Annotated in this window: 44 protein-coding genes; 25 read left to right on the top strand and 19 right to left on the bottom strand. The window is 65.5% G+C overall.

Features of this window, described 5'->3' with window-relative positions:
* The 3 genes from ACIG5A_RS23175 to ACIG5A_RS23165 form a co-directional block, all read right to left on the bottom strand.
* Nucleotides 1–105: single-stranded DNA-binding protein (locus ACIG5A_RS23175; RefSeq protein WP_397243966.1), on the bottom strand; the 105-nt coding region annotated here is incomplete at its 3' end.
* 49 nt (nt 106–154) lie between these two features.
* Nucleotides 155–1,756 carry a hypothetical protein gene (locus ACIG5A_RS23170; RefSeq protein ID WP_397243241.1) on the bottom strand — a complete coding sequence of 534 codons (1,602 nt, stop codon included), beginning with the start codon at nt 1,754–1,756 and terminating at the stop codon, nt 155–157.
* Between the two features lie 658 nt (nt 1,757–2,414).
* A complete protein-coding gene (locus tag ACIG5A_RS23165; protein WP_397243239.1) occupies nt 2,415–3,017 on the bottom strand; it encodes a hypothetical protein in 603 nt (200 codons plus the stop codon).
* Between the two features lie 297 nt (nt 3,018–3,314).
* Here ACIG5A_RS23165 and ACIG5A_RS23160 point away from each other — a divergent pair, with 297 nt between their 5' ends.
* The 5 genes from ACIG5A_RS23160 to ACIG5A_RS23140 all read left to right on the top strand — a co-directional run bounded on the left by ACIG5A_RS23160 (nt 3,315) and on the right by ACIG5A_RS23140 (nt 8,250).
* A complete protein-coding gene (locus ACIG5A_RS23160) occupies nt 3,315–4,067 on the top strand; it encodes a hypothetical protein (RefSeq protein ID WP_397243237.1) in 753 nt (250 codons plus the stop codon).
* Nucleotides 4,068–4,267: 200 nt separating this feature from the next.
* Nucleotides 4,268–6,025 carry a hypothetical protein gene (locus ACIG5A_RS23155; RefSeq protein WP_397243235.1) on the top strand — a complete coding sequence of 586 codons (1,758 nt, stop codon included), beginning with the start codon at nt 4,268–4,270 and terminating at the stop codon, nt 6,023–6,025.
* 23 nt (nt 6,026–6,048) lie between these two features.
* Complete coding sequence (locus ACIG5A_RS23150; RefSeq protein WP_397243233.1) at nt 6,049–6,408, top strand: hypothetical protein; 360 nt, start codon at nt 6,049–6,051, stop codon at nt 6,406–6,408.
* Between the two features lie 155 nt (nt 6,409–6,563).
* Entirely contained in the window at nt 6,564–7,457 is an 894-nt protein-coding gene (locus ACIG5A_RS23145; protein ID WP_397243231.1) for a HoxN/HupN/NixA family nickel/cobalt transporter, read from the top strand.
* A gap of 334 nt (nt 7,458–7,791) precedes the next feature.
* On the top strand, nt 7,792–8,250 hold the full coding sequence (locus tag ACIG5A_RS23140) for a hypothetical protein (RefSeq protein WP_397243229.1): 459 nt from the start codon (nt 7,792–7,794) through the stop codon (nt 8,248–8,250).
* 723 nt (nt 8,251–8,973) lie between these two features.
* Here ACIG5A_RS23140 and ACIG5A_RS23135 read toward each other — a convergent pair.
* Nucleotides 8,974–9,366 (bottom strand): hypothetical protein, encoded by a 393-nt coding sequence (locus ACIG5A_RS23135; RefSeq protein ID WP_397243227.1) that lies wholly within the window; start codon nt 9,364–9,366, stop codon nt 8,974–8,976.
* 204 nt (nt 9,367–9,570) lie between these two features.
* Between ACIG5A_RS23135 and ACIG5A_RS23130 the strand changes: the two genes are divergently transcribed.
* The 4 genes from ACIG5A_RS23130 (at nt 9,571) to ACIG5A_RS23115 (ending at nt 12,577) form a co-directional block, all read left to right on the top strand.
* Complete coding sequence (locus ACIG5A_RS23130) at nt 9,571–9,840, top strand: hypothetical protein (RefSeq protein ID WP_397243225.1); 270 nt, start codon at nt 9,571–9,573, stop codon at nt 9,838–9,840.
* A gap of 35 nt (nt 9,841–9,875) precedes the next feature.
* Complete coding sequence (locus ACIG5A_RS23125; RefSeq protein WP_397243223.1) at nt 9,876–10,406, top strand: hypothetical protein; 531 nt, start codon at nt 9,876–9,878, stop codon at nt 10,404–10,406.
* A gap of 621 nt (nt 10,407–11,027) precedes the next feature.
* Nucleotides 11,028–11,705, top strand: coding sequence for a hypothetical protein (locus ACIG5A_RS23120; RefSeq protein WP_397243221.1), 678 nt, complete (start codon nt 11,028–11,030; stop codon nt 11,703–11,705).
* An 86-nt stretch (nt 11,706–11,791) separates the two neighbouring features.
* Nucleotides 11,792–12,577 carry a hypothetical protein gene (locus tag ACIG5A_RS23115; protein ID WP_397243219.1) on the top strand — a complete coding sequence of 262 codons (786 nt, stop codon included), beginning with the start codon at nt 11,792–11,794 and terminating at the stop codon, nt 12,575–12,577.
* A gap of 381 nt (nt 12,578–12,958) precedes the next feature.
* Here ACIG5A_RS23115 and ACIG5A_RS23110 read toward each other — a convergent pair whose 3' ends face one another.
* Nucleotides 12,959–13,333 (bottom strand): hypothetical protein, encoded by a 375-nt coding sequence (locus tag ACIG5A_RS23110; protein ID WP_397243217.1) that lies wholly within the window; start codon nt 13,331–13,333, stop codon nt 12,959–12,961.
* 418 nt (nt 13,334–13,751) lie between these two features.
* Between ACIG5A_RS23110 and ACIG5A_RS23105 the strand changes: the two genes are divergently transcribed.
* Nucleotides 13,752–15,545 (top strand): cutinase family protein, encoded by a 1,794-nt coding sequence (locus ACIG5A_RS23105; RefSeq protein WP_397243215.1) that lies wholly within the window; start codon nt 13,752–13,754, stop codon nt 15,543–15,545.
* A gap of 292 nt (nt 15,546–15,837) precedes the next feature.
* On the top strand, nt 15,838–16,200 hold the full coding sequence (locus ACIG5A_RS23100; RefSeq protein ID WP_397243213.1) for a hypothetical protein: 363 nt from the start codon (nt 15,838–15,840) through the stop codon (nt 16,198–16,200).
* Nucleotides 16,201–16,250: 50 nt separating this feature from the next.
* Here ACIG5A_RS23100 and ACIG5A_RS23095 read toward each other — a convergent pair whose 3' ends face one another.
* On the bottom strand, nt 16,251–17,336 hold the full coding sequence (locus ACIG5A_RS23095; RefSeq protein ID WP_397243211.1) for a nuclease-related domain-containing protein: 1,086 nt from the start codon (nt 17,334–17,336) through the stop codon (nt 16,251–16,253).
* A gap of 451 nt (nt 17,337–17,787) precedes the next feature.
* Here ACIG5A_RS23095 and ACIG5A_RS23090 point away from each other — a divergent pair, with 451 nt between their 5' ends.
* The 3 genes from ACIG5A_RS23090 (at nt 17,788) to ACIG5A_RS23080 (ending at nt 21,998) form a co-directional block, all read left to right on the top strand.
* Complete coding sequence (locus tag ACIG5A_RS23090; RefSeq protein WP_397243209.1) at nt 17,788–18,375, top strand: hypothetical protein; 588 nt, start codon at nt 17,788–17,790, stop codon at nt 18,373–18,375.
* A gap of 1,160 nt (nt 18,376–19,535) precedes the next feature.
* Nucleotides 19,536–21,398, top strand: a complete 1,863-nt coding sequence (locus ACIG5A_RS23085) for a hypothetical protein (RefSeq protein ID WP_397243207.1) — start codon at nt 19,536–19,538, stop codon at nt 21,396–21,398.
* Between the two features lie 150 nt (nt 21,399–21,548).
* Nucleotides 21,549–21,998: a hypothetical protein gene (locus ACIG5A_RS23080; protein WP_397243205.1), complete on the top strand. Its 450-nt coding sequence runs from the start codon at nt 21,549–21,551 to the stop codon at nt 21,996–21,998.
* A gap of 40 nt (nt 21,999–22,038) precedes the next feature.
* Here ACIG5A_RS23080 and ACIG5A_RS23075 read toward each other — a convergent pair whose 3' ends face one another.
* From ACIG5A_RS23075 to ACIG5A_RS23025, 11 genes are all read right to left on the bottom strand, one after another.
* Nucleotides 22,039–23,799: a hypothetical protein gene (locus tag ACIG5A_RS23075; protein WP_397243203.1), complete on the bottom strand. Its 1,761-nt coding sequence runs from the start codon at nt 23,797–23,799 to the stop codon at nt 22,039–22,041.
* A 67-nt stretch (nt 23,800–23,866) separates the two neighbouring features.
* Nucleotides 23,867–24,418, bottom strand: a complete 552-nt coding sequence (locus tag ACIG5A_RS23070; protein ID WP_397243201.1) for a hypothetical protein — start codon at nt 24,416–24,418, stop codon at nt 23,867–23,869.
* Nucleotides 24,419–24,420: 2 nt separating this feature from the next.
* Nucleotides 24,421–26,148, bottom strand: a complete 1,728-nt coding sequence (locus tag ACIG5A_RS23065; protein ID WP_397243199.1) for a peptidoglycan DD-metalloendopeptidase family protein — start codon at nt 26,146–26,148, stop codon at nt 24,421–24,423.
* A 22-nt stretch (nt 26,149–26,170) separates the two neighbouring features.
* Nucleotides 26,171–26,752: a hypothetical protein gene (locus tag ACIG5A_RS23060; protein WP_397243197.1), complete on the bottom strand. Its 582-nt coding sequence runs from the start codon at nt 26,750–26,752 to the stop codon at nt 26,171–26,173.
* Between the two features lie 95 nt (nt 26,753–26,847).
* Nucleotides 26,848–27,165: a WhiB family transcriptional regulator gene (locus ACIG5A_RS23055; RefSeq protein WP_397243195.1), complete on the bottom strand. Its 318-nt coding sequence runs from the start codon at nt 27,163–27,165 to the stop codon at nt 26,848–26,850.
* A gap of 406 nt (nt 27,166–27,571) precedes the next feature.
* The gene (locus ACIG5A_RS23050; RefSeq protein ID WP_397243193.1) at nt 27,572–29,062 is read right to left on the bottom strand and encodes a flavin-containing monooxygenase; all 1,491 of its coding nucleotides are present in this window, start codon (nt 29,060–29,062) and stop codon (nt 27,572–27,574) included.
* On the bottom strand, nt 29,059–30,942 hold the full coding sequence (locus tag ACIG5A_RS23045; RefSeq protein ID WP_397243191.1) for an acyl-CoA dehydrogenase family protein: 1,884 nt from the start codon (nt 30,940–30,942) through the stop codon (nt 29,059–29,061). The genes ACIG5A_RS23050 and ACIG5A_RS23045 overlap by 4 nt, the downstream gene beginning before the upstream one ends.
* 37 nt (nt 30,943–30,979) lie before the next feature.
* Nucleotides 30,980–31,744, bottom strand: a complete 765-nt coding sequence (locus ACIG5A_RS23040) for a phosphohydrolase (protein WP_397243189.1) — start codon at nt 31,742–31,744, stop codon at nt 30,980–30,982.
* Nucleotides 31,745–32,175: 431 nt separating this feature from the next.
* The gene (locus ACIG5A_RS23035; protein ID WP_397243187.1) at nt 32,176–32,763 is read right to left on the bottom strand and encodes a phosphohydrolase; all 588 of its coding nucleotides are present in this window, start codon (nt 32,761–32,763) and stop codon (nt 32,176–32,178) included.
* Nucleotides 32,764–33,291: 528 nt separating this feature from the next.
* Complete coding sequence (locus ACIG5A_RS23030) at nt 33,292–34,098, bottom strand: hypothetical protein (RefSeq protein ID WP_397243185.1); 807 nt, start codon at nt 34,096–34,098, stop codon at nt 33,292–33,294.
* Nucleotides 34,099–34,657: 559 nt separating this feature from the next.
* Nucleotides 34,658–35,509, bottom strand: a complete 852-nt coding sequence (locus ACIG5A_RS23025) for an MspA family porin (RefSeq protein ID WP_397243183.1) — start codon at nt 35,507–35,509, stop codon at nt 34,658–34,660.
* Between the two features lie 835 nt (nt 35,510–36,344).
* Here ACIG5A_RS23025 and ACIG5A_RS23020 point away from each other — a divergent pair.
* The 11 genes from ACIG5A_RS23020 to ACIG5A_RS22970 all read left to right on the top strand — a co-directional run bounded on the left by ACIG5A_RS23020 (nt 36,345) and on the right by ACIG5A_RS22970 (nt 49,604).
* Entirely contained in the window at nt 36,345–37,532 is a 1,188-nt protein-coding gene (locus tag ACIG5A_RS23020) for a lipase family protein (protein WP_397243181.1), read from the top strand.
* Nucleotides 37,529–37,753, top strand: coding sequence for a hypothetical protein (locus tag ACIG5A_RS23015; RefSeq protein WP_397243179.1), 225 nt, complete (start codon nt 37,529–37,531; stop codon nt 37,751–37,753). The genes ACIG5A_RS23020 and ACIG5A_RS23015 overlap by 4 nt, the downstream gene beginning before the upstream one ends.
* Nucleotides 37,754–38,213: 460 nt before the next feature.
* On the top strand, nt 38,214–38,486 hold the full coding sequence (locus ACIG5A_RS23010; RefSeq protein WP_397243177.1) for a hypothetical protein: 273 nt from the start codon (nt 38,214–38,216) through the stop codon (nt 38,484–38,486).
* Between the two features lie 216 nt (nt 38,487–38,702).
* Complete coding sequence (locus tag ACIG5A_RS23005; RefSeq protein WP_397243175.1) at nt 38,703–39,536, top strand: oxygenase MpaB family protein; 834 nt, start codon at nt 38,703–38,705, stop codon at nt 39,534–39,536.
* 258 nt (nt 39,537–39,794) lie between these two features.
* Nucleotides 39,795–40,244: a hypothetical protein gene (locus tag ACIG5A_RS23000; protein ID WP_397243173.1), complete on the top strand. Its 450-nt coding sequence runs from the start codon at nt 39,795–39,797 to the stop codon at nt 40,242–40,244.
* Nucleotides 40,245–40,259: 15 nt separating this feature from the next.
* Nucleotides 40,260–41,744 (top strand): class I adenylate-forming enzyme family protein, encoded by a 1,485-nt coding sequence (locus tag ACIG5A_RS22995; protein WP_397243171.1) that lies wholly within the window; start codon nt 40,260–40,262, stop codon nt 41,742–41,744.
* Nucleotides 41,741–45,091 (top strand): amino acid adenylation domain-containing protein, encoded by a 3,351-nt coding sequence (locus tag ACIG5A_RS22990; protein ID WP_397243169.1) that lies wholly within the window; start codon nt 41,741–41,743, stop codon nt 45,089–45,091. Before ACIG5A_RS22995 ends, ACIG5A_RS22990 begins: the two co-directional genes overlap by 4 nt.
* Before the next feature lie 13 nt (nt 45,092–45,104).
* Complete coding sequence (locus ACIG5A_RS22985; protein ID WP_397243167.1) at nt 45,105–46,013, top strand: oxaloacetate decarboxylase; 909 nt, start codon at nt 45,105–45,107, stop codon at nt 46,011–46,013.
* Nucleotides 46,010–47,290: an MFS transporter gene (locus ACIG5A_RS22980; RefSeq protein WP_397243165.1), complete on the top strand. Its 1,281-nt coding sequence runs from the start codon at nt 46,010–46,012 to the stop codon at nt 47,288–47,290. Before ACIG5A_RS22985 ends, ACIG5A_RS22980 begins: the two co-directional genes overlap by 4 nt.
* 35 nt (nt 47,291–47,325) lie before the next feature.
* The gene (locus tag ACIG5A_RS22975) at nt 47,326–48,765 is read left to right on the top strand and encodes a hypothetical protein (protein WP_397243163.1); all 1,440 of its coding nucleotides are present in this window, start codon (nt 47,326–47,328) and stop codon (nt 48,763–48,765) included.
* 248 nt (nt 48,766–49,013) lie between these two features.
* Nucleotides 49,014–49,604 (top strand): hypothetical protein, encoded by a 591-nt coding sequence (locus ACIG5A_RS22970; RefSeq protein WP_397243161.1) that lies wholly within the window; start codon nt 49,014–49,016, stop codon nt 49,602–49,604.
* A gap of 20 nt (nt 49,605–49,624) precedes the next feature.
* On the opposite strand, the gene ACIG5A_RS22965 is transcribed toward ACIG5A_RS22970, so the two are convergent.
* Nucleotides 49,625–50,143 carry a hypothetical protein gene (locus ACIG5A_RS22965; RefSeq protein WP_397243159.1) on the bottom strand — a complete coding sequence of 173 codons (519 nt, stop codon included), beginning with the start codon at nt 50,141–50,143 and terminating at the stop codon, nt 49,625–49,627.
* Nucleotides 50,144–50,333: 190 nt separating this feature from the next.
* A complete protein-coding gene (locus ACIG5A_RS22960) occupies nt 50,334–51,017 on the bottom strand; it encodes a hypothetical protein (RefSeq protein WP_397243157.1) in 684 nt (227 codons plus the stop codon).
* Nucleotides 51,018–51,050 lie beyond the last annotated feature (33 nt).

Here is a 51,050-nt window from a genome sequence, read left to right as displayed (position 1 = left end):
GGACGCGACGGTGAAATTCGCCACCGCTTGCCCCGCGGGCGTGAATCGAAGCTCGGGGTCGGCCGTCAAGTTTCCGATGACGGTGATGACCGTGTCTCCTGCCATAGCAATGCCTTTCGTGATCGTAGTTCATCGGTCTCAGGGACGAGCGGGTTCAGCTGGCCTTTGCCATGTTGAACGCCTTTTCGGCGATTGCGAAGAATGCGCCCGGGTCCTTCCTCCAGGTCGCGACTTGACGCTTGAACGCCACCGCGTCGATCTCACCGAGCTCGCCGGTGCGACCGCCGAAGGTGTCGATGAGAACCGGCCGCAGATCATCCATGTGGCCCGCCATTCCGATCGCGTCCGCCAGATCATTCCACATGCGGATCGCTGTTTCGTCGTTACCAGCGGTGATCGCCTGTCGGGGCGCTGAAGGCTGATTGCGCAGTGCCGCAACGGCTTTCTGGTCAACACCGGGGGGCTGGTGGTGACGTGCCGCCGCACCGCTTCGCTCTGGCTGCTGGCTGGGTTGCCGCGCCGGGGCGGCGTCGGGCCGGGATTTGGTGTCGATGCCGAGGTATTCGTTGATCCGCTGCAGAGCGGCGCTGTAATTCTCGACGCCGCGTGCCCACACCGCGCGTGCCCAGACCAGTCGAGCCTCCTGCGAGGTGATGTGCTCGCTCGTGTAATGGTGCCGGGTCCGCGCTGTCTGAATCGCCCACTGCAGCGCTTCCCGGTGCGACCCTGCAGCGCGATCGGGCTGCTCGAGCCCGAGGACACGGGTTTGGATGTTGTCAGCGATCAGCAACAGCAGATCCGTCAGCTCCCAAATGTGTTGAGCCTGAACGTCGGCAAGGGTTGCCCCATCGTCACCGGCAGCGATGATCACGGCGTCGAACAGGGAAATGGCTTCTTGGTGCGCTTCCCGATACTTGGCCGCAAGCCACCCTCCAGGGTTGACGCGGCCGTCACTGTTCTGCGGCTCCCACGGACGAGCCTCGCTCGCCCGTGCCCGCCGGACGGTGACCGATCCGCCACCGGACGCGGCGGCGGGAATAACACCAGCGGATTCGAGCAGGCTGCCGACGGCTTGGACAATTTCAGCGGTGTCGGTGCTGTGCGCTGGCACGTGATTGGTGATGCCGCCGACCGGGTGACCATCGCGCATCAGACACCGCCATCCCTCGGGGGCGAGGTCGCCACGTCGATTCCCGCGCAGCTGCACCCATTCGGTCGGTTCCGAGCGCAGATCCTTTGCAGCGTAGACGGTATCGGCCGGGTCGTCGGCGGAGCCGACGGCAGCGACGACCTTGATGCAATTGGCTTTGGTGGCTTGCGGATCTGCCTTGGCATCAACGTCGGTCGCGCCACGCAGTGTGTGGATCGGTGTGAGGACGTTGATGCTGGTTTTGGTGCCTTCTTGGGTCTTGCGTCGGCAGGTTTCCACCGCGACATACACAGGGGTTCTTGTTTCGAAGGCGGTCTTGAGTCGTGCCGCGACCTCGGTACCGGGCTCAGTTGATGCGCCGAAGTCGTACTCCATCTTGCCGTTCCCCGCTGAGGCGGCGTCGAAGGTGACATAGATGGTGTCGAAGCCGTTGGACGACTTTTCGGTGTATTTGCAGACCTTGATCGAGACGTATTCCTCGACGAAGGTTTCGGCGCGCACCTGAATGGCGGTGCCGTCCTCGGGGTTGCCGATCCGCTCGATGCGGCGGTCATAGGCAACGAATCGAGCCACGGTACCGCTCGGGCGCAATGCGATCGATCCCATAGCGTCTCTCCTGCTCAAAGCCAGTGCGTCTGTTCGGTTATGACAGTAGCGACAGGGTCTGACAATGTTGCAGACGTAGCAACCGATCTCTTGCGACGAACACCGAGATGATCTCGCCCGACTTCTCCAGACAACCGCTGCGCCCGAGCGAGGGCGGCACGAATCAGACGAACGGCACGCATGGAGTTCGAGCGATTCGCAAGGCACAGCATGGGGTTGGACTGGGCGATCGACGTCGACGCCGCCGCGTGGTAGCAGCGGCTCGTTCGCCACCAGTTGCAGCGGGGCGGTATGCGTTGTTCGCGAAAGGTCCCGCCCGAGCGCGGGCTCGGGCGGTCTCACTCCCTCGCGGGTGGTGACACCACGGTCGGGTGGTTGGCCCGCCGTGGCCGACTGACAACCTTGGCGCATCCGAGCAGGGGACCACCCACCGGATGGAGGACCGGCACACTGATATGAAAGCTAGTCCCACCATTCGCCAACTGCTTCAATCGAAACCCGATGCATCGCAGCGAAGCTCGGCACCATCCGCTCGAGGTGTATCCGCGGAAGCCCAAGTTGCGCGTACGTACGTACGCCAGACTCCGACCTCAATTAGTTGAGATCGGGGAGCGTCGTGAACAGATAGGTGTCGGTGATCGGTCGCCCCCGCGGGTTATCAGTGGCTGGAGGACGCCTTCGTCGCGACGATATGCCACCAGTTGCCGACGATGTTGATCGCTGGCCCGTCGATCGTGCCCGCCGTGGTGAACTGTGCGGTCACTCGTGTGCTGGCGACTGTCCCGATCGCGGTGAGGGTCGAGAATGTCGCCTCGGCGCCACGGCCTTTCGCTGTGGTGGTGAACAATCGAACGTCATCGAGTCCCCAACGCAACAGCTCCGAATCGGTGGCTGTGATCGTGACCTCGACGACATTGCTACCGAGGCTGGCGCTGTAGTGCGCGCATTGCTGAACGAAGCGGTCGACCGATTCCAGACTTACGACAGCTGCCGTGCTGACGTCAACGGAAAACGCTTCGCTCGACACCGACTTGATGCCTATCGCGCCAGCCCAGGCACCGTCGCCGTGCGCGGTCTGCCACAGCCGGCCGCCGAACTCCCCAGTGCCGGCACAAATGTCCGGTGTGGTACTAACGCTGACCTCGCGTGAGGCCGGGTCGGTGCCGGCGGCACGGTCGATAGCTGGTGTCAGCGGTGGCGTGCGGCGGGTGATATCTGGGCGTTGGATGGCGTCGGTGATCTCCCAGGTTTCGTCGAACACCAGCACAGGGAAGTCCAACCGGCTCACCACCCGGGCACGCAGCTGCTCCTGCGGAGGGGACCGGTCGGGCGCCTCGTTCCTGCAGGCGGGCACTGCAGCGAGAAGCAGTAGCGCCGCGGACAAGGTGAAAGCGGCCAGGGCGCAACGATTCACAAGTTGTCCTCAAATCGTGAACAAGTGGAGACGGCATAACGCTGCCTGACCAGTTCTCCAGTTCAGGACGAGACGAATGCTCCGCGAGGATGGGGACCTCTCCCGGTAACACCATTGCGGCAGGCCCCACATCGGGTCGGGCGGTTGCAACTGACCGAGCCGAGGCGGCGCACCATCGGCGAGGTCGTGCGGGAACCTGCATTCCGCAACTTCAGTCAGGACGAGGACGCTATGTCATTCACTCATGCTTTGGCCGCAGTGCTGGGCCTATGTCTGTTCACTTTCTTGCTCGCGATGGTGGTGAGCATGCACGTTCGGGGCCGACCGGCGGCGTATCAGTGGGCGGTGTGGCGTCGTGTGAACCAGGTGGTCGGCGCAATCATGCTGGGTGCTGTCGTCTGGATTTGGGCACCGCTGTCGACGACAGTGGCGCTCGCGGGACTGGCCGCCGCTGTTGTGGGATGGATCGTCGTCGGCTGGCGTGAGCCCCGCACAGTCGCCAACGCAGATCTCATCGACAAACTGCGTGAAGTCGCGGGCACGATCCCCCGACACGAAACGCGGGAATGGCGAGATCACCTGCACGGAAAGACGGTCCAAATGACGACCGACGCCGCTGGCACTCGGGTGTGGTTGCTCGATGATCAGGACGCGGTAGCTATGGCATGCGGCCATATTCATCACCAGGTCGAAGTGATCTTGACTCTCAGCAGCGTCAATCCTGTACCCACTCGCAAGATTTGGGTCGCCGACCTTGCGCCGGACTCGATGCGCAAGCGAACCAAAGGGCCTCGTTGGGGGCACAGAATTCACCGCGAACTGTGCAAGCCCTCCCGTGATGATCTGCGAGAAGTCCTCGATGTCATCGACATCAGCGATGCCCGCGCCAGCAACTGACGGCACCACCAGATAGGAGGCGTTGCCGGGGTGCGGGGGCGTGACAGCGTGGTGGAGAACCTCGTCGAAACGATCGGGGCATGACCCGCACCGCCCTCGTACTCGACATCGGCACGTGCACGGTAGCGGCGGCCGTGCGTGACAGCCACGGCCACATCACGACCCTCACCCCCGAGATACAGGCAGGGTTCGACGCACGTTTGGTGGTCGACGAGGACTTGGAGCCGCGGCCTCCGCGCGCGGGAGACTCGGACACGGTGTCCCAGTTGGGTCCGCTACTGGACAGGCTCGGAGGTACGCCAGCGATCATCGACGACACCGCCTGGACGTTCCCGAGCCTGATGAAGCGGACGCTCGAACCGATCCTCGACGCCGCACGCGGCGTGCTAGGCGACGACGCCGACGAGGTACTGGTTGTGGCGCCGTCGCGGTGGCCGAGGCGACAAACGACAGCGTTGCGGCTCGCTCTACATACTGCGCTGGGCCGCGAGGTCCGGATCGTGTCCGCAGACAGAGCACTCGCCCACACGATCAGCACACCGGCGCCTGGTGCGACGGCGATCGTGATCGACGCAGGCGCGGCGGCCTTGTCCGCAGTCGCAGTCGCCGCGGGTCCGCGCTATCCCCGCGTGATCGGGCGCCACAGTGTCGATGGCGGAGGAGACAGCTTCGACCGGATCCTGATGGCCAACGCCATTACCGCAGCGGGACACCCTGAGGTGGCGCTGGCCACTCGAATGGCTTGGATCGGCGTGCCCCGTATACGCGCGGCGCGCCACGAGCTCGCCGACCGCGATCAGATCGAGGTCAAACTCCCACGACCGGTGGACCGCATCGAACTGTCCGCCGAAGACGTGGACCACGCCGGCGCCCTGTACTTCGAAATGAAGCTCGCCGACCTATTCACCCCGCTGATCGCCGCCCTCGAAGGGCAGCAACTGTGCGCGGTGGTCGTCTGCGGCGGCCTGTCATCGGACCCCGCGCTGTACGGCGCGATCAAGGAGATCACTGGAGCGCCAGTGAAAGCGATGCCCGATCCGGTTCACGCGGTATGCCGGGGCGCGTTGCGCGCGGCGGCTACCCGCACCGACCCCGTCGCCGAATCATCCCATCGCCTGCGGGCAGCAGCGGCGACGTCTCGACCTCACCGCTGGCTCATCTACACCTGCGCCGCGACAGCAGTCACCACGATCGTCGTGGCGTCGGCAATGGTGTGGCCGGCGCGGCCGGTGCCGCAGGCCGCCGAGTGGCGCAGCGAGCAGGCCGCACGAGCCGCGATCGCCGTTTTGCCAGGCTCCGGCACCGTCGACGAGTTGTACCTCAAGCAGTGGACCGACGATGCGGCAGACAGCGACCACACGTTACTGCGCGGCCAAGGCGAGGCGCTGACGTTGGCGTGCGGCGGCGACCACACCGCCGAGGATCCCGAGAAGGCTGCGGTGCGCTGGCAAGCTGCTCGGGTATTCGTGTCCTCACCGACAGCAGCCGCACCGTCGCCTCGCGGACAGTTCGATTGGGCACGGGCCGGCACGAGTGTGATCGTCGATGCGACGGTGCTGACCCGCTCCTCGGCAGAGACGCTGTGGCGTCAGGTCGAACAAGCCAACCGAACCTGTCCGTCCACTCGGCAGAATGTGGTCCGCAATGTGGTACCCATTCCCGCCGACGGCACCGACCCAGGGCCGCCGAGGTTCGCCCAGTCCACGACAGAGGCTGCCTCGGGCGGCGATGCAGCCCTGAATAGCCGGATCGCGGTTGGACCGAAGCGGCTGGCATGGAGAGGGCTGATGTCGGCCACACAGACCGGTTCTGGCAGCGGATGGAACGTCACCTGCATTGCCGCCATCGATGATGTCGTCATCCGCCGCGCCTGCGCCGCGGCGAAGGCCTCACCACAAGCCGACCAGCTCGCCTTGGCGGCGATGGTGGCGTTCAACCCGATCCCCGCCGATCTGTGATGGGACGTCCGGACCCTCGCCACATGCGTGCAGCACACCAACTGCGGATCGAAATCGCCACTGTCGCACCTGAAGTGCTCCTGCGGCGTGCGATCGCCCACTACAACGATCGCCGCAAGCCAAGCGACCCGGAAGCGACACTGAACTCGTCCCCGCCGTTTCTGCAGAGGATCTGCGTGAACTGGCTGCGGCACACCGGATCCCACTACGACCGCCTCCGCGACGAGATCCGCCACGCGGGCGGACAAGCACTCTCCGCCGAGGCAGGAGCAATCGTCAAACATCGAGTCCTCACCGAAATCGCCACCCGATACCCCTGGCTCGCCGACGAAGCCAACCGGCAATCCCACGCGATGACCACATCACGAAGGAGCAGAAGATGACCACCCGACTCGACGACGCCGACACCTCGACCTGGACCCGATACTGGTGGCGCCGACACCGGGAAGCCGCACCCGAGAAACTGCGACTGATGGCGACGTTCGCGGTGATCGGGGCTCTGCACGTGGTCGGATTCGGGCTTACCGGGGCGGCCGCGTTGACCGGGCCCGGCCCGCTGACACTTGCTGGCGCGGCAACGACGGCATATATGGCTGGGCTGCGGCACGCATTCGACGCCGACCACCTCTGCGGAATCGACAACGCCGCACGGAAATTCGTGGGCGAAGGACGCCGCCCGGTCAGTGTGGGGCTCGCCTTCAGCCTCGGCCACTCCTCGGTGGTATTCCTGGTGTCCATCGCGGTAGCGGCCGGCATCAGCGTCGTCAGCGACATACTGACACAGGACAATGTGACCTCGGCCGCGTTGGGAACGATCGGCGGGCTCGTCGCGGGTGGATTCCTGTTGCTGATCGGACTGTTCAATCTGGTGAGCCTCACCCGATCAAACAGTCGGCACCACACAGATGGCGACGGCGAGCGGGCAACGACGGTGGTGAGCCGATTGATGAGCGCACCGTTGCAGAAGGTGTCCTATCCGTCGCATCTGTTCGTGGTCGGGTTCGCGTTCGGGCTGGGCTTCGATACAGCCACCTTGATCGGGTTGCTGGTGCTGACAGCCACTGCTGCGGCATCGGGTATCGCTGTGGTGTCGGTGTTGGCGTTGCCGGTGTGTTTCGCAGCGGCAATGACACTGGGAGACACGTTCAACGGTTTGTTCATGCTGCGCCTGTATGCCCGCGCAAACGACCCGCGCCAGGCGTCGCGACGGTTGAACGTCGCGATCACCTCGCTGTCGGTCCTGACCGCGTTGACCGTCGCCGCGATCGTGCTCGTGGCGACCTTGCGAGAGGCAGCGGGCTGGGCCGATCCGGTCACGAAATGGATTGCGGCACTGGACCTCGAGATTGTCGGATACGCGGTCTTGGCTGTATTCGCGGTGGCCGCTATCGGGTCGCTCTCGGCTGCACGCCACCGTCGAGAATCGGTCTAGTCACAACACCCGATTCGGCACCAGATGATCACGCTGTTTGGCGCGGGACCCGGCCCGCCGACCGTCCGGAAGGCTGCCGGGCCCACTTCAGCAGCGCTAGAGCACCGTGCGAGGCCGATCGTGGTACGCCCTCGACCGACAGGCAAATGAATTTCGCCGCAGCCTCCTGGTTGGGGACGTCACCAACCACGAGGCTGAACCGGTTGTGGAGACAGCGGTTTAGCGCCAGGGCTGCGGGCTGCTGGTGGCGGCGACGCATTGCACGGTTGCAACGTGCGATTGGATCGCGCTCTACCTTGCGTACCAACACCTTCTGCGGATTGGAGCGATCGTTATGACGATCACCATTGGCCCCGAGACCGGCACTATCATCGGCTGGGCGGTCACCGACTATTGCGGTGGCCGTGAGGAATTCGCTGTCGACGAGCGGGCACTGGCCGTGCAGCGCCTGGTACAGGTCCGCGACCACGGCGAACTGCTCGACGGCTCGACCGGCGACGAGTTCTGGGCGCACCAGGTCCACGTGGTTTCCGTCGCCGAGGGCGGCGAGGGCCCGGTGGTGAATATCACCGCGGGCAACGCGGCACGGGTCCTGAAGCCGTTGGGCATCGAGCTGTTCGACGCAGACGGCTATCCGCAGCCGGATCAGCTGGGCGCGACCGAGTTCCGTACACGCTTGGTCGCAGCAGTGCACCGCGAGGGGACCGCAGGCTACGTCGGTGGATTGCTCACCGAGCTGATCGCGATTGCCGACTGGGCAATCGAACACGACCGAGCGATCGTGTGGAGTTAGCAATGCTCTGCGCATCCCTCCCGCTATCGCTCATTGCGATGATGGGAGGGCTCGGCGTGATCACGCTGCTAGCCGTGGCAATCCGTTGTACATACAACTCGACCGCGGATGCACCGTTGGCGCCGCGAGCGTGCCGCGGTCCGGCGAACGGCGGGCGGTAGGCCCCCTTGCGTACCCGATGTCCAAACTGACATGAACGCGCTGCTTCTGGAGATCGCGTGTGCCAGCGCTCACTTCAGCGAGTTAGTGTTACAACACGAGCACCTCATCACCCACATTGCCGGGGGACCTTCACGACCAATCGCAGCGACCTCGATCGCAGGGTGTCGGCCTTTATGAAACGGCACCATCCATCTGCGAGCCAACATTCCGTCCACGACTCAGACACGCTCTGGGACGAGAAGGATCCGAACACCACAACCACCGAGGTCACCGGAACTCTCGCTGATTACCTCCGCGCACTCGGGGTTACGGAGTTGACCCACGAGAGACCAGCACGGTACTAGCTCAGAACTGTGTTGATCCGCAGCGCTGCTCACCGCCCATCGGCGGAGGTGGCGTCGACCACCTCCGCGATCAGGCACTGCCGACCGCAGTGATCTCCTCGGCAGGGCACATACATGCACGCGTGCGCCGTGCGTTGCCACGTGGTCCTCAGCCACGCCTACAGCTTCACATCGACCGTTGAGGCAGACGGGCGCCTCTACCGGGCTGGGCCGCCCTTCAATGATCGAGTGTCCTGGGCACCGGCCGCTGTGGCACCGCGAACCATTGGTGCTCGTAGCCCAGTCGTCGCCGTCGTCGGGCGTGTGTTGTCGACAGGCTCACTCGCTGTGGTGGCATTGCGAAGGTGAGCTCGTCGAGCATTGTCTGGTAGTAGGCCATGGTGGCCTTTCCGTGACGGTCAACGATTGCGTGCAGGTCTGCCTCGAGCTGACGGCGGAAATCGGCAATCGCCTGCGCGGGGATTTCTGTGGCGTTGAGCCATTCGCGCAGTGTTTGGGCCGCCACGCTCAGGCTGTGTCCCGCACTGTCCGCGATGATCCTTCGGGCAATCGCTTCGTACCTGCCCAACAAGTAGGCCGGATCGTGCTCATCGTGCTCGAACTCGCTCATGATGCTGCTTACCCACAATCCATCCCTGCCATGAAATATGTTGAGAGACAGCCTTTCACATCCCCATCGGCTGATCGATGCGATCAGCGGATGAATTGTGCCTCCCGCCCTGCCCCCGCCGCGCTCGTGGGCTGAAACACCCCACCCATGAGTCAACCAAACTCAATCAGTCTCAACCCAACGCAGTGATTTTGGAGAATCTCAATGATCGCGTCATCTAGCGACACCCGCGCCCGGCTCGTTGCCGAGACCGACGGCCGATCCACCGCAGCTCTCGCAACTGCCCTCGAGGTGCTCACCTTCCTCGGAAAGCTCGACGAGGCCGAACGTATGGTCCGCGGAATCATCATCGAGACGCTCTATGACCGCCACGCCGAGGTTGCCGCCGCGTACAACACCTGGATCGACGACCTCGAGTCCGACGAGACGGACGAGGCCGTAATCATCAAGGCCGCTCGCCGGATCAGTCCGTAGCGGGACAAGCCACCGCGAACCCAATCATCTGGTCCATGTCGACGTCGAGCCCGAATGCAGGTATCGCTCAGGGGCCGAACGCATTTCGCGGTTTGACACCGCCGTCGACGACCAGTAGCAATAGCGGGTGGCGGGCCAGGTTCGAGGCGAAGCTCTCCGGGCACATGAGAGGATTCGACACGATGACAGAACCTGTCTGGCGAGTGCGGGCACGGGATGCGTTGGGCTCAGCGATCGAGGGAGACCCCGGTGCGGCGGCCAGCAAAGTGGCCGAAATGTTGCGCGACGACGGGCCCGAAACGATCGTTCGGGCATCGTTGCTGTGGATCGACACCCTCTTCGCGGTAACCCCGCCGCCTACGGTCCTCAAGAATCTAGTTGCCACGCCCGCGATGGCACCGGAGCAAATGTGGGCCCTGCAGCTGATCGCCGCGCGGGCCAATGGAAACAAGGATGCGGGGCAGGCGCTGTTCGTCTCAGCCCTATCCCTAGGCAGCGACCACGTGCTGAACTGCCTGGCCTCGCTGTTGACGGTGATCGCGATGAAGCTGGGCGGCCGCGCATAACACATTCCGCCGCATCGCGGTGCCGGCCGGAACGTGGCCTTGCGCGCCGCGATGGCGCGTCGGCTTGCATTGGCACCGTGCAGGTCTCGGGCTGTGGAGAACTGCATTCCTATCGTGTGGGCGGCATCGGATCCACCTCGATTCAGTCGTGGTGGGGCCCGGTTGATCCCGAGGCAACAGCTACCTCGGTGAGGAACCCATGAGAGGAACAGGATGTCCAGAAAAAGCGCGAGGACACGCAAGCCGTGGCTGGCGCCGGTTGCGATGGCGGCGGGAATCAGCAGCGGAGTGTTCCTGACCGGCGTCAATGCCTACGCCGAGCCCTCACAGTGGACCAACCCAGATCCCAAGACAGGCGGCTCCGGGCCGTCGAGCTGGGCCAATCCTGATCCGACACCGCGCACACCGCCACCACCGCCAGCGGCCTCGCCCGCTGATTGGGTGCCAGATCCACCACCGCCGCCACCGCGGCCACAGCCGCGCCAGCAGCGACCGATCATCGCATCGCCTCACACCCCACCACCGCCTGAATCCGCACCTCGCGAAGCCGAACCCGAGGCCCCGGCGATCCAGCCTGCCCCAAGCCTGGCCGAGCAACACAAACTCCGTGTCGGCAACTCCGTGGTCGATGTCCCGGACTGGGTGGACACGGCCGCGCTCAACAAGGCACAGAAGTACTCGGACTGGACCGAATGGCAGGTCGCAGCGTTCTACGACCAGGCAGGCTACTCCCGGGAAGAGTCGGATCGGCGTGCCGCCAGCACAATGGTGGCCGGTGCGGTCGGCGCCTACGCCGGAGCGGCGGTCGCCGCACCAGTTTTCGGGTTCCCCAGCTGCGTGGGCGGCATGATTGTCGGCGGTGCCGCTGGAGCGGCGATCGGCGGCATTCCCACCGGCGGCGTCGGTGCACCGTTGGGTGCCGTGGTCGGCGGCATCGGCGGCTGCATCATCGGTGCGACGATCACCGGTTTGCCAGCCACCGTGGTCGGTGCGGCGCTCGGTGGTCTGGCCGGCGCCGCGGTCGGCGATGCGCTCGGCGGTGGGACCGGGATCGAGCAGCCTGCGCCACCACCGCCGTTGCTGGAGGTGCCCGCAGTGGCGCCTGAGGTTGTCCCGGCGCCGATGCCGGTTCCGACCATGACCGCCGCGCCGCCTGTCATCGAGACAGTCGCGGCACAGGTGACAGAGGCCGTGGCGCAGGCGCAGGAAGTGATGGCACCGATCGTTGCGCAGGCGCAGCAAGCCGGCGCCCAGATCCAGGCGGTCCTCGCGCCGCTGTTTCCTCCAGCTGCGGTGTAGCCGGAACCTGGTGTGTGGACGCCGAATTCCCGACCGCACACCAGGCTTATCTTCGTTCCCGATTTCAAGACCAGGAGCCGACGACTATGGCACGCGGCCGTGTCGCACCTGACGATGACCTCTTCGCCGAAGATCCCGGCCGCGGCGATGCCGAGAAGGAGAGTTGGGGCGATGAGGAATGGGACGAAGTTGTCGACGACAGCGTTGTCGACCGGGCCGATGTGGAGGAGTTCGGCGACGAGTTCGCCGAGGAATTCAGCCGCCCTGCCGAGTTCACCCAGGATCTGTCGATCCTCACCGCCGCCCCTGATGCGGCAGCTAGTGCACCGCAACGCGATACGGTGTCCTCGCGCAAGATTCTGGTTGCCGTGGGTGCTGCGGCGGTAGCGATCGGCGTCGGCGTGACCGTCGTTGTGGGACGCGACGATCCGCCGAGCCAATTGCCGCGACGGACCGATTCGGCGGCCATGGCGACGACCCCATCACCCAGCAGCACAGCACCGCCGATGCTGACAGGCAGCGGGCGGGGGGACCTCACCAGCGGCCCAGGGGTGATCTTCGGATTCGAACACGCCTACTATGTCTCACGCGACGGCAAAACCGCCGCGGAATTCCTTGTCCCCGAACAGAACACACCGGCCGTAGCCGCATCGATCCAGCAGGCCATCGATGACCTCGACAAGTCGTTGACACATTCGGTGACAGTGACGACTACCTCGAATCCGAACGTGTTCAACGTGGTGCTGACCTTGAACGCGAGCGACGGCAAACCGTATGCGCTACGGCAGCAGTTCACCGTGGTGAGTCGAGACGGCCGCTACTACCTCGTCAGCAAACAGGAATGCGGTGCCCAAGTGTGCCCGACCTCCTAGATTCCCCGCACCACGGAAACGCCGACAAGTTGGACATGGAGGGCCCGACGGCGAGGAGCGCCGACTGGTGAACACTGTTGTGCGACGACGAAATCCGCTGCACAGGCAGCGGATTTCGTCGGTCCCGCGCGGGCCCGATCGCGACTGCGGGCCACGCGCCTGGGTCGGGAGATCGGTGTCGTGGGCGCACCACAGCCTCGAGCTCTCGTACCCGTGCCAGCTCAGCGGCCGCCTGACTGGCACTGTTAATGGGACGCCGCGTCGCGGTCAGTGCGCGAGCATGGACCGTCAGCGGCGCGCCGATCGAGATAATGAGGAAGGGGCGTGGTACGGGGTCAGCGCCTAGACCCCACTCCGACGGCCGCGCGACCACGCCACGGTTCAGTCATCGGTGGCATCGTTGTGCGGCCAACGCTGCGGACGTTCCGCCGTGGGCAGGTTCAAACCTATCTTCTGGCTCAAATAGGTTGCCAACTCCAGCAATTCGCCGGTGTTGGCGTCGTTGGTGGTGGCCTTGGCGAACACCGCAGACAGCAGGCGCACAGCGTCGGGGTCGGCGAAACCGACAACCAGTCGCAAATCCGCGGAGCGTTCGATCCCGTAGCAGAGGTGTTGTTCACTGCCATCTGCGGCGTCAGCGCACCTCACTGTTGTCGGTACGTTATGCGACCGCGCCCACGGCCCGGCGGTGGCGTCGTTGGCGACTTTGGTCAGCCTCTCGGCGGCCAGGGTGAGCACATCAACCACTGAAGTCATGCCAGGCAAGCTAACCGCGGACTTCTCCACCACCGGCCTTACGCTGAGTTCACGGCTGGCTGTCCCGAGAGCCTAGAAGTGCACTATCCTGAATGCGCTCGCCGTTCTCCAGCAATGACTGGCGGTCGAGCCAGTCCCTGGTAGGGGCTGCACCTTTCACAGGGCCCGATGTGCCTGCGGAGAGGTGAATCCGATAGAGGGTAGAGCGCCGCGCAGCATGCCGGCGCTCACCTATCACTGGCACCTCACCCCACCATCGATCCATCTTCCTCGACCGCGCCTGCCAGACACCGAGCTCTGGCGGCGCAGCGGTCGACTCGAATTGGTGAACCCGTTTGCGATCGTGTGCGCACCGCGCGAACCGCCCCCATCCAGCAGGGCCGGTTCGCCGACAGCCACAACGCGATGGAGACACCACATGCCCACCCACGCTGTCCGCGGGCCCACCCGCCCCTGCGGCCGCCCGCGGCGCACCCTCATCTCCTCGATGTGCGTGATCGTTGCCGCAGGGGCTGTGGCGATCACACCCGCAGCAGCGGCACCCTCACCCGGCGACCCCGCCTGCCCGCCATTCAAGATCATCGCGGTTCCCGGCACAGGAGAAACCAACCCCAACGCCAACCCAGAGGTACCGGTCGGGCTGCTCAAAGACATCCCCGCCATCACCCAACGACTCGTCGGCAACGCTGCCAGCACCGACTTCGTGCCCTACACCGCGGCGATCACGCCCACCTACGCCGCCTCCGAAGCCAACGGCGTACAGAAAACCAAGGACGCCTTGGCCGGGACCGCGATTCGCTGCTCGTTCACCAAATTCTTCCTCCTCGGCTACAGCCAAGGCGCGGAAGTCGCTGGCGACGTCGCCGCCGACATCGGACAAGGCAAAGGCCCGATTCCAGCGGACAAACTGCTGGGCACCGCGCTGATCGCCGACCCCCGCCGCGGCACCGCCGGAGAATCAAAGATCGGCCCGAACCCACCCGGCGACGGTATCAAGGGCCCGCGCCCCGGCGGGTTCAACGGACTACCGGTAGCCACCATCTGCGACCTATCCGACCTGTACTGCGCTACTCCCTCAGACAAGAAACTGTTGTCGGGAATCGGCAAGGTCATCGGTACCACCACCCTCACCAAGCCCGGTGAGAAACCGACCTCGACCACACTGCCCGCCGACGCGACCGATCAGGCTTTGGCCAGTGGTTTGGGCGCGCTCGACATCGACGGGCTCACCGCCGGAGTGAAGACGTTGAGCCAGGCGGCGGCCGCAGGCGATGCTGCCGGTGTCCGGGCGGCGGCGACCGGCTTGCAAACCAAAACCGCAGACCTGTCCTCCGTGGCCGGTTTGATCGGCAGGAGCAACGCGGCCGCGACGTTGCAGCAGTTCCCCGCCGCGACGCCGCAGCAGCACGCGAGCAGTGTGCTCGGCAGGGTCCGCAACGTCGATATCGCCAACTTCAGCAGGCTGCTGGCCGGTCTGGCTGGGCTGGGGCAGTCGGTGGGATTGGACCAACTGACCGGCGCGGCTGCCGATCTCACCAAAACAGCGGCGCCGTTGGCGGGTGTCGGCAGCAGCGATGTCGCCGCCGCGACCGGGATCGTGCAGAGCATTCAGCCGGTGGCGTTGCTGCGGCAAGCGGCCCTCACCACCGACAAAGTGTCCCGCATCGACTTCGGCGGAATCTTCAACGACCTCAAGACGCTGTTCGACCTCGCGGTGTCCGGCCAGTTCGGTGCGATGCCCGACACCATCAACGGGCTCAACCAGAAGCTCATCGGCATCGTCGAAGCGATCGAGTCGATCGACCTCACCCCGCTGGTGACGATCCTGTCGCTGATCCCCACACCGGAGGCACAGATCGCGGCAGTCGTGATCAGAGTGATCAACAACCTCGACCTGGTGAAATTGGCTCAGACCGTCGCTGCGATCGTCAAGAACGTCATGGCCGGGCAACTGCTAGCGATACCGCCGCTGGTGCTGAATCTGTTCACCACAGGCCTGCAGTCCAGCGGCCTGCTCGGCGGCGTGGACCCCGCTGCGGTGCGCGGGGTCACCGACAACCTCAACCCTGCCTCGGTGATGGATGCGGCGGCGACCGCGACCGCCTTCTACGCCGGAGGCTCGCACCAGGGCTACGCCAAACTCGTTGTCTCCGCCGAAGGTGACACTGCACTGGAATGGACGGGCAAATGGTTCGCCTCGCTGATGAAGTGAGCAACGATTGCAACACCTCCATACGATGGCACTATCGTTACTGGAGCGAGGTCGGCGCCTCAGAAGCTGAAATAACGCCCGCAGGCGCCGACCCCACAACTCGCATCAACGCTCATATCTCCCGTGCGGGTAGTGGACCCGGAATGAATGCCCGCACCAACGACTGGCGGACACCGCACCCAACAGTTTCCCAGCGGGTCCGCACCAAGCCGAGGTGCACACACTCTTTCCCTGGCACTCCTCTCGGTCCTCGATAGGGTGGTAAATCATTGTGCTGCACACAGTTTCGGCGTTGACCGCCGTCTATCTGACTTACCTGTTGCTGCGAGTTGCGTGGCGCCACCCCAACGTAGTTGTCCTCGCTATCGTGGCGGCCTCGTCGCTGGTACCGGTCGTACTGCTCGAGACAGCAGGCGCACCACAACTTCTCGCCGCGACACCCACGCTGGCGGTATTGACGTTCGTCGGGTGGTGCCTTGCAGTGGCGATCCACGACCAGCTCACACAACTGCGGCAGCCGACACCGGCACCCACCAAAGATCACCCCGGCAAGGACGGATGGTGGACGGCCCCGCTGCTCGACAGCGCACCGCTGTCCCAAGCCGACCATGCCGAGTTCGAGGCCATGATTCGGCACATCCTCAGCGACAACTAGCCGCTGCACCATCCCATCCGCACGCGATCGAGCATCACCACATCGAACACCTACCGAACCGGGATGAACAGATGATCAGCAACAGCGGCCAGGTCGACGATGAACCGATCCTGCGCGACCTGCAGCACATCGGCATCGGACAACCCCCGCGCCCGCCCGCATCGACGTTCCGCGCGAGACGGTTCGGTGAAACGACGCGCTGGCAGCTGACGCAGATAGTCGACCAGATGCTCCACCGCCACCAGCGTCACCAATCGAGTAGCCACGACCACCTCCTCGCCGCTGCGAGGATCGGTCTCGCTGACCTCGAACTCCGCCGTGCCCCACGCAACATTCATCCGCGCGCCATGGATGGCCAGCACAGTCGGCACCGGCTGCCCCGACGCAAGGTCAGCGCGGAACGCCCACGCAATCCGGTCGGCCTCGAACAACGCCGATCGCACCAAGTCCGCGCGCAACGGCTGACCATTGAACGTCCACGACGCAGCGGCGCCCTCCCCATCGCTCCACGAGCATTCGAAGATCCCCGACCGGAACTTGCTGTCCACCAACACAACTCCGGGTGGGCCGATCACGATGTGGTCCGCGTCGGCGGAGGTGGCGTGCAGCGCCCGCGAATGCAGGACATGCCAGCGTGGACCCAACCCCACCAGCAACTTTGCCGTCGCCACCTCCGCCTCGGTACCCACCCGCAAGTTCTCGACGGCCATCTCCACATCGGCACGCGACGGCCTCGGATATCCAGCGACATAGCGGATTCCCGACCGCAAGCTTGCCCGCCACGCCACCACAGTGACTGCGAACTCCGCGCGCCACGCCCAACAGGTCGTCACGACGGCACCGGCCGGAATCAACCACAACCCGCCGGAAAGACCCGCCACCGCCGCCGCGGCCGGAATCGACGCCTGCGCCAGCAAGGTCGGTGCGACCGCGTTGCGGCCAGTGCGGCGGGTCCCGTGGATCGCGACTGCGGCGGCGACAACCCCGACAACACTGATGACCTGTATCAGCGGTGGCTCACCGATCCGGCGGCAAATCGTCACCGCCACACCAGCTGTCGCCACCGAGATGACCGCGGTGAACACACGAGCCGGATACATCAGCGACGCCGCCAGCAAGGCAGCCGCGCCTGCCACAGCCGATCCTGCCGCAGTGGCGGTTGCGACCGGCAACACAACCAACATCAGCGTCGTCGCAGCGACGGCGAGGAAACCCGCTGTGTAGCCAGCCAATCGCATCCACGCCTGTCGACGCCTTCGATGGCGCGACGCAACAAGCGAACGCAAGGAACGGCCCGCGACATCGGGCGAATCACCATTCGCCAGCGGACCAGTACCAGGTTTCGACACGGCGAGCACGCTAGGCAAGCGATTCTCCGCGGTCCTCGGCCGTGTCCGGACCGGCGTGAGTGGGCCGGATCCCGCGGCATGCCCCCGATGCCAAGGCATCGCCCGGTCCTTTCAGCAAGGAACCCCGGCGTGTCTCCCGTCGAGATCACCCATCAGCGAGTACTTTCCTTTCTGCAAGGAGCCGATCCGGGTAGAGTCCCGGCATCGGGGAAGTAGACCTCACCAAAGGGTGGCAACCATGACGCATGCATCCACCACTCAGGTCCGCAGCATCACAGCTACGAACCGGAGGAGCGGAAGCCCGAAGAAGGGGCGGCCGTCAAAAGGCCAGCGACGTGTGGTCTACACACGGCTGTTCAAGCAAGACGCAACGAAGGTCAACACCCTCGCTGAGAAGTACGCCCCCATCGCAGAAGCAAACAAGCTCGACCCCAGCGATGCAACCGCCGCGCTTGCGTTGATCGGATGCCGAAAGGAGTTCCGCGCCGAATTCCGCACGTGCTTCAAACAGTTGATGCGCAATGCCGAGCCCAGTGGGCAGAGCACCTTGCCACTGTCGATCGAGGTCGACGACAACCAAACGGCACCAACCGAGATCGTTTGGACGCGCATGCCCCGCCCAGTTGTCGCGGAGATCGGAGCCCTGGAAGTAGCGCTGAAGAAGCAACGGATCAGGGCATATATCTCCGGCGCGTTCGTCATGGTCGGTCTCAAACACCGAGACCAGCTCGAATCAGCGTTCCGAGAGCTCCGCAGGCTCGCCGACGGCCACGAACTCGCCGACGGCCACAACCTCGACCTCGACGAGGTCCTCCTAGCAATGTGACACCCCCGTCAGCTGGTGGTCTCCAGAAGGGGAGAACACCGTAACTACGTTCAAAGCCACAAGTCCACAGTGATCCACGGCAGCAACGCAAACCTGGCAGCCGAAACAAGCCTTAGACATGACCAAGCCCCGCACGGGGCGGGGCTTGTATCTTGCCGGAGCGGGCGAGTTGGTACCTCGCCCGCTTCCTGTAGCCAGGTGGCAAATCGAGTTGGTACCTCGAGATGCCGTGGAAGCCCGTCACCAGAAAGAGAGCTTCAACCTCTATGGGCCAACCCGATGATAGCGCATGGCGCCATCCAGCAACGTCTGCAACGCTACAACTTCATTGCACTACCGCCGCCGAACGGCGCCTTCCAGCCCACCCACGGGGCTGGAGCACGGCACCAAATGAACGTTCCACGCCGGTATGCAAGACGACTGCAGGCCGCTCATACCCCGATCACAGGCCCTCCGGGCTGTCGACGAATCGACGTCCGGCCCCCAGATCCTCCGCTGAGCGCGACATACCGACGCTCGCGACCAACCTCGTCAGCCACATCATGATGGCTGCCGCCTCCCACAACCGGGCAACGCCAACGCGATGCCGAAGGGAGGCCGCTCAGACCGAGCCTTAGAAACGACTTGGTGGGCCGACCGTGTCACCGGCCTGACCCACCGCTGTCGACTCCGACAACCGAGGACCCCTTCACGTTTGCCGACCTGTCCGGGTCCGTCGGCCATCTGTTTGCACCCTTCTGACGCCACAGGCGCAGACGGGCGATCTATTGCACCCAAAAACGGTGTAGCCCAAACGAATTGGCCCACCGTCCTTGTAGCGCCACCGCAGCAACGAACCGGAGAGGAACAGCTGATGCAGCCAGCACTATCAGGGAAGCCCAGGTAGCGCCATGTCTAGAGTAAACCGCGCCGCGGAGAACCGGAACACTATCCACCCTCTGCAACCGATCGTGGCGCCCCGCACGACACACAACGACGCTAGAAGCGACCACAATCAACGCACAAGCACGGAAGCTCCCGAGCTTGTCTTCTCATACTTGGCGCCACGGCTCGCTGCCCGACGGACCGTCCGTGAGATCGACCCAGCGACCAACAAGGCTGGTCGTTCCCGCACGCTCAGCAAAAAGCCCAAACCACCACTGTGGCCGGCCGCAGTCCCGATGTTCGACAAGACCCAACGCACCAACCAATTGGTCTTCGACTTCGACACCAAACTCGGCGGATCGGTCGCCGTCGCGCGTGACGCTGCCCGCCTCAAAGTGTGGCTGCGTGAATGCGGCGGCCGCTGGATCAGCGACCACAACCCCGGCAACGGTGGCCGCCACGTGGTAGTCCCACTTGCGGCGGGGGAGACATTCCGCCGCGTCAACGTAGAACCGGTGATGCGGCTGCTCGCGGCACGGCTGCCCACGCTCGACATCGGACCGATGGTCAACGAACGCACCGGCGCACTCACACCCCCCGGGTCAGCGACCAAAGAAGGATGCCATCGGATCCTGGACGGCTCCATCACCGAAGCTCTCGACGTCCTGGACAAACGATCCGAGCCCGGCCTCATCGCCCGACTGCGCGCACTGCTCGGCGACACCATCCAATCCACCACCGCGGCCAGCTCCAGCGCCGACCGTCACAGCACGCAATCGGCCAATACCCCGGGACTGGACCAGCACGACGAACTGCCCCGCGACCTGTGGGAAGGCCACGGCTCAGACGCGCGGCTGCGTGACCACTGGCGACTCACCAGCCCCATCCCCGAAGCCCCCGCCCACTTCGCCGCCACCGGCACCATGCCTACCGACGGACGCTGGCCGTCCCCGTCGGAGGCCCGCCAGAGCGTCCTCTACCACAGTGCACTCCGGGGACTGCGCCTCACCGACATCCAGACCCGCATAGCCGACACCAGCAACACCGGCTGGGCCGGCCTCACAGCCGCCTACGCCCGCTACGACCTCCACCGCACCCGCGCACTCAACGCCGACTGGACCAAGGCATGTCAGTACGCATCACAGAACATCCGCATTTTGCAGTCTCACGGACACAGTGAACCTGAACTACACACGCCCCCCGTAGTGGGAAATGAATCGAAACGTCCCGCAACACCTGAAACCGCTCACACTCGTTGGCTCGCGGGTGCCACAGCCTGGGTCCACCTGAGCTGGCCTGGACTGCCCTACCGGTGGACAGTTCTCGCGGTACTACAGGCACTCGCCTACGCCGCCTACGTCGCAGGCGAGACCGGAGCAGATGGCACACCACTGGTCGAAGTCGGAGTCCGATCACTGGGTATGTTCGCAGGCCTCATGCCTTTCACCACCCTCGCCGACGTCCTCGCACACATCAGGGAATTGCCGGGAGCTCCTGTGCACCGCATCCGTCGAGCCGCAGGCACCCTGGCCGACCGCTACAGCCTGGTCACCGCCCATCACCACGACAACCTCGACCGCGCCGTGGAACCCGTTGCTCGCGACCGCGTCCAAGTAGCAGCCGTCCACGACGCCTGGCGGGTCATCGGCCTCAACAAACGCGCCGTCTACGAACTCATCACCCACACCGGGCTCACCCGCCCCGCCGACATCTTCGCCGCCGCTCGCATCAGCGCCCGCACCGGCCACGACATCCTCGCCGAGCTGGCACGCGACGGCCTGATCAACCGCGGCCACGGCACCGTCGCCCCCGGAGAAACCACACTCGACGACATCGCGCGACGGCACGGCCTCTACGCCGAACGCGCCGAACGTCTCGCCGAGATCAAAAAGCAGCGCCGCGACTGGCGAACCTGGCTGGAAATCCGCCACGGCATGGTGCCCGACCCTGAAGCCGACAACGACAGCCCAACACCAGCCGCGCCATGGGACGACGACCAAGCGTTCAACGAAGCCATATGGGCCTTCCAGATGGCCTCAGGACCGCCCCCCGACCCACACCCCTTCCCAGACAACCCAGACATCAGCCCAGATAGCGACGACGATGACGTCGCCATCGCGCTACTCCAGGACATGCTCGGAGCTCAGCTCATCCAATGACCGCCGACTGGTCTGGTAACAGCTCGTTTCGTGAACTGGGTGCGGTCGGGGCTGGAGAGGGAGGCGGTCAGGATTGGTGCGAATCTGCTTCGGAGGGCTGGTTTGCTGACGAGTCCATGGGGGTTCGGGTGGTCGTGATGACGGTGGTTGATGAGCCGATTGGTTGGCCCGGTGGGCGGCTTTGGCGATTGCGATCCGGTCGAGGGTGGAGGAGGTGTGATGTCGGCGGGTGAGGAGTTCGCGGCTGAGTACTTGTGGCTCAAGTCGTTTCAGATGCCGGATGTGCGGATCGCCTACTTGTTGAGGATCAGTGAGGCGGCGTTGGTGAAGCGGCGTGAGCGGGCAGGGATGGGTGGTGGGGATCCGCTCGCGCTAGAGAGGCTGACGGTGCTGGTCGAATCGGGATGTGAGTTCGATTCGTTCGACTTTCCGTTTGTGTTGGATCCACGCGATGTTCGGGCCGCGTTGGCGCTCGCGGTCCGGCAGGGCCGGATTGTGCGGGTCCGGACGCGGTTGGATCCGATTCGCAGCAATCGGATCGGTGTGTATCGGGCGGTCCCCACCGAGGGGCAGGGATCGAACGGTCGGAACGCGAACTAGGTGGAGCGTGCGGCGGCCCGCCGCACGGGCGGGTTCGATGCTATTGGTTTGTGGGCGTTGATGTTTGGACTGATTCGTCGCGGGCTGATGTGGTGGATGGGGCGAGCCGAACGGTGGCGTGCGGATCGGATCCGGGGATAAGCCTGCGGATGTCACCATGTTGGGCTGTGCTGATCGTGTTCGGATCGCAGAAGCGTGCGGTGGGGATGTGGGTGAGTATCCGCTGCGGGAACGGAATTCGTTGTCCGTCGTACTCGATGGTCAGTGGCGTGATCAGCATGACCGAGAACTCGTCGTGGGGGTCTGTTACGGCAGCGGGGTCGGTGAGATGCAGGTCGATGCCTGTCCAGGTGCCTTCGACGATCTCGCCGCGGATAACTTGTGCGGCAGTGAGGATTTGGTCGTACTGCGGTGCGCTGAGCCGCTGGGGCATGCTCAGGGAGAGGTAGGTGTGCTGTTGGAGTTCGACCAACGCCTGCGCCAGGTTCGCCCACTGGTGTGCTTTGGTCACCATCGGTTCGTTGTGTTCGATTGGCCACGGTGAGGCCAGCGTTGGCCCGCTGGCGATAGCCAGGGTGACCGTGGTGCCGCTGAAGAGCTGTTCGACGAACCGCAGGGTAGGTAAGGCGATGCGTGCCGGTTGGCCGCCGACGTCATGGGGGGAGAGGGTGAGTTGGTCGGGTCGGCCTTCGGCGCCGAGCAGGAATTCGATGCCGATCGCGCCGGCGCGGTCGGTGCCTACGATCCGGAACCCTTGGTTGTTGACACCGCGAGTTTGCTCCACAGCGACGAGGTCTATCGCTGGTCCGGCGGGCATGATTCGTAGCTCGAGGTCTCGTTGAGATTTGTTTGCCGCTGCCCCCATCAGCACAAGGGCTTCCCGCAGCGGCGGTGCCGCTCCAGCGGGTCCTTCGGCGTGGGTGATTCGCGCGGGTACGGGTGTGTCGAAAGGTGCGCCGTAGGTGAGGAATCGGTCCAGGGTGGTGTGGGCGGCAGACCCTGGTCGCGGTGTCAGCACCATCGTGGTCGAGATGGGGCGCAGTCGGTAGGACTCGGCGCATCGGGGATACAGGCGCATCACCCCGACGTGGTTGTGGTCGATATTGGCGTACACGACCAGGGATTCTGTGTGTTGGCCTGCGCTGGTGGCTCTTTCGAGATCTGCTACTGCTTCGGCGGGGTCGCCGAGGTGTCCCGGTCGGATCTGGAAGGTGTAGTGGTAGAAGGGGTCGACGGTGTCGAGCAGGGTGGTGAGTGCTCGTTGGCGGTGGGTGATGGCGTCGAGCAGTTGCTCACCGTGCAGGGCGGGTAGCTCGCGGCCTGCGAGCAGCGCCTGCGACATGAGATCTTCAGTGCGGGTACGGCCGTCGCCGAAGTAGTAGTCGATCAGCTGGGGGTGGTCGGCTGCGAGGGTGTCGAGGTTGGTGCGGCCGAGCCAGTTGACGGTGTCGAGTCCGGACCCTTTGGTGAGGTTGTCGAGCCATTCGAGGCGTTCGTTGGAGGGGTTCCAGGGGGTGACCAGGGTCCAGGATCGGACGGGCAGGATCGGCGCGGTGGCGTCGAGGAATCGTCGCCACGATCCTTCGATGCTTGTGGCTTGTTTGCTGGTGAGGGGTCTGGTGAAGCGTTTGACTTGATAGATGTCGAATCGTCCGTCGTCGGTGGGAAGGCGGATGTCGACGCCGCGGTCACCGCGCGACGGTGTGATGATGGTGCCGCGGGGGTTGGCCAGCAGCAGTAGCGCTGCGACGAATTCCTCGACGGTCTCCCCGGGCAGCCGCTCCCAGTTGACGGTGGTCATGGCTGGTAGATAACCACGCTGGTGCGACATGGCAGGGCCGTTCGAATGGGCTCGGCGCCACCCGGTCTCATAATTGGGTCAGGTGCGTCACGCGCCACCCGGCCGGGGTCCGAGCGAGGGTGATCAGCACAATGATCGCTGGTTTGGTGGTGATCTGCCGGTTGAGGTGCACGGTCTGGGTGATCGTGAGGTAGCGCAACGCGGTGTGGCCGTCTGGGGGACGGGTTTGGGTACTCAGCGCTGCGGTGGCGGTGATGTAGGCGTGCTGTCTGGTCCAGGTGCTCCACTCAGCTCCGGCGCTGCTGGCAGGTCGGTAGGCGTTGAGGGCGTTGGTGAGCCTCTGGTCGAGTAGCGCCGAGGCGCGTTTCATCCCGTCGTTGGGATCGCTGTCGAGGCCGGGCTGCAGGGTGTAGGCCGTGGTGGCGACGGCGAGCGCGACGGCGTCAGCGCTGCTGGTATCGACGGTCGCAAGGTCCAGGGGGAGCAGTCTGGCTGGTGCGGTGGTCGGTTGGTCGGTGCGTGTGGTCGACGGCGCAGCTGGTTGCGGGGTGCTGCTGCAGCCGGTTGTGATCAGCGCGGCGGTGACTCCGGCCAGGATCGTGAGGAGGTGGCGTGGCATGGCTATCCGTACCTTCGGATGTCTTCGGCGCGTCGGAGGTCGAATGGCCGGATCGCGACGGGGGTGCCGCGGTCGTAGGCGTCGAGGATCTGGCCGCTGCCGAGCCAGATCCCGACATGGCCGGTTGCGTTGGTGAACACCACATCACCAGGGGCGATGGCATCGCCGGTGACAGGTCTTCCGTATTTGACCTGCTCATTGGTCAGGTGGGGGAGAGTGATCGTTCCGTGGGAGGCCTGGGCGACGGCGTAGAGGATCAATCCGGAGCAGTCGAACCCGATCTCACCGGTTTCTCCGGCACCGGCGGTGGGGCCGCTGCTGTTGCCGCCGCCCCACACATACGGCAGCCCGATCTGTGTGCTGGCGGCCGCGATGAGTGCTTGCGCGAAGGGTGAACCGGGCACGGTGAACGCGGGCGCGGGCCCGGTGGGTGCGGTCGAGGCGGTGAGGTCGGTGTAGCGGGCCATGCGGTCGCGGATGTCGGGGACGTATTTCTGGGTTTGGGGGAACGGGGGGATTCGACCGTAGGTGAGGACGGCGTTTTCACCGGCGTTGTAGCCGGCCAGGATCAGGTCGATGAGGTCGCCTTTGACCTGTCCGGCAGCGATGGCGGGGCGCAGGACCTCGGCGATGTGGCAGTCGTAGCGGGCTTGGGAAGCGATGGCGTCGTAGGGGTTGAAGGGATCGGGAGTGTCGGGGCCGGTTGGTTGACCGTTGTGGTCGAGCCCGGAGTCGGTGCCGTATTTCTGCCAGGTTCCGTCGAGGAACTGGGCCATCCCTTTCGCCCCGCCTTGGTTGACGCCGTCGCCTTCGCTGACGACGTCGGTTCGCCAGTCGGATTCCTGCTCGATTTGAGCGGCGATCAGTGGGGCGATGACCTCGCCGCAGACCCGTCCTGCGGCGAGGACCGCGTCGAGATATTGCGAGGGGACGGTGCCAGGTTTGAGCTGACCCTGCGACGACGTGCAAGCCAAAAGATTCGTCGCGGGCGTCAGCGCGGGTGTGGCGGCCGGGGGCGCTGTGGGGTTGTTGCTCGAGTTGGGTGCGGGGCTGGTGGTGGCTTGTTGTTGGAGCCACGGCGCGGGGTCCACGCCGCGGCCTGGTTGCCATTGTCCAATGTAGACACCGAGATGCAGGTGTGGTCCGGTGGAGTTGCCTTCGTGGCCGACCTGGGCGATCTGTTGTCCGGCATGCACCCGGTCTCCGACTCGGACACGCAGATCGTCGGGCCCGGATTTCATGTGCCCGTAGAGAGTTTCGATGGTGGTTTGCCCGTCGATGACGTGGCGCAGGCGGATCCAGTTGCCGTACCCGTCGGCGGGGCCAGCGGCGACGACATCGCCGTCGGCGGCCGCGTAGATCGGGGTGCCCAGCGCTGCGGCGAAATCCTGGCCGTCGTGCACTTCACCCCACCGCATCCCGAACGGCGAGCTCACGGTGTAGGTGCCTGCCGCCAACGGAACGACCAGCGACCCCGGTTTGACGCCGGTCAGCGCCGGCGCTGGGGTAGAAGCGGTGAGCGGCGGTCGGCTGATGCCGCAGGCGGTGGCTGCTGCCGCGATCGAGCTACCGCCGACCGCGCCGAGCATCGCGATGATCAAGGTCATGATCAGCAGCGCGACCCCGCCGCCACCGGTTGCGACCGCCAGCGCCGCGACGGTGATCAGGGTGCGTTTACGACGTCCGGTCACCGCGCTGGCGGCATCGAGCGCGACTTTTCCGGCGATCATCCACATCGTTCGGAGGTCCGGGTCAGTTGGTGGTCATGGTGGCCAGGTAGACCGCCAGCCCCGAGCCGGAAGGTGATGCGGCACTGCGTGGTCCGACGGTCACTGTAAAGGTGACCGGTTGCCAGGTGCCTTCGTCGGCATGGGCACTCAGCCGCAGGACATACCGTTTGGCTGGAATTCGGACGATGACGGTGCCGAAGCTGGTGGGCGCGGTGGTGACGGGGCCGGTCACGGTGACGTCGTGGCACTGGGTTTGCTGGTCCCACGTCCAACCCCACAGCTGATCGAAGGTTGCGGCGGCCTGTTCTGCGACGAGGTCGACCGCCAGCGGCTGCCACGATTCGATCCACGCCCGCCCGGGGACAGCGGTGGGGTTGACCGGGGAGAACGTTCCATAGGCGGCGCTGAATCGTTGAGCCAGATCCACCGCGGCGGCGAGATCGACCGGTTGTGGCACTGTGGGGGAGCCGATCGCGGCTGAGGGAATCGGGTCGCGGGGTGAGCCGAAGGACGGGGCACGGCCGGTGCAGCCGGTGATGGTGAGCGCCAAGCCGGTCACGGTAGCGACGCCGAAGAGCACGGTGCGGTGGTAGGTGGCTGTCATCGGATCCGATGTCCTCCCAGCAGTGATACGTCGCGTGAGGCAGCATCACTGGCAGGTTCTCCACCACGCTGCTGTGTGCATGACATCGGCCAGCGTTACGACGCTGTCTGGTTGGCGGGTGCGGTGACTGCGGTATCGGCTCGGTCTGGTGGGTTGGTGGTGCCCCGGCCGTGTTTCCGTGTCCACTTCCGTTTGAGGCGGGTTCTCTCGTTGTCGGACATGCCGCCCCAAATCCCGTAGCTCTCACCGTTGTTGAGGGCATCGGCAAGGCATTTAGCGCGGACCTCGCAGCGCGCGCAGACTTTCTTCGCCGACACCGCCGACCCGCCCAATTCGGGGAAGAACACTTCGGGATCGGTTTGCGCGCACAGCGCCAGCCGTCGCCACTGCTCATCGCTGCTGCTTGTGTTCATCGGTGCCAGCCGACGATCGCGGCGTCGCTGATCGCAGCGCGCGATGGCCGTTGAGTGGGCAACCCATCGGCCACTGGCCAGCGGGATCTTCTGGTCATCGGGGTCGCCTCTTTCTCAGGCGAGTGCTCAGGGTCTCCATGGCCTGGTACCGAGCTCTCGGGAACGTTCGCTGTCGGTGTCACCGTCGCAACGAGGTTCTCCACCAGCAGGTTTCGCCAATACAGGTGCAGCAAGTGGCGTAAGTGCCGCCCCTGATCGAGAGGTCGCGGCGCGAAATGGGGGACGTCACACTCACCTGGTGACGGGTTGGCCTGGACGTGCCGGTTACGGTGAGTCGACTGTCTTCAGCGACCCACCAGGTGATCGCAGTGCCGATACCGGCTGGGCGCCTGGCATGCGAGTCGCGCTACAGCACACGGGATTTCGCGGTCGCTTCGACCGGGATGAACGCGGGCGCGGGATCGGTTCGGGTTGCGCGGTCGAAAGCCTTGCTCGACAACGGCCACGGGTTGGTGACAACTCCGGTGGAGTTCTTGAACCAGCTGTGCGTGCCCGTCGGCCACACGGTGCGCGCGATCGCTGCGCGCAGCCATCTCTGGTACCGGGCCATCGCCTCCGGGCTTACCTCGATCGGGGCGCCGAGGCGTTCGCTCAGATGGATTCCCGCAATGATGTAGCGGGTTTGGAAAGCCTTGAGCGACGGATTCGAACCGGCCGGGGTGAACGAATTCGGCCCCGCCACCAGCCACATCGACGGAAAACCCGGAACGGCCAAACCCATGTATGCAGTGGCGGCGTCGGCCCACTGCTCGGCCAGCTCCATGCCTCCGCGGCCGCGGACACTGATCCCGGCGAGAAACTGTGATGCGGTGAACCCGGTTGCCCACACGATCGCATCGACGCTGTGGTGGACGCCGTCGACAGTCGTGATCCCGCCCGCGGTGACATGGTCGATCGGGGTGGTGACGAGCTCCACGTTCGGACGGGTCATCGCCGGATAGAAATCGTTGTCGAGCACGATCCTTTTCTCGCCGATGCGGTAGCGCGGGGTCAGACGCGAACGCAACTGCGGGTCACGGACCTTGCACCACAGGTGCGCGTGCGCTGCCCACCGCGCTGGCCGTGCCGACCAGCCGCCGATCATGATCGACGGCAGTAGCAGATCCGTGCCCTGGTAAAGCGCCGCGCGATAGAGCGGATGCAATGCCGGAACCCGGGCCAACGCCGCACGGGTCACCGGCCCGAACCGTGGCGCGGGTTTGGGCAGCACCCACGCGGGGCTGCGCTGGAAAACCCGTACGTGACGGGCGGTCCGAGCCAGGTGTGGCACGATCTGCGCCGCACTCGAGCCGGTGCCCACGATCGCCACCTCCCTGTCGGCCAACACGGCGCTGTGATCCCAGCGCGCGGAATGAAACGCCGGTCCGGTGAAGCCCGTGCGGCCCGCGATGTCGGGTAGGTGAGGGTTGTGCAGTTGTCCGACGGCCCAGATCAGTGATTCGGCGCGATATGTTCGGCCGTCGTCGGTGTCGATGGTCCAGCGCCCGTCGCCGTCGCTGTAGGTGGCAGCCAGGACGCGGGCGTTGAGCTGCAGGTGCTGGCCCAGCACAAACCGATCGGTCACCGACCGCAGATAGTCGAGGATTTGGCGCTGCTCGGGATAGCGGATGACGGGATCGCTCCAGGGGGCGAAGTGGAACGAATACAGATGCGAGGGCACATCGCAGGTGCAGCCGGGATAGGTGTTGTCGCGCCACACCCCGCCCACGTCGTTGCCGGATTCCAGGATCATGAACCGGTGGATGCCGGCGTTCTTCAGCGCCACCCCGATCCCGAGGCCGCCGAACCCGGCGCCGACCACCACTACCTTCAACGAGGTCGGATCCAGCGAGCTCACCGCGGCGTGGCCACGGCATCAGCGGCGGCCGGGAACCGGTCGTCCCATCCGGCGTAGGTGCGCCACCAATCCAGGTAGTTCCTCGACAGCATCGGGGCAGGCAACGGTGGCACATCGAATGCGGAGACGAGCAGGGGCAGCTCGGCGGCGATGACTCTGCGAAGCCGCGACAGCTGGTGCGCGACTTCGGCCGCGTGTTGACCGGTCCACGACCCGTGGGCGGTGTACCAGCCAGCATGTTCCCAGATTCGTTCGCAAGCATAGAGATCGGCGATGGTGGTGATCAGATCGTGTGCGAGCGGGTTGGTGAGCCGGGCCGCGGCCGCGCGCAGGGCATCGACCGCGAGGCGCTGCGCGGTGGCTGTGGCCACCTCGATCGCGTGCGAGTCCGGCCCTAGCACCGCGGCGCCGTCGATGATCCCGTCGCGGGCGTCACCGGCCAGCGCCTGCTCCCGCTGCACCAGCAGCTGATCCCACCAGCACCGGTCGGCGGGCGCACCGGGCACCTGCAGCGTCGAGATGTCCATGGTGTCGGGTGCGCGACCGAGGGCCACCTGGCGCGGTAATCGACCCGCCGCCACCTGCAGGACCTGTGTTTCCCCCTCGGCGGTCAGGACACCTTCGGCGTTGCCCAGCCAATCCACCACATAGTTGACCCTCAGCGCCGCTTGAGCGCCGCCACGCTGGCGGCAGACGTGCAGGACCCGATGAGCTGTGGTCGACAGCAGCGGTTTGCCCACCAGCGCCCACACCCCGCTCGGCTGGTCCGGGTCGGTGTCGGCGGCCATCTGCTCGACAATCACCGCGCCCAGAGCAGACATGGCGTACACGGCGGACACCGCTGTCGCCAGATCCTGTTGCACCGCATCCCGATCGGCCATCCTGATCCCGCCGACCGGGCGCCGTGTCGCGCTGTAGTTGACCAGCATCGCCACCGCGGTGCGGGCGGTGGCGACCGTCGCGTTGGCCAAGTCGATCCGCCCACCGGCCAAGGCCGCGATGGTGCGGTGGAACCGCTGTCGGCGGCTGAGCGCGCACACGAACTGGTTGTCCTCGCTGACCCGAGCCCACTCACCCGCCAACAGCGCATCGCGGGGCAGGCGCACATGATCGAAAGCGATCATGGCGTGATCCATAGCCGCCCAACCCTTCTCGGGCAGCGGCACCACCTCGACGCCCTCGGCCAGGCCGTGCTCGGACCTCAGAGCCATGACGAAGGCGAACACACCTTCGTCGCGGCCCTGGACCAGCGCACGCGCGGTCACCACGGTCACCCGCTGCGCCCCCACGCCCGCCATGGCCACATTCGGCATGAATTTCGCCGCGTAGATGCCGGGCGTGGACAATCGCCAGCACTGTTCTCGGGCATCCCACTCGGCGGTCGTCTGCACGTCGGGTCCGTTGGTGCCGCCGAGTTCGGTGTGCGCCAGCACCCCGAGGGCAGTCCCGGTCTCCAGCAGAGCGAGCAACCCTGCTTGGTAGGCCGACCCGTTGCCGAGCCGCATCATGCCCGCCAGGGCCAGATCGAAATGGCCGCTGCTCACCCGCAGGAGCCGAGGCGCAGCGACCGCGGCATTGCCGATGAACATGCCACGCAGCCGCGGGTCGGCGGCCAGCACACCTGCCGACCCGCCCAATCCTGCAATTGCGGCCCGCAGCAATTGCGGCCCGCGGGCCGCGTCGGCGGTGTGGGTGAGCCCGTCGATGGGGACGTCACCGAGCGCCGTGACCGCGTCACTGACCAGCCGATGCTGATGGTGCACCTCACCGAAGATCACGCCGCGCAACGCGGCGACGGAGGGGGCGGCGGAGGTGCCCGTCTCGGCGTTGGGCTGCGGCTGGTCCAAGCGGGGCGACAGGGCGGGAGCGAAAATCGTCATGGGAAGCCTTTCGTATTTCGGGGTCGGAGAGGTGGCCCTATTCGGCGAAGGGACTGCTGCGCACGGTGGCTTCCCAATCACCCATGGAGTAGGTCAGCGCTGTCCGCCCGTCGGGAACCGCGGCGACCTCGGCACGTACGAGCCCGATGACCTGGTTTTTGAAGTCGAGGCGTGGATGATCGGCCACGACCTTGCAGATCCAGTCCGGATCGCAGTGCGACCACCGCAACCCGAACAGATCCAGGCTGGCGCCGGCGGACAGCAGCCCAGCGATGTCGCTCAGATCGCGTTCGACCCCTGCGGTGATGTGCTGAGCGATGCCGTCGCGCACCGCGATGACGCGTTCTGGTGCCGCGCCCCAATCGGTGAGCAGACGTTCGGCGCTCTCGGCGGCGCGGACCGCGAAACAGCGTCCCGTCACGGGCTGCTCCAGGCCGCAGTCGTGCAACATCGCCGCGATGAACGCGGCCTCATCGTCCACGGCGGCGCGGTCGTATCTGGCCAGTGCCTTACCGAAAAGGTACGTGCGATACGAATGTTCGAGCGTGGCCGGGCTCAGCACCTCACGTGCGTGTGCCTCGGCTTCCCGCGCCATTGCGGTGGTCGGGAACAATGTGTCGCCGCCCTCGAGGCGGGCGGTGCCGCGAACACCGGCGGCTACTTCGTTGCGGTCCTGGAGCAGACTCGGGAACTGGGCGGCGATAATGATGATCAGCTGCAGCCGCTGCAGGAATCCTCGTCGTGACAGTGACCCGCCGGTGGATTTCGCCCACTCCCAATCGAAACCCGCTGGCACACCCATGTGTCATCCCGTCCATAAAAGCATAGAGCAGGGCGCGAAACATTCCGGCTGTGTGGCACGAATCGACTTCTTGCGAGCGCCCGTTGAAATTCCTGTGCCCTTTATGCTTCCGGTCGCTACCAATCGGCGTCAATGGGTGCGCACGGTACATTGTGTCTGATATCGACAGGTCAACGGACTATCGGTGAGCGTTCCATGGTGCGATGTACATCTTGTCCGGTGCAATCAGACCATCGGACTGGGGGTCATGGTCGGAGCATGACACCGCACAATTCGTACGGCGGGGGGCGCGTATAGGGCGGACGGTACAAGGCAGAAATAGCGCATAGGGGTGGGATCAGATGGTTGTAGGACGGTGACGACGATCGTCAGAGGACGATCGGCGTTGAGGAGATCGTGCTCCTCAACGCCGATCGTCAAATGCCAGGAGGCTACTCATCCCAGGGGGCGTCGCGAATCCAGTTGGCGATGTTGCCTCCCGTCACCAGCCAGTGCACACGACCGCCCTCGACCGCCTCTGCTTCGGCGGTCATCGCCTCGATCGCGACCTCCTTGAACCCCAGACGCGGATAACCGTCCTTCGGGTCCAACAACTCCGTCACCCACCCCGGATCGAACTGAACCTTCATTTGCCCGTAGACATCCACCAGGCCGCCCCAGGCAACGAACATCACAGGCTCGGCCAGGCCTCGACGATAGGAGTCGTTGCGATGTATGTTCATGTGAAGTCCGATCGATGCGCCGATATATTCAGCGAGCGCGTCCGACGCTCCCGCTTCCTGTACGATCTGCATCGCCCGAAACCCGCCCTCCACTGCGAAGCACCGACCAGGAGTCGGTGACTGCAGGTTCAGATCGTGCAACAGGCTCACTGTCAATAACAGTGCATCCAGTTCGTCGTCGATCGGCACGTCCCATTTCGCCGCCATCGCTTTCGCTAAATAATAGACGCGGTAGCTGTGATTGAGCACGGATTCAGACAGCAGCGACTTGGCGGCTGACTTCGCCGCGAGCGCCAAATCGGTAGCGGGCAGTTTCTGGGGGTTGAGATCCGTTCGGACATTCCCTCTGGGAAAACCCGGGGATTTGGCTGCCGAGAGATCTATCCCAGCCTCTGGGATGCCTCTCCAAAAATGTCTGGCGTAACTGTCTCGCTGGTCTGGCGACATTATTCCGCCGGTCCTCTTCGCCCATTCCCAGTCGAGCCTCTCAGGTGCCAAGTCCGCCATCGTTCCTCCTGTCCGGATGCCTCAGGCAGCCTGGTATGCATCCGGTGTCGTGCCCACAGTTCGATCCCCGGTCGATGACGTGTATCAGCGTTGATACGAAGACTTGGTGTGGGATTGAGGATCCCGATTCCAGCTCGATGCATCCGACCTTGTCCGGACTCCAGCGTTTCAAGCTGCGGCCGGGCGCGTCAACGGGTCACCGCCGGACATTTGGTGCGATATCAGCACGGCTGCGGACGGGGTGTGCGGAGGCCACAGGGTTCCGGACAGATTGTCCGGAACCCTGTGTCGGGCGTCACAACACTGCGTATATGGTTGTCACGCAGCGAATTCGAACTCAGGGTCGTAGGTAAGGCTGTAACCGCTGAACAGTGTGGGCGGGTGATACAGATGAGTGGTACCGCTGATATACCGCCGATAGGTCTTGTCAGGCATTCTCATGATCAGATCGGTGTTCAGCACCAAATGCTCGGGCGGATCGGTCGTCCAGAAGTGATCGAACTCGGGATACTCCGAGCAGTTGTCGATGAATTTCTGGAGTTCTTCGTCGGGAACGATGCCTCGACCGATGTTGGCTACTGCGGCTATCAGGATGTGGGTGCGAAGGCGCCAATTATGAATCCGCAGGCGCGCCCAATCGCTGCTGAGCATCCACTCTGCGACATTCATACCGACGTCGAGTCCGGGGAACATTTCGAGGAACTGGTCGTTCGCGCCGAGTAGATTCCACATAGGTTCACTCAGATATGCGGCGGGCGTCCCGTAACTTCGGAGCACCTTCATGTTATCTGCCGACGGCATCGTCGGTAGCTCGCCCCAATCGAGCTGCCACAGCTCGGGGCTCATGAGCTTGCGAATCTGATCGCGATAGTAGTAGGAAATTCCGACGGCCTCGAACCACAAAGCGAGCATTTTAGGTGTCGGCCATCGAAGGCCGCTCTCTTGTTTCGCTAGGTTCGAGGCCCCGACGGTGACCTCGTCCCACCCCATGTGCGGCTGGGACTTCTCCTTCAGCTTGCGGATCTCCTCCATCTTCTCGGCGAGTCGATCGAGGCTGTCCCAGCCCGCCGTCTTACGCCGCTCCCGCATGTACAACCCGAGTCTTTTGGAGACGTCTCCAGCCACATTCCCTCCACTTCACCGCGATCCCCGGCAACGCCTCGCCGAAGCGGCGCTCACCCCCGGACAGTTCCACGCACTGTAGCGGCTGACCAGTCTGCAGGAAAGTCAGACTCCACCCCGGCAGCAGGCGAGCGACCGGCGGCCGGGTGGCGAGGCTCGGATTGTCAAGGGGCCCACGGGACCTCCGGAATCTGAGGACCGCCAGGCTCGTGCGCCAGGCTGGGCAGCACACCACCCGCCCCCGCGGTGCGGCGTTTGGTCGTCGAGGCAGGCGTGGACATCGTGCCCGGCGGTTCGGGACCGCGTGGCACGCCCGGCGGCACCGAGGTTGTTGGTGGGGCGGTGGTCGTGCCAGTGGATGTCGGCCCGCCCGTCTGGGGCGGCAGTGGCAGTGGCCGCACGCCGTCCGGCGACGGCAGGCCCCTCCACTCGGCGACCGGCGCGACATCCACAGAACCGGGGGATGGGGAAGCGGATACCGCAGTAGCGGCCAATCCGCCGCACACCACGCCCGCCGAAACCAACAGCCCCAGATACCATTTGGTCACAACGTCCTCCCGACCTAGATGAAGAATGTGTCGGTGTAGACCGTCACGCCGTCCTTGCCGGCCTGCGAGTCGATGGACACGCTCGCATACGGCAGCACTTGAGCCGGGCCCAGGCAACCATCCACCGCCACGTGAGTGTCACGAATCCGCAAGACGGTGTCGGCGGCCTCGAGGGTCTTCTGGGCCATCGGGTATGCCTTGATCTGACCGGGTGACACCGACGCCGAGAAGCTCGGTCCGGCGGTCGCGCCGATCTCACCCCGAGGGACCAGCGGCAAGGGAAACCCGGGCTCGATACTCGCCCGCGGACCGATGCTGCCCTGAAAACCGACCGTGACCGAATTCAGATCGGCGAAGCAGCCGATCACATAGCCGACCGACACCTGGGCGCCTTTGAGCCGAGAACCCTTGCCGTCCACAGTCACCGACGCCCGCAACGACCCGAAACCTTCCCGGCTCGTCCCGGCCAAGTTGATCGGCGCCACGCGAGTCCATTCGGGCTCGAGCCGCAACGTGACATCCCAGCCGTCCTCGGTGGTGATCACCCGCTCCCGCGGTGCGAACGTCACCAGCTCCGCATGAGCTGCCGTCGGCATCCACGCCGACAACACAGCCCCCAGAAGCGACCCCACAACGACAGACTTCACCTTCATGGCAGACTTCGCCTTCATCAGGAATTCCCCAGCTTTCTCGTGTGCTGACCGGATGTGAGAACCGCGCACTTGCAGCGAATTGGTCCGGTGCCCGAAAGTGAAACATGAACCGGTATGTGGAGGCAATGCGCGGAGCTGGAATTCAATAGAGACGTCTGCTGGTCGAGCTAGCAGACCGGACATCCCGTCCGATGCGATGATCTCGACGCACACACGGTCCATGCAGGTTTCGTGACGTTCACCGGCTGTCCGGCGGCAAATCCAACCGTCACGGCCTGTCCGGAGAGAATGCATAACTGGACTGAATGTGCGGGACTTCGTAATTGACAATCGGTGATCACCAAACAATGCTTGTTTGCAGTTCCGGCACTCACTCGGGGGAGATGGTGTAATCCGTCACCAGAAACAATGTGCCATTTCCGGATTCTCGGTGAACTGCCGGAACTGTATCGGATTCACCTCAATCGGCCTGCGGCGGTGTTCGCACCGTCAGGCCGTTTTTCAGCGGAGAGGCAGGACTCTGCCGTGAAAACGGTCGCTGACGCATATCCGCAGGACGCTGGCCTCGCCGACCGGGCAGCGGGCCGCGAACCGCGTGCGACCCACCATCGCCCAGGAGCGAGCGCCAGTGCCGCTGCTCGCTTCTGGGGCCCCTGCCTCGTTGATTCGCCTCCTAGCCCGCCGACCACGTTCATCACTGGTCGGCTCGCACGCGCTGTCCGCGTCGTGCACCCCACAGAAAGGAACTCATCTCCATGGCAGCTGTTCTCAACCTCCTCAGCTCCGGATCCTCAGCCCTGGCCAGCGGCATCGACATCGTTGGCGGCGTGCTCAGCATCCTGCGCAGCTTCCACATCATCTGACCGGCTACCACGAGCTGACCGGCGGAAACGCGGGCGGCTTCAACAGCTTTCGGCACACCTGCCGGTGACCCGCCGCCACGGCTGGGCACCGGGCCAGGCCTGCATCCCACGCCGCATCCAATCGTGCTGGCGGACCCAATTCAACCAACCCGGAGAGTGACTTCGTCGTGCACCGAATCCTTGGCTTGAGCATCGCGGCCCTGACCTGTGCCACCGTGATCGCCGCCGAGGGCCTGACTCAGGCCGCCCCGGTCGCCCTGCCGATCCCAGTTGCCGACCAATTCTTCTCCGCCCCAGCAGATCTCGATACCAGCCGACCCGGAGATGTGCTGCGATCACGGCCGATGCCGCCGCCGTTCGCAGTGCTCGCCGAGGTCACCCAGCTGGTTTTCCGCTCCACCGACTCACTGGACCGCCCCATCCCCGCCGTCGCCACCGTGCTCTCACCACCGCAGCACCGGCCCGACGCCCCGGTGCTGGTCTACGACCACAGCATCAACAGTCTCGGCTTGCGCTGTGCCCCAAGCCAAGCGCTGTGGTCACCAGACCCCAACGTCGCCCTGCGCGAAGCGCCGCTGTTGAACGCGATCCTTGCCATGGGCTGGACGGTAGTGCTGCCCGACCACCTCGGCCCACGCTCGGCCTATGGCGCCGCGCGCCTGGGCGGCATGATCACCCTGGACTCCGTCCGCGCCACCCAACGCCACACACCGCTGGCAGCGGCGAACAGTCCAGTCACCATCGCCGGATACTCCGGCGGTGGCATGGCCGCTGCGTGGGCGGCGTCGCTGGCGCCCGGCTACGCACCCGAGCTGCGGCTCGCAGGCGCGGCCATCGGCGGAGTACCGGCGAACCTGGAACTGATGGCCGAAGCAATCGGCCACGCCCGCCACCCAGCCTTCGGATTGGCCGCTGCCTCGGCGTTCGGCCTCGAACGCGAATACGGCCGCCAGCTTCCGATCTCGGACTACCTAACTGCCGAAGGCGTCCGCTTCCAGGCAGCGATGGCCAACGCGTGCGTCAACGACATCCTTGCCCTCGGACTCGGCCGCTCAGTGGGCGACTTCGGCAGTAACTTCGACCTCTTCTTCGCGCCACGCACCCGAGAAATACTGCGCGCCAACAGCATCGAGTTCGCCGACGCACCGCAGACCGCAATCTTCGAATGGCACTCACCGACAGACCCATTGCTGCCAGTAGCCAACCTCGACGCCACGATGTCGCGCTGGCGCGCCGAAGGCACCCCGGTCACCACCGTCCTCACGCCCGCTCCCGAACACCTCAGCGCCGGCGTGCTCGGCATGCCCGCCGCCATCGGATTCCTCGCCAGCATCGTCGCCGCGACACCACAAGGAAACGAGCCCCAGCCGTGAGCCAGCGCATCGACCTGAACAACCTCACCGCTCAGCAGTGGCACTACTCGCAGCTGAGCTGGAGCGAACAGGCTGGCGACACGCGCAGTGCGGATCAGCTGCGTCGGCTCGGTCCGCCTGCAGCGCAACCCCGCGACGGATACATCGGCCGCCTCGCCTATCTGCTGCACCACCCGACGATCACCCCGCCACGCCGATCCACGGCTGCAGAGGACCTCTGATGTTCACCACTATCATCCCGGCACCTACTGGCCCGGCGCGCCGCGGACACCGCGCCGCCGTCTACGGGCCACCGGCGGAAACTCTTGCCGTCGAGCGGAACTGCCCGACCGGCGACTGTCCGGAGCGCCAACAGAAGAACCCCGAGATGGTGCGGCGTGGCCGCTGCACACGCGGCGTCGGCCGACCTCGAGCACCGGGGTGAGGCGCACACCCGAGCTGCCGCGACCAACAGCCCGCTCACCCAAGCAGATTCGGATGGAAACCTGTCGCCACCTCAGCGGCGACGGTGCCGATGAACCTCGAACCCAGCACACCAGGGTCGACGGACTTCGTGCCCACCGCAATCACGACACCGGGTGCTCAGCGAGCTATCGGAAGCGACCACGACCTGGTCGCAGCCCGCGACCAGCACAACCGTCCCGCCCACCCGCGGGACCGTGATTCAGGAGAACACTCACGATGATCAAGAAAGCAGTGATCGCTGCGGCGATCGCATTCGCCGCAGTTGCGAGTGCCGGAGCGGGGCTGGCCAATGCAGGTCCAGAAGACCCGTGCTGGAACGGATGCTCAGTCCCGTTTCATGAGGACTGTGTGCCCTTGACTGGCTGCACACTGCCCCAGTGGGCTCCGTTCGACCCGAACAACATCGATCGCAATGGCGCGCTGCCACCTGATCCGACCTGGGATCAGGCAGCGGGACCTGAACCGGCCTCCACCGAGCAGCACTACTGACCCAGCGGTCTACGGAATGACGCCGAGCGCCCAGTAAGTGGCCCGGCACAGGCGCCGTGCCGGGCCACCCAGGCGCCCCCGCCAAGCAACCGCCACCAACCAAATTGCGGGATCCGAATAGGAGATGAGCAGATGACAGCCTCGCTCGGGCCCACACCGCCACCATCACCGCCGCGGCCCCTGCCTGACCGCGCCCCTTTCGGACCCGGCTCGCACATGTGGGAAGAGACCGGGCTGATCACCCACTTCCTAACCGCGGGGACAGGATTCGTTCTGCAGACCATGGAGCCTGCGTTCTCCGCAGTCGCGCAACAGTACTCGACCGTCCACACCGACCCCACAGGGCGGGCGCTGCGGGCAGCGGCATCGGTGATGGTGTGGATTTACGGCGGGCAGCAGGCGTTGTCGGAGGCCGATCGACTCCGCGAAGCGCACGCCGGACTCAACACCGTCGATGACGACGGTGTGCGATACACCGCCCTGGCCAGCGCCGCGTGGGCCTGGGTGATGCACGCCCACTTCTATGCCTACCTGGCCCGCAACGAGTACTTCGCCCGGCACCGGCTCACCCTCGCCGACAAGCACGCGCTCTACCGGGAGATGGTGCTGCTCATGCGCAACATGCTGGTGGCGCCCAAGGAGATTCCCGAAGATTTCACTCAGTGGCAGGCATGGTTTCACACACAGATCGACACCCACCTGCGCGACACCGTCACCGCACACGACTACCTCGCGGTCATTGGAACGATCGCCCCACCTCACCATCTGCGCGGCTGGGCGCGACCGGTGTGGCGGATCGTCACGACACCGGTGCGTCCGCTGCTGATCTTCTGCACCATCGGCACCCTCCCGCCCGCCGCGCGCCGCAAGCTCGGCCTGACATGGACCCAAGCTGACGAGCGCAAACTGCGGGCCTTGGGCTGGCTGATCGGCCACAGCGTCGCACTGCTTCCCGAACGGGTGCGCTACCTCCCGATCGCCTACCAAGCCCGCCGGATGGAACGCGATCGGCAACGCCTCGATGCCGCCATCCTCAGTCGGCCGATCTGAACGCCCGGCAGCCATGATGAGCCATCAACTGATCGCCGAGATCATCGCCACCGCGCTCGCCGTCATGACGGCGACCATGTCCGTGATCGGCGCGCGCAGACCACGACGCCGCACCCTTGTACCCACCGCAGGTGAACCCGCACGCTCTGTCGTCCCAGCCCCGACTCGACTGCACAACAATGCTTTTCGCCTCCGCCCTCGAACCCTGCGGCAGGGGCGCCGCGCCAGCCACGCCCACCGACAGACGGAGAGGTGAGGATGGCCCTGGACAGTGAACCCTCCCACGTGTCGATCGCGTTGGCCGCCGCCCGCGGCACGCGGCCCCGATCCGACGGGATCGTTGTGGTGCTGCTGCGCGACGGTGCCGCCGAAGGTGTCGTGCACCAGCCGATCGAGGCCCTCGACTGCGTCGCACTGACCGTAGCCGCTTACAGCTACGACGCAGTCACGATCATTGCGGTCGCCTCGCTGCGTGCCGCTCGCGCCGGCCAGATCATCCTCGGCGCCGACTCGGTGCGCACTCATCTCGAACGCGCAGGGATCACCGTAGTGGCCGCGATCCACACACCATCTCTGCACGACGGCGTGTGGGCGAATCTCGGCACTGACGACGACCCCGCCGGGGTGCTGCCCGCAGCCCGACACCACCGATTCGGCGGACCGCCACGGCCGTGGAACAAGCTGCGCCGCAGCCTGTTCGGCCACTGACCCTCAGGAGCACCTGTGGCCCAACACATCCCTCCCCTGACCTCAGCCGTCAACGGACTGACCCGACCGTCAGCATCGGCGTTGCAGTCACCCGACGCGGAGGGGCTTACCTATGGTCGACTCCGATCCTTGACCGACCAAGTCGCGGCCCGATTTCACTCGGTCGGGATCGGACCAGGAGACATAGTCCTCGCGGGGCTGCCCAACAGTCCGGCATTCCTTGCCGTGCTCCACGCCACTTGGTCCCTTGGAGCAGTGTGCGCGCCGATGAATCCCCTTCTGACGCAACGAGAAGCCCGCGCGATTATCGATCTCGTCCAGCCGCGGATGATCGTGGCCACCGCCGATCTGGCGCCGGGCGAGGTGGCGGTGAGATGGGCGGATCCGTGGGGCGATCCGCCGGACATCGATCGGTCCCTGTTGCGCCCGGTGGTGGCGGACTCAGGAGTGTCCGATGGGGATCGACTGGTGTTGTTCACCTCGGGAAGTACCGGCTCCCCGAAGGGAGTCGTACTGACCGAAGCCAACGTGACCGCCGGAATCGCTGCTGTCGCAAAACATTTCGCCCTGGCAGAGACTGATCGGACGCTGGCCATGTTGCCATGGAGTCACGGCCATGGTCTGTTCGCGTCGGCGCTCGCCCCGCTGAGCGCCGGTGGCACGGTCGTGCTCACGACACCTCAGGATATGCAGCAGCAGCCCGAGCGCCTGCTGGCGACCGCACAGCCGACTTGGATGACGACCGTGCCATCCCAGCTCGCCTATCTCGTCGAGGCCTTCGAGCACTCGGGGACGCGGGTGTCGGGTGTCCGGGTTGTGCGTACCGCGTCGGCGCCGCTGCCGCGCGCTCTCGCTGTACGCGGCGAGCGCGTCTTCGGGGCCCCGGTGGTCGAGGCGTTGGGAATGACGGAGACCAGCCACCAGGCGGTCGCGGACTCGCCGTCATGGAGCCGTGTCATGGGCACTGTAGGAACCGTCAGTCCGGGCGGGGACATGCAGTTCCGGCTCAGCGGCGAAAATATCCTCGGCGGAGGCCGATTGGAGGCGCGTGGGTCGCAGCTTTTCCGCTGCTACCTGCGCGCCTCGAAAGCAACGGCCGACGCGATGACCGAGGATGGCTGGTTCCGGACAGGTGATATCGCCGCCATCGAGGAGGGCGGCCGCCTGCGAATCATCGGACGCTCCACCGAGATTGTGAATCGCGGCGGCGCCAAAATCGCGCCCGCCGAAGTCGAAGGCGTACTGGCCGAGCACCCCGATGTTGTCGGCGCACTGGTCACCGGCGTGGCACACCCGACGCTGGGACAAGAAGTCGTCGCGGCCGTCGTGATGCGCGAAGGCACGAAGGCCCGGCCTGCGGATCTGATCCAATACTGCCAGGCCAGTCTGATCGGGGAAAAGGTGCCCGGCCGGATCCTCGCGGTCGACCAGCTGCCCGCGCTGCCCAACGGCAAGCCGAGCCGTCGGGCGGCCGCAGCGTTGTTCGAGGCGACGCGGTGACCGCCCGAGCAGGGCAGATCACCGCGGTGCTGCGCGACATCTGGGACGAAACGCTCGGCTGCGCTGTCGGCGATACCGACACCCTGCACGCTCTGGGCGGGACCTCGCTGCATGCCCTGCAAATCGCGGCCCGTATCCACGCCGAGCTCGGTGCAGCGGTGCCGGCGTCGACGGTGTTCACCGTCGACTTCGCGGACCTGGCCGCCGAACTCGCCCGGTGTGTGGGAACCACCCGGCCAGCCGATGACGACCCCAGCATGTCCCACGGCTGCGATGTCGCACCGCTGTCGACCGCACAGCGGCGACTGTGGTTTGCCCACGAAATCGCCCCTGACAGGCCGGACTACCACGTGGGGTTCGCGTTCAATCTCACCGGCGCGCTCGAGGTGGACGTCCTCAATCGTGCCCTCGACAGCCTGGTCGCCCGCCACCGGATCCTGCGGGTCGTCATCACCCGTGACCGCCAGGGCGAGCCTCTCCAGCAGGTGCTCCCCGCACGCCCTGTCCGGGTAACCGCGGAACCGACACCCCCGGCAGCGTTGGATGCGGCTGTGCGGGAGGAGGTTCGGCGGCCCTTCGACCTCGCCCACGGTCCGCTATGGCGTGCTCGCCTACTCACCCACGCGGACGACCGGCATGTCCTCGTGGTCACCTGCCACCACTTGGTGACCGATCACCAGACGAGCCAGATGCTGTTCCGCGAGCTCGCGGGCCACTACAACGCGCTTCGGGCTGGTGCGGCAGTGCTCGAAATCCCTGACAGGCCTGACTATCTCGACTACGCCGCCAGCGAGCAATCCCAGCGGACACCACAGCAGCGGACCGCAGCGCTCGAGTTCTGGACCGACGCATTGGATGCCTCCGGGATTCGGCCGTTCGATCTCGCACCGTCGCCGGGGCCCGGCGGTGACACTGCCCGCGCGCGGGCCGCAATGCGCGCCGACCTCACCACGGCGCTGAACGAGCTCGCGCTGCGCTGCGGTGCGAGCTTGTTCATGGTGATGCTCGCGGCCTGGCAGGTGCTGCTGTGGCGAATGTCGGGCCAGCGCACCGGCATCGTGACAGTGCCGGTGACCGGACGGACACGACCCGACAGACAGAATGTGGCGGGCCCCCTGCTCAATCCGCTCCCGTTTCCTGTCCAGATCGACCCCGCGATGCGGTTTACCGACCTGGTCCGGCGCGTGCGCGACACCGCGTGGGGCGTGGTCGAGCACGACCTGCCGGTCGAAGAGCTCATCGCAGCCCTTCCCGCCACCCACGACGGCGCGGGCGCGGCGCTCGAAGCACTGAAATTCACCGTCGAGGACGGCGACCCTCACACGGCGCTGCGTTTGGACGGCCTCGACGTCACCCCACTCGACATCGAAACCGGTTGTGGTCGTTTCGATTTGGGTCTCGAGGTCACTCGCGAGGCACACTCCGAGAGGCTGACGCTCACTCTCACGTGGCGGGAAGGTCGCTACAGCGACTCCTACGCGACGGCGATGCTGTACCGCTATCTGCGGTTGCTGTCCGCCGTGGTCGACGAGCCCGAACGGTGTGTACGCGAATTCGATGTGGTCGATCCGCTCGAACGGCCCTGGCTGCTCGCTCTCGGCCGTGGCGACACCGCCCCTGCCGGCGAGCTGGTGCCGCAGCTGGTGGCGCGCTGGTCTCGAACCACACCTGACCAGCCTGCTGTCGCCGATGAGCTGGTCCCGATCACCTACCGAGACCTCGATCAGCTCGCGGGCCGGCTGGCCTGGGCGCTTGGCCGGGCTGGCGTCGGCCGCGGGGACCGCGTGGCCATTCTGCTGCCGCCGTCTGCGTGGTATCCGGCGGCGGTGGCGGGGATTTGGCGGCTCGCGGCCGCCTACGTGCCGCTGTCGGTGGACTGGCCGCCTGAGCGGCTGCGCTGGGTGTGCGCGAACAGCGCAGCCGTAGCGGTCGTCAAGCTCGGCGCGCACCCCATCGATGAGTGGTGGCATGGCCCGCAGTTCAGCATGGACAACCTGCCGGACGCCGTCGCCGATGCCGCGCCGCTGTCCGGGCTCGATCCCGCCTACGTCATCTACACCTCCGGCACCACCGGCAACCCCAAAGGGGTTGTCGTCCCACACAATGCGCTCGCCAACGTCGCAGCGTGGCATCGGCGCAGGTTCGCCGTCGAACCCCACGACCAGGTCTCGCAGGTCTTCGCGAACACCTTCGATCCGGCACTGCTCGACACCTGGTCCGCCCTGTCTGCGGGCGCCACTTTGCATATCGCCTCCACCGCGCAACGACACGACGCCGACCTGCTCTGCCGTTGGCTGCGCGACCACCAGATCACGATCGCCGGGGTGCCGACAGGGCTAGCCGAGGCGCTGCTCGATCTGCCGGACCTCGCGGGCCTCCCGTTGCGGAGCATGCTGGTCGGCGGCGATCGCCTGCATTGGAGCGCAAGCGAATTCGTGCCGTTCGAGGTGGTCAATGTCTATGGGCCGACCGAAGCGACGATCTGGGCCACCAGCGCCACCGTCACCGAGCGCACCGACCATCACCCGCCACCGATCGGCCGACCGATGGACGGCGTCGCGGCCTACATCCTCGACGAGCGACTGCGACCGGTCCCGGTCGGTGTCGTCGGTGAGTTGTACCTGGCAGGCGCCGGGGTAGCGCTGGGCTACCAGGATCGGCCAGGACTCACTGCGGAGCGCTTCTTGCCCGATCCGTTCGCGCCGTCGCCGGGGCGTATGTATCGGACCGGGGATCTTGCCCGCTGGCTGTCAGACGGCAATATCGAGTTCCTGGGCCGCGGCGACGATCAGGTCAAAGTCCGCGGGCACCGCATCGAACTGCAAGAGGTCGAGGTGGTGTTGCGTGAGTGTCCAGCTGTGCAGCAAGCCGTTGCTGCCGTTCGCGATCAGCGACTGATCGGCTATGTGGTCGCCGCCGGGAACATCTCGGACCTGACCGCCCATATGCGAGTCCGGCTGCCCTCGCACCTTGTACCGGACGTCATCGTCGCGATCGATGACCTGCCGTTGACACCGAACGGCAAAATCGACCGCGGCCGCCTCCCCGACCCTGCGGCCGAACGGCCGAGCGAGTCGATCCCGCCGCGCACCCCGCTCGAGCGGAACCTGTGCGCCATCTGGTCGGACCTGCTCGGCGTCGACGAAATCGGTGTCCGCGACAACTTCTTCGAGCTCGGCGGACATTCCTTGTTGGCCATCAAGACCGCGATAGCCGTGCGCACCCGACTCGGCCGTGACCTGTCGGTGCGCACAATGCTCGACCACCCGACCATCGAGGGCTTGGTGCAGCACCTCGAGACCACTCCGATCCGACACGTCGACCACCCCCACACCGTCGGTGTTTAGAAAGAAGGACCCTATGACCGCAACCGCCCCGGCTCGCCTGCGTGGCCTGCTGAACGCGCCGGGGATGACCCTGGCCGCCGGCGTTTTCAACGGTTTCAGCGCCCAGATCGCCCTGGACGTCGGATATTCAGTGCTCTGGGCCAGCGGCTTCTGCGCCGCAGCGAACAAGGGCCTGCCCGATATCGGTGTTGCCACGATGACCGACATGGTCACCAGCGCGGCCACCCTGGTCGAGGCGGTCGGCCCCGAAATCCCGATCATCGCCGACGCCGACAACGGCTACGGCAACTCGGTCAACGTCCGACGAACCGTCCGCGCCTTCGAACAAGCCGGTATCGCGGGCATTCAACTGGAAGACCAGGTCTCGCCGAAACGGTGCGGATACCTCGAAGGTAAGAAGGTCATCTCCCAGCGCGCGATGGAAAAGAAGATCGACGCCGCCTGCAAGGCTCGACGGAATCCGGATTTCGTGTTGCTCGCGCGCACCGATGCGCGCGCGGTGCGCGGACTGGACGAGGCGATTCGCCGAGCCGACGCATATCTCGAGGCTGGCGCGGACCTGATCATCATCGAGGCTCCCCGCTCACTGGAGGAGCTGAAGCAAATCGGCCAGCACTTCCGAGACAGGCCAGGCAGGCTCGTATTCAACCGAGTCGTCAGCAACGTCAGCAACATCATTCGATGGCCGGACACCGCCGTCCTCGAGGGACTCGGTGCCACGCTGCTGCTGGATTCGACCGCCATTCTTGCCGCCGCCGCGCACGGCACGCAGATGATGTTGCGACACCTGATCCACGGCGGCGACCCAGCATCGTTCGAACAGCAGTTCAACTTCCAGGAACTCACCGCGATGACCGGGTTGCCGGAGCTACAGCGTTGGGAAGAGGAATTCGACGACGACGAGGTCGCGGTAGCGCTGTGACCGAGCAGGCCCTCGCCCCGCCCCGCCGCCCCTCCTCGGCCGCCGCGTCGCAGGGTCACTATCGCTGGGTCGTGCTAGCCGTCGGCATCAGCGCCCAGGCATCGTTCACTGCGCTGGCCCAAGGACTGCCATCGGTCGGTCCCGGACTGCAAACGCAGTGGCACCTCACACTGCCCCAGCTGGGTGGGCTGCTGACCGCGGCGTCTATCGGGGCGGCCGTGACAATGCTCCCGTGGGGCCTGGTTACCGACCGTATCGGTGAACGCACCGTGCTCACCATCGGCCTCGCCGCGGCGGGGACTGCCACCGGCTTCGCGGCGGCGGCTTCCAGCTACCCCGTCGTACTGGCATTGCTGATCGTGGCCGGCTTGGCTGGCGGCTGCACGAGCGCTGCGACTGGCCGTGCCGTGATGCGGTATTTCGCGAGCACCGAACGCGGGCTCGCACTCGGGCTGAGGCAGACCGCGCCGGTGTTGGGTGCCGCCGCCGGGGCCGCCGCCCTGCCCTCGGTAGTCGCCGCATGCGGTGTCAGGACCGGCCTGCTCGCGCTCGCGGCCGCGATGTCGGTCGGTGCGTTCATGAGCGCAGCCGGACTGCGGAGGACGCCGCCGTCGCCCTCGGGTCCGCGGAGTGCTGGACGGCAGGTACTCACCGACCGGCGTATGTGGCGTGTGGTCGCATCGGCGAGCTTGGCGGTCACCGCCCAGACCACCCTTGCCGTCTACTTGGTCGCCTACCTCGTGCGTGACCTGGGCTGGGACGCGGGAAGCGCGGCAGGTGTCCTGACCGTGTGCCAGCTGGCGAGCGCGGTGGCCCGCGTTGCCGCAGGCAGGTGGTCGGATCGACTGCGATCGCGCACCGTACCGATACGACGCCTGACCATGATCACCACCGTCGGCCTCCTGGCCTTGGCCGCGTCTATCAGCGGACCCACGATCGCGATCTACATCCTCGGTATCGCTGTATTCGTCACGGCCAGCAGCACTTACGGCCTGTTCGTCACCGCCGCCGCAGAGATCGCCGGCACCGACCGCGCCGGAACAGCCACCGGCCTGATCAACGCAGCCATGTACGGCGCGGGAGCGATCGCACCGATCGGCATCGGCGCTACCGCCAGCGCCGCGGGCTGGCAGACCGGGCTCCTAGCTCTTGCGGCACTGTCCGGCGGTGGCTGGCTGCTCAGCCGCACGCTACCCGCCAGCCTCCACGGTGACCCGCGAGATACCTTGTCTGCCTTACACATTGCCGTCCCGGCGTCGCCCACGTCGCGGCCCTGACTCCTCGACCCCATGTCGACCCGAAGGTGCTGTCCATGGCTGTATCCACCCCGCAGGCCGAGCGGCTCAGGTCCGCACCGGTTCTGCTCGTTACCGGCTCGGCCGTCGCCTGGGCGGTGGTACCAACCTTCTTCACCGCGCTCACCGCCACGACCCTCGCTGGAATAGCGGTGGCGGTGGCATTGATCAACGCCACCAAATCGATCACCGCGGCCGCGGCGGTCCTCGTGATCGACGCCCGACGGCTCCGGCTGCGTCGCGCACAATTCCGCCGAATCATGGTGCGGCACAGCAGATCAGCGCGGTTGCTCGTCGCTGACGGCGTTGCGATGATGGTCAGCGACCTGTGCTTTCTTGCCGCGTTTGCGTGGGTCGGTGGCAAGGGCGCTGCCGTCACGCTGATCATCAACGGCTGGCCTGTCCTGGCCGCGATCCTGCTGAGCCGCTGCCTTCCGCGATTTCGGATCATCTCCGACGCCACACGCGCTGGCGCGCTGCTGGCCGTACTCGGGCTGGCCGTCATCATCGCAGGCACCCACTCGGCCGGACAGACCTCCATCACCGCACTGGTGCTCGCGGGCATCGGCGTCACGTTCGAAGCGGCGACCGTCGTGATCCACCAGCTTGTCCTCGACGAGACCGGACCCGACCTGTCAGCACAGCCGCTCTGGCAAGCGACACGCAGCGGCGTGGCTGCCACCGCCGCCGCAGTGGTCGCGACGATCATCGCGACCTGCTCGACGGAGCCGCTCGAGCTGCCGCAACTGCCACTCGTACCGCTCGCTGCGGCCGGTGTGCTGTGGACGGTCTCGGCGATCCTGTTCCATGTCGGAGTCAGCCGCAGTGCCAACCCATTCATTGCGGCACCTTGGCTGCTGACGCCCCTGCTGTCCGCGGTCCTGGTCGCGGCGAAGACCGGTCAGCTGATGCCCGCCAGTGTTATGGCCGCTGCGGTGATGACGCTGGCGGGCAATGCCCTGATCTCGCTGAAATCCGACACGACCGATCTGACCGTGCCCGCGGCAGCCACGGTCACCGCGGCGGCCGCGGTCTTCACTATCAGTGGCCGCGCCAGCGCGCACTACGGTGTCGTCCTCCAGATCATGGTGGTCCTGGTCGGTGTCGGATACGGGCTCGTCGCGACGTCGGTCCGCCGACGTCGACAGCACCCGTTCGTTCGAGGTTCGAAGGCAGCCGTGATCACCGCAGGCCTCGGGTTGTGTGTCGTGGCAGTGGTCGCACGACCGGTCGGCGCCATCTACGACCTGGCCGGCCTGCTCGTCGCCGCGCCTGTCCTGTTCGCGATCATCGACGCCTGGCGTCGCACTCCACTGCCGGCCGACCGGCAAGCAAGACCAACCCTCACTGCGCCGCAGCGGCACACAGCCCTCATCGGGTTCCTCGCCGTCGGCGCCGCGTGGCTGGCACTGATGGGCATCGCGCTCACCGGCCCTACCGGCTGGCCCACGATCTAACACCGGGCGGCGGCCGGTAGCATCATGGAATCTGCGCCCCGCTATTGCGGGGATGATCTTGAGAGTATCGAGCGAGCAATCGTGGTACTTCTCTGTTCCCCACGTCTGTGGGGGTTGGTCTGAAGGCCGAATTCGCCGCAGGGCAATACGGTGCCATGTCGGCGACCGCTGCCCGAATACGGGGATATGCAACCAATCCCAGAATCTGTCGAAGAATGATGGGCATCCGCACGATGAGGAGATTAATCATGGACACAGCATCGGTATCGTTCCCATCGATCGCCGGACTCCCGCACAATAGGCCCGTCGATCTGATGGAAGTCGTGCACGCCTTCGAGGCTCTGAAGGTTTCCCCGGATGCTGCCATTTGCCCATGGCCCGATGATGAATCCCGCGAGCAGGCCGTCGCAGAGCACGCCCTGGTCGTCATCAACGAAAACAACTTGGCCCGTGTGCTGATCACAAAGGATGCCCTCACGGCAGTGATGCGCTCACCACAGGGAGACCCCGACAAACTACTGCGCTACTTCAGTAACATGGCTTTCACCCGTGTGGTATTTCGGTCGGGGCCCAAGCAGTTCCAGGCATACATGGAGGGCGGGACATGGTTCGAGGGCAGCTTCAGGCCTCTCTCGGCGGTATCGGATAACGGAACCGACGCATATACGGCCCTCGCGGTGATGCGTGCTTACCGGGGCGCCAAAGACGTCGTAATCACACTGTGGTCACAGGTTGCGGACACCGCATTGGCGGCCGACACGGGTATTCAAGAAGAATGGGCGCGGCATTATCGCCTCGCCATCGGGCCCCTCGATGGCGAGCATAGTCGGCCGCTGTGACAGACGGAATTCATTAGGCCCTAGATGGATAGCGCTGCGGAGCCAGTGCTTGACACCCCGGCCATGCTGTAGAACGGCGGGGGAAGGATGCGTCCTGTATGCAGGTCGAACGCCACCGGCGTGCTTACCTGGAACTCATAGACGTCATGGCGGCCGGCCGCGTCGGTGGTGGTGATCGGCACCGTGTCGGTCCAAGCACGGTCCAGCTCAGCCGGATCGGGATCGATGAGCAGTGGCGTCACTGCGGGATTCTCCGCGGCGCAGGAATGCAGGATCGCAGCAGCGCGGCCGTTGCTGCCGTGGCGGCGAATACCGGCGAGGTACCACAGCAGCAGCTGCCGTGCGGTGCGTCGCCAGTGCGGCATCTGAACCGCACGCGGATGCAGACACACCCATTGGATAAGGTTCCCGCCCGGTTCGAGACCCGCGAACACTTGCGGCCATGCCGTGTTGGTGATTACGACATCCCAGTCCAGCGTCAGGTTCGCGGCCGGGCCGGAACGCGCATCGATGTCACGAGAGTCGTGCATATCGGGCATTCGAGTGGGAATCATCGGGTGGGTCTCTCCGGTCAGGGCTATCAGGATGGCGACGGCAGTGTTTCACCAATGGTGCACTGCCGTGGCAGTGGCTCCCCATCGCTGTGGCGTCGACCGCATCGACTCCACGAGATGAGAACGCCGCTGCTGCCGAACCACCCGGGTCATCGAGGGCGCATCCTGATGACGATCACAGGTTCACTGGTTTGCCGCTGATCCATTCCGCGAAGTGGGCCGCGGCATCACCGAGAATTTTGCGCGTACTTTCAGGGTCGGTGACACTGTTCGACGCGTCGACTTGAATGATCCAGTCGGGGGAGTCGCCTGGCCTGGCCGACGTCGACCGGGTGTCCGCGCAGCGCCGCTGCATCCGAATGAGATGGGACTTCCACTCGGCGACGAGGGCGCTGGGACCGCTGTTGGCGACCTGGATGGTGTCGTCGAGGGGCCTCAATTCGGTTGTCCAGACGGCCGTTTTGCCTGTTGATCGGAGCCGCTGTAGCAGCTCCTGCGTGATCGCGCATGCTGGCTCCGTTCCGGCACGCCCTGGCACTGATGGATCGGCCGGGCGGACGACATCGAAGATGTTCAGGGCGCTGGTGGGGTGCTTGTTCGCTTCGGCGGTGGTCGCAGCAAAGCTGATGGACGCCAATGGATCTGCGCCTCGGACAGCTAGGTTGCACTGCGGCATCCCCACCGCTGACGTGCTCTTTGCTGCGCTGACCGTGATTCCCGACCAGTCGATTCCAGGGAAGGCGCGGTACTTCCGTTGGTAGCTCTGCAGGATGCTCAGGACGGCATCCGAGAGTGCTTTGGGGCATGGGTCGTTGGTGAGGCTAGCGGCGAAAGCATCCTCGGATGCTTTGTTGTCCAACTGGATTGGTGAAGGTGGCAACGGCAGCGGTGT

Source organism: Nocardia sp. NPDC052566 (assembly GCF_044547285.1).
GTDB lineage: Bacteria > Actinomycetota > Actinomycetes > Mycobacteriales > Mycobacteriaceae > Nocardia.
Note: the sequence above shows the minus strand (reverse complement) of the source record. Positions and strands in the feature narration are given on the sequence as shown.

What these genes read in the sequence shown, in the direction of transcription:
- ACIG5A_RS23085 (WP_397243207.1), top strand. Translation starts at nt 19,536, where the DNA reads ATGTTCGACAAGACCCAACGCACCAACCAATTGGTCTTCGACTTCGAC.
- ACIG5A_RS23150 (WP_397243233.1), top strand. Translation starts at nt 6,049, where the DNA reads ATGCGTGCAGCACACCAACTGCGGATCGAAATCGCCACTGTCGCACCT.
- ACIG5A_RS23135 (WP_397243227.1), bottom strand. Translation starts at nt 9,366, where the DNA reads ATGAGCGAGTTCGAGCACGATGAGCACGATCCGGCCTACTTGTTGGGC.
- ACIG5A_RS23075 (WP_397243203.1), bottom strand. Translation starts at nt 23,799, where the DNA reads ATGACCACCGTCAACTGGGAGCGGCTGCCCGGGGAGACCGTCGAGGAA.
- ACIG5A_RS23070 (WP_397243201.1), bottom strand. Translation starts at nt 24,418, where the DNA reads ATGCCACGCCACCTCCTCACGATCCTGGCCGGAGTCACCGCCGCGCTG.
- ACIG5A_RS23090 (WP_397243209.1), top strand. Translation starts at nt 17,788, where the DNA reads ATGACGCATGCATCCACCACTCAGGTCCGCAGCATCACAGCTACGAAC.
- ACIG5A_RS22970 (WP_397243161.1), top strand. Translation starts at nt 49,014, where the DNA reads ATGGACACAGCATCGGTATCGTTCCCATCGATCGCCGGACTCCCGCAC.
- ACIG5A_RS23005 (WP_397243175.1), top strand. Translation starts at nt 38,703, where the DNA reads ATGTGGGAAGAGACCGGGCTGATCACCCACTTCCTAACCGCGGGGACA.
- ACIG5A_RS23080 (WP_397243205.1), top strand. Translation starts at nt 21,549, where the DNA reads ATGAGCCGATTGGTTGGCCCGGTGGGCGGCTTTGGCGATTGCGATCCG.
- ACIG5A_RS22965 (WP_397243159.1), bottom strand. Translation starts at nt 50,143, where the DNA reads ATGCCCGATATGCACGACTCTCGTGACATCGATGCGCGTTCCGGCCCG.
- ACIG5A_RS23110 (WP_397243217.1), bottom strand. Translation starts at nt 13,333, where the DNA reads ATGACTTCAGTGGTTGATGTGCTCACCCTGGCCGCCGAGAGGCTGACC.
- ACIG5A_RS22975 (WP_397243163.1), top strand. Translation starts at nt 47,326, where the DNA reads ATGGCTGTATCCACCCCGCAGGCCGAGCGGCTCAGGTCCGCACCGGTT.
- ACIG5A_RS23045 (WP_397243191.1), bottom strand. Translation starts at nt 30,942, where the DNA reads ATGACGATTTTCGCTCCCGCCCTGTCGCCCCGCTTGGACCAGCCGCAG.
- ACIG5A_RS23010 (WP_397243177.1), top strand. Translation starts at nt 38,214, where the DNA reads ATGATCAAGAAAGCAGTGATCGCTGCGGCGATCGCATTCGCCGCAGTT.
- ACIG5A_RS23055 (WP_397243195.1), bottom strand. Translation starts at nt 27,165, where the DNA reads ATGAACACAAGCAGCAGCGATGAGCAGTGGCGACGGCTGGCGCTGTGC.
- ACIG5A_RS23170 (WP_397243241.1), bottom strand. Translation starts at nt 1,756, where the DNA reads ATGGGATCGATCGCATTGCGCCCGAGCGGTACCGTGGCTCGATTCGTT.
- ACIG5A_RS23105 (WP_397243215.1), top strand. Translation starts at nt 13,752, where the DNA reads ATGCCCACCCACGCTGTCCGCGGGCCCACCCGCCCCTGCGGCCGCCCG.
- ACIG5A_RS23140 (WP_397243229.1), top strand. Translation starts at nt 7,792, where the DNA reads ATGACGATCACCATTGGCCCCGAGACCGGCACTATCATCGGCTGGGCG.
- ACIG5A_RS23000 (WP_397243173.1), top strand. Translation starts at nt 39,795, where the DNA reads ATGGCCCTGGACAGTGAACCCTCCCACGTGTCGATCGCGTTGGCCGCC.
- ACIG5A_RS23130 (WP_397243225.1), top strand. Translation starts at nt 9,571, where the DNA reads ATGATCGCGTCATCTAGCGACACCCGCGCCCGGCTCGTTGCCGAGACC.
- ACIG5A_RS23115 (WP_397243219.1), top strand. Translation starts at nt 11,792, where the DNA reads ATGGCACGCGGCCGTGTCGCACCTGACGATGACCTCTTCGCCGAAGAT.
- ACIG5A_RS23125 (WP_397243223.1), top strand. Translation starts at nt 9,876, where the DNA reads ATGTCGACGTCGAGCCCGAATGCAGGTATCGCTCAGGGGCCGAACGCA.
- ACIG5A_RS23040 (WP_397243189.1), bottom strand. Translation starts at nt 31,744, where the DNA reads ATGGGTGTGCCAGCGGGTTTCGATTGGGAGTGGGCGAAATCCACCGGC.
- ACIG5A_RS23065 (WP_397243199.1), bottom strand. Translation starts at nt 26,148, where the DNA reads ATGATCGCCGGAAAAGTCGCGCTCGATGCCGCCAGCGCGGTGACCGGA.
- ACIG5A_RS22985 (WP_397243167.1), top strand. Translation starts at nt 45,105, where the DNA reads ATGACCGCAACCGCCCCGGCTCGCCTGCGTGGCCTGCTGAACGCGCCG.
- ACIG5A_RS23060 (WP_397243197.1), bottom strand. Translation starts at nt 26,752, where the DNA reads ATGACAGCCACCTACCACCGCACCGTGCTCTTCGGCGTCGCTACCGTG.